The sequence below is a fragment of the Serratia sp. EWG9 genome (genome assembly GCF_019913725.1).
In the GTDB taxonomy this organism is placed as follows: Bacteria; Pseudomonadota; Gammaproteobacteria; order Enterobacterales; family Enterobacteriaceae; genus Serratia; species Serratia ureilytica.
This window is the reverse complement of the sequence record NZ_JADNRO010000012.1, coordinates 56,526-112,868: the sequence shown is the minus strand read 5'-3', so window position 1 is coordinate 112,868 and position 56,343 is coordinate 56,526. Positions and strand designations below refer to the sequence as shown.

The following is a 56,343-nucleotide window of genomic DNA, read 5'->3' as shown; positions in this document are numbered from 1 at the left end:
AGTCACGGGTGTTTGAAAAGATGCTGATGCAGAACCGCATTCCGTACAAGATTTCCGGCGGCACGTCGTTCTTCTCTCGCCCCGAGATCAAGGATCTGCTGGCCTACCTGCGCGTGCTGACCAACCCGGACGACGACAGCGCCTTCCTGCGCATCGTCAATACCCCCAAGCGCGAGATCGGCCCGGCGACGCTGCAGAAGCTCGGCGAATGGGCCAACCAGCGCAACAAGAGTTTGTTCCATGCCAGCTTCGATCTGGGGCTGAGCCAGCATTTGACCGGGCGCGGGCTGGAATCGCTCCAACGCTTCACCCACTGGCTGGGCGGCATCGCCCAACAGGCGGAGCGTGAGCCGGTGGCGGCGGTGCGCGATCTGATCCGCGGCGTGGATTATGAGAGCTGGCTGTTTGAAACCTCGACCAGCCCGAAAGCCGCCGAAATGCGGATGAAAAACGTCAATACGCTGTTCGGTTGGATGACGGAGATGCTGGAAGGCAACGATTTGGACGAGCCGATGACGCTGACCCAGGTCGTGACGCGCTTCACCCTGCGCGACATGATGGAGCGCGGTGAAAGCGAAGAGGAGCTGGATCAGGTGCAGCTGATGACGCTGCACGCTTCCAAAGGGTTGGAGTTCCCCTACGTGTTCCTGGTGGGTATGGAAGAGGGGCTGCTGCCGCACCAGAGCAGCATCGACGAAGACAATGTCGATGAAGAGCGGCGTCTGGCCTATGTAGGGATCACTCGCGCGCAAAAAGAGCTGATCTTCACCCTGTGCCGCGAACGCCGTCAGTACGGTGAGTTGGTGCGGCCGGAGCCGAGCCGATTCCTGCTGGAGCTGCCGCAGGACGATTTGGCGTGGGAAACCGAGCGCAAAGTGGTGAGCCCCCAGGAGCGGATGCAGAAGGGGCAGAGCCATCTGGCCAATATCCGCGCCCAGCTGGCCAAGGCCAAAGGTGGGAATTAAAAAGAAAGGGCGCTCATCGCGCCCTTGCTATTTCAACGTTGTTCTTCCAACCGCAGCGTCCAGTGGACGTAGCTCTGCCAGTGGCTTTCCTGCTCCAGCGCCTCGGCGCGCAGCGGATGCTGCTCCAGCCAACCCGGCGGCAAGATCACCGTCAGTTCATCGTCCTGATTGGCGCGTAAACGCACCGCCGGCAGCGTGTCGTCGCGGCGGCGGCTGGCGAAGATGATCGCCAGGCGCAAAATGCGGCACAGACGCTGCGCGGTGCGCGGCGGCAGGGCGTTTTGCTGGTTCAACAGCGACAGGTCGAGGGTGTTGCTCTGGTTTTGCAGCAGGGTGGCCAGCAGTTTTTTCTGCGCGGGGGTAAAGCCGGGTAAGTCCAGGTGGCGGATCAGGTAGGCGGCGTGTTGCGGCGCCTGCTTGAAATCGACGCTGAGGCCGAGTTCGTGGATCAGGCTGGCGCTGTGCAACAGCTCGCGACATCGCGCATCCAACTGCCACTCGTTGGCGACCTGCTGCGAGAAGTTGGCGGCGAGCTGGCTGACGCGCTCGGCCTGCTCGGTGTCGATCAGGTAGCGACGCTGCAGGTTGCGGATGGTGCGGATGCGAATATCCTGCTCCACCGGCAGATGCAGCATGCCGTAAACCAGGCCTTCACGCAGCGCCCCGCCGGCCAGCATCATGCTTTCGATGCCCAGCTCCTGGAAGATGGCCAGCAGAATGGACAGGCCGCTCGGGAAGACCAGCGCGCGTTCCAGCGTCAACCCTTCGATCTCCAACTCTTCCAGCTTGCCGCACTGAATGGCCCGCTGTTTCAACTGGCGCAGCTTGGGCAGGGTGATGCGTTCATCCATGCCTTGCGCCACCATGATTTCCTGCAGCGCTTGTACGGTGCCGGAAGCGCCGACGCAGATTTGCCAACCGTGCTGGCGCAGCTGCGGCGCGATCGGCCGCACCATTTCGCGCGCGGCCTGTTCGGCGCGCTCGAAGTTTTCTTGCCCGAGGTTGCGATCGCTGAAGTAGCGCTCCAGCCAGGTGACGCAGCCCATCGACAGGCTGTACAGCTGCGATGCCTGTGCGCCGGTGCCGGTGACCAGTTCGGTGCTGCCGCCGCCGATATCGACGACCAGCCGCCGATCCGGCCCGCCGGTGGTGTGCGCGACGCCATGATAAATCAGCCGCGCTTCTTCTTCGCCGCTGATGACCTGCACCGGGCAGCCGAGGATTTGCTCGGCGGCCTGCAGGAACTCATCGGCGTTGGACGCCAGGCGCAAGGTGGCGGTGGCGACGACGCGGATCTGCTCGCGCGGGATGTCCTGCAGGCGTTCGGAGAACAGCCGCAGGCACTGCCAGCCGCGTTGCATGGCCTCATGCGACAGGTGATTGTGCTGATCCAGCCCGGCCGCCAGGCGCACCTTGCGCTTTATCCGCGCCAGAGTCTGAATGCTGCCGGCCACCTCGCGCACCACCAACATATGGAAGCTGTTGGAGCCGAGATCGATGGCAGCATAAAGCGTGCTGGAGCTGAGCATGGCGATCAGCTCGAGCGTTTACGGTTGCTGCGCGGCGCGCCGCCGCGACGTGGCGCGGAGTTGCGACGTGGGCCGTTGCCGCCGCGCGGACGCGACAGGCGCTTCGGTGCCGGCAGATCGGTCAGCAGCGCATCGCTGTTGTACTTGCTCACCGGAATGCTGTGATCAATATAGGTCTCGATCGCCGGCAGGTTGAGCGCGTACTCTTCACAAGCCAGGCTGATGGAGTGGCCGCTGGCGCCTGCTCGGCCGGTACGGCCGATGCGGTGCACGTAGTCTTCGCAGTCGTCAGGCAGATCGTAGTTGAAGACGTGCGTGACGGCGGGAATGTGCAGACCGCGCGCGGCGACGTCTGTGGCGACCAGGATATCCAGATTGCCCTTGGTGAAGTCGTCGAGGATGCGCAGGCGTTTTTTCTGCGCCACGTCGCCGGTCAGCAGGCCGACGCGGTGACCGTCGGCGGCCAGGTGGCCCCAGATGTCTTCGCAGCGGTGCTTGGTGTTGGCGAAGATGATGGCGCGATCCGGCCACTCTTCTTCGATCAGCGTCTGCAGCAGACGCATTTTTTCTTCGTTGGACGGGTAGAACAGCTCTTCTTTAATGCGGTGGCCGGTTTTCTGTTCCGGTTCCACTTCAACATATTCGGCGTTGTTCATCTGCTCGAAGGCCAGTTCGCGTACGCGATAGGACAGCGTGGCGGAGAACAGCATGTTCAGGCGTTGATCGGCCGCAGGCATGCGGCGGAACAGCCAGCGGATGTCTTTGATAAAGCCGAGATCGTACATGCGATCGGCCTCATCCAGCACGACGACCTGCATCGCGCCGAGATCGACATAGTTCTGCTTGGTGTAATCGATTAAACGGCCGGTGGTGCCAATCAGAATGTCCACGCCGCTTTCCAGCACTTTCAGCTGTTTGTCGTAGCCGTCGCCACCGTAGGCCAGGCCCAGCTTCAGGCCGGTGCTCTGGGAGAGGGCTTCCGCATCGGAGTGGATTTGCACCGCCAGTTCACGCGTAGGCGCCATGATCAAGGCGCGCGGCTGATTGGTCTGGCGATCCTGTTTCGCCGGGTGGGTCAGCAAATAGTGAAAAGTAGACGCCAAAAACGCCAGCGTCTTTCCGGTACCGGTTTGCGCCTGACCTGCAACGTCACGCCCGGAGAGCGTGAGCGGCAATGCTAACGCCTGGATGGGCGTGCAATTGTGAAACCCTTTTTTCTCAAGGGCTTCAAGGACTAACGGGTGCAGGGCGAAGTCGGAAAACTTCTGTTCGGTCAAGTGTGTTTTGCTCATAGTGTGGTAGAATATCAGCTAACTATTGCTTTACGAAAGCACATCCGTTGAAATAAACGCGGTGCAATAAAATCACCTTGAGTTGGTTAATGCTACACCAACAAGGTAGACATAATCCTGTGGAGTAGAACATGAGCGATAAAATTATTCACCTGACTGACAGCAGCTTCGAAGCTGACGTGCTGAAAGCGGAAGGGCCGATCCTGGTCGATTTCTGGGCTGAATGGTGTGGGCCGTGCAAGATGATTGCTCCGATTCTGGATGAGATTGCCGAAGAGTTCGAAGGCAAACTGACCATCACCAAGCTGAATATCGATCAGAACCCGGCTACCGCGCCTAAGTACGGTATCCGTGGCATCCCTACGCTGTTGCTGTTCAAGAACGGTGAAGTGGCCGCGACCAAGGTTGGCGCGTTGTCCAAAGGTCAGCTCAAAGATTTCCTGAACGCGAATCTGTAATCGGGCGGGAAGCCCAGTATCAGGCGCCTGGCGGTGATGTTCAATTCACCGCTAGACGCCTGCCAAGAAGCGTGTTAAGTTTAACCACACTGCATATAGAACTTGCCCGAAGTTTTAAATCTAAAGAGTTTGAATCTAAAGCTATACTCTGTGTCGAACCACCGGCGTTGAAAGTAAACTGAACTCAACCCGTGTTTTGGCAATCAAACGGTTTTGCAAAAATCATTTTTAAGGTACCTTCGATCTTCAACCGTCAATGCGTGCGCCCGATGTAAGCCATTTCTTACCGCGACGGCTCTGCGCCCGGTGATCGAACGTCCAGTAAACAGGCACGCATCTCGCTGCCATACCATTCACGATACAAGTTCGAGACATACCCCGAGTTTAAGAACCCACCACTATGAATCTTACCGAATTAAAGAATACGCCGGTTTCTGAGCTGATTACTCTCGGCGAAAATATGGGGCTGGAAAACCTTGCCCGCATGCGCAAGCAGGACATCATCTTCTCCATTCTGAAGCAACATGCGAAAAGCGGAGAAGATATCTTCGGCGACGGCGTGCTCGAGATATTGCAGGATGGATTCGGTTTCCTCCGCTCTGGAGACAGTTCCTACCTCGCCGGTCCCGACGACATCTACGTATCCCCTAGCCAAATCCGCCGCTTCAACCTCCGCACAGGTGACACCATTTCCGGTAAGATTCGTCCGCCAAAAGAAGGCGAGCGCTATTTTGCCCTGCTGAAAGTCAACGAAGTCAACTACGACAAGCCGGAAAACGCCCGCAGCAAGATCCTGTTCGAGAACTTGACGCCGCTGCACGCCAATTCCCGTCTGCGGATGGAGCGCGGCAACGGCTCGACCGAAGACTTGACGGCGCGCGTACTGGATCTGGCGGCGCCAATTGGCCGCGGCCAGCGTGGCCTGATCGTGGCACCGCCGAAAGCCGGTAAAACCATGCTGCTGCAGAACATCGCGCAGAGCATCGCCTACAATCACCCAGACTGCGTGCTGATGGTGCTGCTGATCGACGAACGTCCGGAAGAAGTGACCGAGATGCAGCGCCTGGTGAAAGGCGAAGTGATCGCATCGACCTTCGACGAGCCGGCTTCGCGTCACGTGCAAGTGGCCGAAATGGTGATCGAGAAGGCCAAGCGCCTGGTTGAGCACAAGAAAGACGTGATCATTCTGCTCGACTCCATCACCCGTCTGGCGCGCGCCTACAACACCGTGGTGCCGGCCTCGGGCAAGGTGCTGACCGGTGGTGTGGACGCCAACGCCCTGCATCGTCCGAAGCGCTTCTTCGGTGCGGCGCGTAACGTGGAAGAGGGCGGCAGCCTGACCATCATCGCGACCGCGCTGGTTGATACCGGTTCGAAGATGGACGAAGTGATCTACGAAGAATTTAAAGGTACCGGCAACATGGAATTGCACTTGGCGCGTAAAATCGCCGAGAAACGCGTATTCCCGGCTATCGATTACAACCGCTCCGGTACCCGTAAAGAAGAGCTGCTCACCACCTCTGAAGAGCTGCAAAAAATGTGGATCCTGCGCAAAATCATTCATCCGATGGGTGAAATCGACGCGATGGAGTTCCTCATTAATAAGTTGGCGATGACTAAAACCAACGATGAATTCTTCGATATGATGAAACGCTCATAATTCGTTAAAAAATTCGCTGAACGCCACGCCTAGTCGTGGCGTTTTTCGCTTTTGGCGGATACGATAAGTAGCAGTAATGGAAAAGTAAGTTGTTTCCTCGACTTATTGAGAATTCATCTTGTTTGTCGGTCGGTTTCGCGCCGGTCGGCTTTGCTGCTGTCATTTTGTCAGTCGATGCGAAGAAAATAGGCATGAATCACCGTTGTCATAGGAAATGACCGAAAGGTAGCGGGGGCCGATGGCACAAGCCTTAGCCCGTGGTAAGCTGCCTTATCTTCTACAGAGATCTGTTAACTGTGAACTTACTCACTATGAGTACTGAAATTCTATTTGTTTTCCTGTTTTCTTTGGCTTTTCTCTTTGTTGCCCGCAAGGCGGCAAAACGTATTGGTCTGGTAGATAAACCCAATTATCGCAAACGCCATCAGGGGCTGATTCCTCTGGTCGGCGGTATTTCCGTTTATGCCGGGTTGTGCTTCGCGTTTTGGATCTCTGAACAACCCATCGCACACGCCAAGCTTTATCTTACCTGCGCCGGTATTCTGGTGTTTGTGGGGGCGCTCGACGATCGTTTCGATATCAGCGTTAAAATTCGCGCCCTGGTGCAGGCGCTGGTCGGCATCGCCATGATGGTGTTTGCCGGTCTGTATCTGCGCAGCTTCGGCCATGTGCTGGGTGACTGGGAGATGCTGCTGGGGCCGTTCGGCTATCTGGTGACGCTGTTCGCGGTATGGGCGGCGATCAACGCTTTCAATATGGTCGACGGCATCGATGGTCTGCTGGGCGGTTTGTCGTGCGTCTCCTTCGGGGCGCTGGGCCTGCTGCTGTACCTGAGCGGCCATCATGAGCTGGCGTTCTGGTGCTTTGCGATGATCGCCACTATCGTTCCCTATATTTTGCTCAATCTCGGCATCCTCGGCCGCCGTTATAAGGTGTTTATGGGGGATGCCGGCAGCACCCTGATCGGCTTTACCGCCATTTGGCTGCTGCTGCAAAGTTCACAGGGAAAGGCGCACTCGATCAACCCGGTGACCGCGCTGTGGATCATCGCTATTCCGCTGATGGACATGATAGCAATCATGTATCGTCGTTTACGCAAGGGGATGAGCCCCTTCTCTCCCGATCGTCAACATATTCACCACCTGATCATGCGTGCCGGCTTTACGCCGCGGCAGGCTTTCGTGCTGATCACCCTGGCGGCCGCGTTGCTGGCTGCGGTGGGCGTGATCGGCGAACGCCTGACTTTTATCCCTGAGTGGGTTATGTTGGCATTATTCTTGCTTGCCTTCTTCCTGTACGGTTACTGCATCAAGCGCGCCTGGCGGGTTGCGCGGTACATTAAGCGTATCAAGCGCCGGCTGCGGCGTTCGGGCGATAACAAGCAAGTACCTTAACCAGAGACCAGAGGCTTTTTGGCTGTGATGAATCCAGAAACAACGTCTGACAAGCATACCCCGACGGTGGATAACGAACTCGATATCCGCGGCCTGTGCTGCACCCTGTGGCGCGGCAAACCGTGGATTATCGGTATTGCGGTGCTGTTCGCGGCGGTCGCGCTGATCGTTTCTTACCTGGTTAAGCAAGAGTGGAGCGCCACCGCGATCACCGACAGGCCGACGGTGAATGCGCTGGGCGGTTATTACTCCCAGCAGCAGTTCCTGCGCAATCTGGATGTGCGCACGCTGCCAGCGGCGGCGGCCGGCGATCAGCCGAGCATCGCGGATGAAGCGTACAATGAATTCATCATGCAGCTGGCGGCTTACGACACGCGTCGCGATTTCTGGCTGCAGAGCGATTACTACAAACAGCGTCAGGAAGGGGATGCCCGTGCCGATGCGGCATTGCTCGACGAGCTGATCAATAACATCCTGTTCACGCCGCGCGACGACAAAAAAGTCCCGAACGACGGCGTGAAGCTGACGGCGGAAACCGCCGCGGACGCCAACCGCCTGCTGCGCCAATACGTGGCCTTCGCCAGCCACCGCGCAGCCCTGCACCTGAACGAAGAGATCCAAGGCGCGTGGGCCGCTCGCACCACCTCGATGAAGGCACAGGTCAAGCGTCAGGAAGCGGTCGCGGAGTCGGTTTACAAGCGCGAGCTGAACACCACGCAACAGGCGTTGAAAATTGCCGAGAGCCAGGGGATCAGCCGTACGCAAACCGACACTCCGGCCGAACAGTTGCCGGATTCGGATCTGTTCTTGCTGGGCCGGCCAATGCTGCAGGCGCGTCTGGAAGGCCTGCAGGCCTCCGGCCCGACCTACGATCTGGATTACGATCAGAACCGCGCAATGCTGGCGACGCTGAACGTTGGCCCGACGTTGGATGAGAAGTTCCAGACCTATCGCTATTTGCGCACGCCGGAAGAGCCGGTAAAACGCGACAGCCCACGCCGGGTCTTCTGGCTGATTTTGTGGGGCGCGATGGGCGCGTTGGTTGGCGCCGGTGTGGCCTTGGCGCGTCGGCCGCGTAGTTAAAAAAATAATATAATAATCTGATGCAGGGCGCGTGAGCGCCCCATTCGCAGGCGGGGCCTGCGATTAACCGACCAAAAGAGATTCGCTGTGAAAGTGTTGACTGTTTTCGGCACCAGACCTGAAGCCATTAAAATGGCGCCGCTGGTACATGCACTGGCCCAGGATGAGGCCTTTGAAGCAAGAGTCTGCGTAACGGCACAGCATCGTGAGATGTTGGATCAGGTATTGCGGTTGTTCGAGATCACGCCGGATTACGACCTGAACATCATGAAACCCGGCCAGGGGCTAACGGAAATCACCTGTCGTATCCTGGAAGGGCTGAAAGGGGTGCTGGAAGACTTCAAACCGGACGTGGTGCTGGTGCACGGCGATACCACCACCACGCTGGCGACCAGTCTGGCGGCGTTCTATCAACGCATCCCCGTTGGGCATGTCGAAGCCGGGCTGCGTACCGGCAATCTGTATTCTCCCTGGCCGGAAGAGGCCAACCGCAAACTGACCGGCCATCTGGCGATGTACCACTTCGCGCCGACCGAGAACTCACGCCAAAATCTGCTGCGCGAGCTGCTGCCGGACAACCGCATTTTCGTGACCGGCAATACGGTGATCGACGCGTTGTTCTGGGTGCGCGATCGCGTGATGAGCGATGCTGCGCTGCGCGCCAGCCTGGCGCAGCGTTACCCGTTCCTCGATGCCGACAAAAAACTGATTCTGGTCACCGGCCATCGCCGGGAAAGCTTTGGCGGCGGTTTTGAGCGGATTTGCAGCGCGCTGGCAGAGATCGCCCGCAGCCACCCGGAAGTGCAGGTGGTGTACCCGGTGCATCTTAATCCGAATGTCAGCGAGCCGGTGAATCGCATTTTGAAAGGCATCGACAACGTCATGCTGATCGAGCCGCAGGATTATTTGCCGTTTGTCTATCTGATGACCCACGCTTACATGATCCTCACCGACTCCGGCGGCATTCAGGAAGAGGCGCCCTCGTTAGGCAAGCCGGTGCTGGTGATGCGCGACACCACCGAGCGCCCGGAGGCGGTAGATGCGGGCACGGTGCGCTTGGTCGGCACCGATGTGGCCAAAATTGTTGAAGCGGTGACCCGGCTGTTGACGGACGAAAGCGAATATCACGCGATGAGCCGGGCGCACAACCCATACGGCGACGGGCATGCCTGTCAGCGTATCCTCGAAGCTTTAAAGAATCATCAGGTGACACTATGAGTTTTGACACTATTTCGGTTATCGGCCTGGGTTATATCGGCTTGCCAACGGCGGCGGCGTTTGCTTCCCGCAAGAAAAAAGTGGTGGGCGTAGATGTTAACCAACATGCGGTAGATACCATTAATCGCGGTGCTATCCACATCGTCGAACCGGATCTGGATAAAGTGGTCAAGGATGCCGTCGACGGCGGTTTCCTGCAGGCGGTGACCAAACCGCTGGCGGCCGACGCGTTCCTGATCGCGGTGCCTACGCCGTTCAAGGGCGACCATGAGCCGGATCTGGCCTATGTCGAGGCGGCGGCGAAATCGCTGGCGCCGGTGCTGAAAAAAGGCGATCTGGTGATCCTTGAGTCCACCTCGCCGGTGGGCGCCACTGAACAGATGGCGGAATGGTTGGCGCAGGCGCGCAGCGATCTCAGCTTCCCGCAACAAGCGGGCGAAGCGGCGGACGTGAATATCGCCTATTGCCCGGAGCGCGTGTTGCCGGGGCAGGTGATGGTGGAGCTTATTCAAAACGATCGCGTGATCGGCGGCATGACGCCGAAGTGCTCCGCGCGCGCCAGCGAGCTGTACAAGATTTTCCTCGAGGGGGAATGCGTGGTCACCAACTCACGCACTGCCGAGATGTGCAAGCTGACGGAAAACAGCTTCCGCGATGTTAACATCGCCTTTGCTAACGAACTGTCGCTGATTTGCGCCGAACAGGGGATCAACGTCTGGGAACTGATTCGCCTGGCGAATCGTCACCCGCGGGTGAACATTCTACAGCCTGGCCCAGGCGTCGGCGGCCACTGCATCGCCGTCGATCCGTGGTTTATCGTGGCGCAGAACCCGCAGCAGGCGCGCTTGATCCATACCGCACGTCTGGTGAACGACGGCAAACCGTTGTGGGTGGTCGACCGGGTGAAAGCGGCGGTGGCCGATTGCCTGGCCGCCACCGACAAGCGGGCGTCAGAGGTGAAAATCGCCTGCTTCGGTCTGGCCTTCAAGCCGAATATCGACGATCTGCGCGAAAGCCCGGCGGTGGAAGTGGCCCACCTGATCGCCGAATGGCACGTCGGTGAAACGCTGGCGGTGGAACCGAACGTCGAACAGTTGCCGACTTCGCTGGCGGGCCATGTAACGTTGACGCCAATCGCGGAGGCGTTGCAACAGGCCGATGTGATCGTGATGTTGGTCGATCATCAGCAGTTCAAGGCCATCCGGCCGGAAGAGATTAAGCAAAGCTGGGTGGTGGATACCAAGGGAGTTTGGCGTTGAAGCGTATCTTAGTCACCGGCGGCGCCGGATTTATCGGCTCTGCGGTCGTGCGGCATATCATCGAGGCCACCGGCGACAGCGTGGTGGTAGTGGATAAGCTGACCTATGCCGGTAACCTGGAGTCGCTGGCGGTAGTGGCCGACAGCGATCGTTATGCCTTCGAGCAGATCGACATCTGCGATCGCGCCGGGTTGGATCGGGTGTTTGCCCGTTATCAACCGGACGTGGTGATGCACCTGGCGGCGGAAAGTCACGTCGATCGCTCTATCGACGGCCCGGCGGCGTTTATCGAGACCAATGTGGTCGGCACTTACACCCTGCTGGAAGCGGCGCGCCATTACTGGCAGCCGTTGGCGGCGGAGAAGAAGCAGGCTTTCCGCTTCCATCATATCTCCACCGACGAAGTGTACGGCGATCTGCACGGCACTGACGATCTGTTCACCGAAACCACGCCCTATGCGCCGAGCAGCCCGTATTCCGCCTCCAAGGCGTCGAGCGATCATCTGGTGCGCGCCTGGCTGCGCACCTATGGTTTGCCGACCCTCGTCACCAACTGTTCGAACAACTACGGCCCTTATCACTTCCCGGAGAAGCTGATCCCGCTGGTTATCCTGAATGCCGTCGCCGGTAAACCGCTGCCGGTATACGGCAACGGCGCGCAGGTGCGCGACTGGCTGTATGTCGAGGATCACGCGCGCGCGCTCTATCAGGTGGTGACCGAAGGCGTGGTGGGCGAAACTTACAATATCGGCGGCCATAACGAGCGCAAGAATATCGAAGTGGTGCAGACCATCTGTGACCTGCTGGAAGAACTGGCGCCGAACAAACCGCAGGGCGTGGCGTACTACCGCGATCTGATCACTTACGTCAAGGATCGTCCGGGCCACGATATGCGTTACGCCATCGACGCCGGCAAGATCGACCGTGAGTTGGGATGGCAGCCGCAGGAAACGTTCGAAAGTGGCATTCGCAAAACCGTGGTTTGGTACCTGAATAACGAAGTCTGGTGGCGCCGGGTGCAAGACGGTTCTTATGCCGGCGAGCGTTTGGGGCTGTCCGATTGAATGTCACGCCGTGCGGCCTGTGCGCGGTGCGGCGGATTTGGGAGCAAGTATGAAAGGTATTGTGCTGGCAGGGGGTTCCGGGACGCGTCTGCATCCAATTACCCGCGGCGTATCGAAGCAGCTGTTGCCGATTTACGATAAACCGATGATCTATTACCCGCTGTCGGTGCTGATGCTGGCGGGGATCAAAGACATTCTGATTATCTCCACGCCGGAAGATCTGCCTTCTTTCAAGCGTTTGTTGGGCAGCGGCGAAGCGTTTGGCATCAATCTCAGCTATGCCGAGCAGCCTAGCCCCGATGGCCTGGCTCAGGCATTTCTGATTGGCGAAGAATTCTTGGCCGGCGAGCCGAGCTGCCTGGTGTTGGGCGATAATATTTACTTTGGCCAAGGATTCAGTCCCAAGCTGAGAAGCGTTGCGGCGCGCACCGCCGGCGCCACGGTATTTGGCTATCAGGTGATGGATCCCGAGCGTTTTGGCGTAGTGGAATTCGATGACCGCTATCGGGCATTATCGATCGAAGAAAAACCGGTTAAACCGAAGTCTAACTGGGCGGTGACCGGGTTGTATTTCTATGATGCTCAGGTTGTGGAGTTCGCCAAGCAGATCAAACCGTCACCTCGGGGTGAGCTGGAGATCACCAGCATCAACCAGATGTATCTGGAGCGCGGAGAACTGACCGTCGAGCTGCTGGGGCGCGGTTTTGCCTGGCTGGATACCGGCACTCACGACAGCCTGCTGGAAGCCAGCAGTTTCGTGCAGACGGTCGAGAAACGTCAGGGCTTTAAAATCGCCTGTCTTGAAGAGATCGCCTGGCGCAATGGCTGGCTGGATGATGAGGGCGTGAAACGCGCGGCTCAGACGCTGGCCAAAACAGGTTACGGCAAATACTTACTGGATTTATTGCATGCGCGTCCACGCCAGTATTGAACCGCTGAATTGGGAGAGTGACTTCTTCCAATTGAAAAGCGCCAAGTTACATTTCGACGACTCTGCGGCCCCCGTCAGCCACGCTGATTTGGATGCTTATGCGTTGGTGCAGGCTAAAATCCCCGCTTACCGATTGGAGTGGGCCGATGCGCTGTCGGCGCTGGGCTTCCGGCTGGTCGAAGGCGAAGTGGACCTGGCAGTGAACATTGCAACTGGACGCGAGACGGTCGATACCGCTGCGGCCGGGGTGCGGATGGCCGTACCCGAGGACATCCCGTCGTTGCGGGCTGCCGCCGGTGACGTGTTCGCCGCCAGCCGATTTCGCGCACCGTGGTACGATCGCGCCGATAGCGGGCGATTCTATGCGGCCTGGATCGAAAAAGCGGTGCTGGGCACCTTTGATCATCAATGCTTGCTGGTATTGGACAACCAGGGGCAACCCGAAGGATTTGTCAGCCTGCGTGACATTGGCGACCAGGAAATGCGTATCGGCTTGCTGGCGGCCTATCCCGGCGCATCAGGCCGGGGCATTGGCTCCAGACTGATGGCGGCGGCGCTGGCCGAATGCCGGCGGCAGGGGATGCAGCGCCTGCGGGTCGCGACCCAGGTAGGCAATATCGCCGCATTAAGACTCTATCAACGACAGGGTGCCGTGATTGAAAGCACCGCGTATTGGTTATACAGAGGTAGACATGATTCCATTTAACGCTCCACCGGTTGTTGGCACTGAACTGGAATATATGCAGGCTGCGATGAGCAGCGGCAAGTTGTGCGGCGACGGCGGTTTTACCCGTCGCTGCCAACAGTGGATGGAACAGCATTTCGGCAGCGCGAAAGTGCTGTTGACGCCTTCCTGCACCGCGTCGTTGGAAATGGCCGCCATCCTGCTGGATATTCAGCCGGGCGACGAAGTGATCATGCCGAGCTTTACCTTCGTTTCAACCGCCAACGCCTTTGTGCTGCGCGGCGCCAAAGTGGTATTCGTCGATCTGCGTCCGGACACCATGAACATCGACGAAACCAAAATCGAAGCGGCGATTACCGATAAAACCCGCGCGATCGTGCCGGTACACTACGCCGGCGTCGCCTGCGAGATGGATACCATCATGGCGCTGGCGAAGAAATATAACCTGTTCGTGGTGGAAGACGCCGCGCAGGGCGTGATGTCGACCTACAAAGGCAAGGCATTGGGCACCATCGGCCATATCGGCTGCTTCAGCTTCCATGAAACCAAAAACTATACCGCCGGCGGCGAAGGCGGCGCGACGCTGGTGAACGATCCGGCCCTGATCGATCGGGCGGAAGTCATCCGCGAGAAAGGCACCAACCGCAGCCAGTTCTTCCGTGGCCAGGTCGACAAATATACCTGGCGCGACATCGGTTCCAGCTACTTGATGTCTGACCTGCAGGCCGCCTATCTGTGGGGTCAGCTGGAAGTGGCGGAGCGCATCAATCAGCGCCGCCTGTCGCTGTGGCAGAAGTACTACGACAGTTTCCTGCCGTTAGCGCAGGCCGGCCGTATCGAGCTGCCGACTGTGCCGGCGGACTGCGAGCACAATGCGCACATGTTCTATATCAAGCTGCGCGATATCGAAGAGCGCACCGCATTTATCGACTATCTGAAAGAAGCCGAGATCATGACGGTGTTTCACTATATCCCGCTGCATGCGTGCCCGGCCGGCGAACAGTTTGGCCGCTTTGCCGGTGAAGATCGCTATACCAGCCAGGAAAGTGCGCGTCTGGTGCGTTTGCCGCTGTTCTACAATCTGTCCGATGCCAATCAACGTACGGTTATCAATAGCATACTGAGCTTCTTCGCCTGATATGTCGTTGGCAAAAGCGTCGATATGGACCGCCGGCTCCACGCTGATCAAAATTGGCGTGGGGCTATTGGTGGTGAAACTGCTGGCGGTGGCGTTTGGCCCCAGCGGCGTGGGGCAGGCGGGTAACTTTCGCCAGTTGATCACCGTGCTGGGCGTGCTGTCCGGCGCGGGCATTTTTAATGGCATCACCAAGTACGTGGCGGAGTACCACCAGGACTCGCAGCGTCTGCGTCTGGCGGTCGGCACCGCGTCGAGCATCGTGCTGGGCTTTTCGACCTTGCTGGCGCTGGTGTTTTTGTTCGCCGCCGAGCCGATCAGCATCGGGCTGTTCGGGCATGCCGATTACGTCGGCGTGGTGCGCGCCGTCGCCTTCATTCAGATGGGCATCGCCTACGCCAACCTGTTCATGGCGGTGCTGAAAGGCTATCGCGACGCGATGGGCAACGCGCTGGCGGTGATCGGCGGCAGCCTGATCGGCGTGGTGGCTTATTATCTGTGCTTCAAGCTGGGCGGCTATGAAGGCGCGCTGGCAGGGCTGGCGTTGGTGCCGGCGTTGGTGGTGTTGCCGGCCGGGCTGATGCTGTGGCGGCGCAAAACGTTGCCGCTGCGCTACCTGGCTCCGCGCTGGGACAAAGGGGTGGCCGGCAATCTCGGCAAATTCACCCTCATGGCGTTGATCACCTCGGTGACGCTGCCGGTGGCCTACGTGATGATGCGTAACCTGTTGGCCGCGCATTACGGTTGGGATGAGGTGGGGATCTGGCAAGGCGTCAGCAGCATTTCCGATGCCTATCTGCAGTTTATCACCGCCTCGTTTACCGTCTATCTGCTGCCGACGCTGTCGCGGTTGACGGACAAGGGCGCCATCTCGCGGGAGATCGTGCGCTCGCTGAAATTCGTGCTGCCGGCCGTAGCGGCGGCGAGTTTTACGGTGTGGTTGCTGCGTGATTTCGCCATCTGGCTGCTGTTCTCGGACAAGTTCGTCGCCATGCGCGATCTGTTTGCCTGGCAGCTGGTGGGCGACGTGCTGAAAGTCGGGGCTTATGTGTTCGGCTATTTGGTGATCGCCAAAGCGTCGCTGCGCTTTTATATCTTGACGGAAGTCAGCCAGTTTCTGCTGCTGACGCTGTTCTCGCACAGGCTGATCCCGCTGCGCGGCGCGCTGGGGGCGGCTCAGGCCTATATGGCAACCTACATCGTGTATTTCGCGCTCTGTAGCTGCGTGTTTCTTATTTATCGTAGACGAGTATGACCACACTGATTCACGTTCTGGGATCCGATATCCCGCATCATAACCAGACGGTGCTGCGCTTCTTCAACGACGTGCTGGCGCCGCGTTTGCCGGCTGAGCAGACGCGGCATTTTATGGTGGCGGCCAAGGATGTGGCGGCACTGGGGGATTTCCCCGCCCTGAACATTGAGCCTTACGCCGACAAGAAGAGCCTGGCGGCGGCGGTGATCGCCCGCGCCCAGGCCGATCGCGATGCGCGCTTCTTCCTGCACGGTCAGTTTAACCCGGGGCTGTGGCTGGCGCTGCTGAGCGGCAAGATCAAGGCGCATCAGGTCAGTTGGCATATTTGGGGTGCCGATCTGTACGAAGACGCCACCAGCTGGAAATTTCGGCTGTTTTACCTGCTGCGCCGCATTGCTCAGGGGCGAGTGGGGAACGTGTTCGCCACCCGCGGCGACGTGATCCACTATCAGCAGCGCCATGCGCGGGTGCCGGCCTCGTTGTTGTACTTCCCGACGCGGATGGATCCGGCGCTGACCGACGTTCACGTCGAGAAAAATCTGGCCGGGCCGATGACGATTCTGGTGGGCAACTCCGGCGATCGCAGCAACCGGCATATCGAAGCGCTGCAGGCGATACATCAGCAGTTCGGCGCCGACGTGCGCGTGATCCTGCCGATGGGCTATCCGGCCAATAACGACGCCTACATCGAGCAGGTGCGCGCCGCCGGGTTGCCGCTGTTTGGCGAGAAAAACCTGCAGCTGCTCACGCAGCAGGTGGCGTTTGAGGACTACCTCAACATCCTGCGCGCCTGCGATCTGGGTTATTTCATTTTCAATCGCCAGCAGGGGATAGGCACCCTGTGTCTGCTGATTCAGTTTGGCGTGCCTTTCGTGCTCAGCCGGCAGAACCCTTTCTGGCAGGATTTGGCGGAACAGCACCTGCCGGTGCTGTTCTACGGCGACTCGCTCGACGAGGCGGTGGTGCGCGAAGCGCAGCGTCAGCTGGCGGCGGTGGACAAGCAGACGATCGCCTTCTTTAATCCGAACTATGTCGATGGCTGGCAGCAAGCCCTGGCGCTGGCGGCGGGAGAGCACTCATGACGTTGGCGCAATTCGGCGGTCTGTTCGTCGTCTACCTGGTCAGCCTGACGTTTATTCTGACGCTGACCTACCAGGAGTTTCGGCGCGTGCGCTTTAACTTCAACGTCTTCTTCTCGCTGCTGTATTTGCTGACGTTTTATTTCGGCTTCCCGCTGACCTGCCTGCTGGTGTTTCAGTTTGACGTCGAGGTGGTGCCGGTGGAGTTTCTGCTGTACGCCTTGCTGTCGGCGACGGCGTTTTACGCCATCTATTACGTCACCTACAAGACCCGGCTGCGCAAGCGCCGCTCTCAGCCGCGCGCGGCGCTGTTCACCATGAACCGGGTGGAAACCCATATGACCTGGGTGCTGCTGGCGCTGGTGGCGATCGGGACCGTGGGTATCTTCTTCATGCAGAACGGCTTCCTGCTGTTCAAGCTCAATTCCTACAGCCAGATCTTCTCCAGCGACGTGTCCGGCGTGGCGCTCAAACGGTTCTTCTACTTCTTCATTCCGGCGATGCTGGTGGTCTATTTCCTGCGGCAGGATCTGCGCGCCTGGTTCTTGTTCCTGGTGGCGACGGTGGCGTTCGGCATTTTGACCTACGTGATCGTCGGCGGCACCCGCGCGAATATCATCATCGCCTTCGCGCTGTTCCTGTTTATCGGCATCGTGCGCGGCTGGATCACGCTGTGGATGTTGGCGGCGGCCGGCATATTCGGTGTGGTCGGCATGTTCTGGCTGGCGTTGAAGCGCTACAGCCTGGACGTCAGCGGCGCGGAAGCGTTTTATACCTTCCTCTATCTGACCCGAGACACCTTCTCGCCGTGGGAAAATCTGGCGCTGCTGCTGCAAAATTACGACAAGATCGATTTCCAGGGCCTGGCGCCGATCCTGCGTGATTTCTACGTCTTTATCCCAACGTGGCTATGGCCGGGCCGGCCGGACGTGGTGCTGAACTCGGCCAACTATTTCACCTGGGAAGTGCTGAACAACCACTCCGGGCTGGCGATATCCCCGACGCTGATCGGTTCGCTGGTGGTGATGGGCGGCGCGCTGTTCATCCCGCTCGGCGCGATTCTGGTGGGGATGATCATCAAGTGGTTCGACTGGCTGTATGAGTTGGGCAAAACCGAACCGAACCGCTATAAGGCGGCTATCCTGCAAGGATTCTGCTTCGGCGCGGTGTTCAACATGATTGTATTGGCGCGCGAAGGGGTGGACTCATTCGTTTCGCGCGTGGTGTTCTTCTGCATTATTTTCGGCGCCTGTCTGGTGCTGGCGAAGTTGCTGTATTGGCTGTTCGATACCGCCGGGCTCATCAAGGCCAGAGTGACGCGCGCCCGCGCGCTGGCCTCTTCCCCACGGGCGGACGGTCTTTTGTAAGGGTAATGACGACGATGGAAACAAAGATTTCGGTGCCGCAGTATGAGCTGCGCGGTTTCAGCCTGTGGGGCTTTCGCGATATGGCGCACTGCATGGACTTTCTGTTCGACGGCGGCCGGGTCAAACAGGGCACGTTGGTGGCCATGAATGCGGAAAAGATCCTGAAGGCGGAAGAGGACCCGGCGCTGCATGCGTTGCTGGATGAAGCGGAGTACAAGTACGCCGACGGCATCAGCATGGTGCGCTCGATTCGCCGCAAATACCCGGCGGCGGACGTTTCGCGCGTCGCGGGCGCCGATCTTTGGGAAGCCTTGATGCAGCGCGCCGGCCGTGAAGGCACGCCGGTCTTCCTGATCGGCGGCAAGCCGGAGGTGCTGGCGGAAACCGAACGGAAGCTGCGCAGCCAGTGGAACGTTAACCTGGTGGGCAGCCAGGACGGCTATTTCAAACCGGAGCAGCGAGAGGCGCTATTCGAGCGTATTCGCGCCAGCGGCGCCGCCATCGTGACGGTGGCGATGGGATCGCCGAAGCAGGAGATCCTGATGCGCGACTGCCGCAAGGTGCATCCGCAGGCGCTGTATATGGGCGTGGGCGGCACCTACGACGTGTTTACCGGCCATGTGAAGCGTGCGCCCAAGGTGTGGCAGAACCTCGGTCTGGAGTGGCTTTACCGCCTGCTCAGCCAGCCCAGCCGTATCGGCCGGCAACTGAAGCTGTTGAAGTTTGTCGGCTACTACTACAGCGGCAAAATGTAATCGGTTATCCGGGGTGGAATGTGTCGGTTCGCCCCGGTCTGCTGTACCAATAATCTGCTTTTGCCTATTTCTCCCGCATATCTATAACCCCCAGCCCTAAACGTCGCCGCATTTATTCCATAAAGTTTTAAATTGCGGTTTGCTTATAGCGACGAAATGCGAAACGATACCGCCCGGAAATTATCCCTGGCCGCTGAAGCCTGATGCGACAGCGCTGAACGATGTTCTTCTCACGGTAACTTCGCTCCGACTACCCGTTGATGCCAACCCGAACGGCAGGGGATGATTTATTCTTTTAATAATGACAATAACGACCGGCAGCGGCCGGCAGGCAAACACAACCCGAGAAAAATTATTGAGGATTTATGGCACACAAAGAGAAACCGCAAGGGCTACACCGAGGCCTTGAGGCCCGGCACATCGAGCTTATCGCTCTCGGGGGCACCATTGGTGTCGGCCTGTTTATGGGATCGGCCAGTACGCTGAAATGGGCCGGGCCGTCGGTACTGCTGGCTTACATCATCGCCGGGCTGTTCGTGTTCTTCATTATGCGTTCGATGGGGGAGATGCTGTTCCTCGAGCCGGTCGCCGGGTCGTTCGCCGTTTACGCGCATAAATACATGAATCCCTATTTCGGCTACCTCACCGCCTGGGGGTACTGGTTTATGTGGATCGCCGTCGGCATTTCGGAGATCACCGCCATTGGGGTGTATGTGCAGTTCTGGTTCCCGGAAATACCGCAGTGGGTCCCCGCGCTGATCGCCGTGGCGATGGTGGCGCTGGCCAACCTGGCGGCGGTGCGCCTGTACGGTGAGCTGGAGTTCTGGTTCGCCATGATCAAGGTCACCACCATCATCGTGATGATTCTGGTGGGGCTGGGGGTGATCTTCTTCGGTTTCGGCAACGGCGGTGAACCTATCGGTTTCGCCAATCTGACGGCGCACGGCGGCTTCTTTGCCGGCGGCTGGAAGGGCTTCCTGTTTGCGCTGTGCATCGTGGTGGCGTCCTATCAGGGGGTTGAGCTGGTGGGCATTACCGCCGGGGAAGCCAAAAACCCGCAGGTGACGCTGAAACGCGCGATCAACAATATCCTGTGGCGCATCCTGATCTTCTATGTCGGCGCGATCTTCGTCATCGTGACCATCTTCCCGTGGAACGGCATCGGCACTACCGGCAGCCCGTTCGTGCTGACCTTCGCCAAGATCGGCATCGTCGCCGCTGCCGGCATCATTAACTTCGTGGTACTGACCGCCGCGCTTTCCGGTTGCAACAGCGGTATGTACAGCGGCGGCCGCATGCTGTACGCCCTGGCCAAGAATCGCCAACTGCCGGCGGCGCTGACCAAGCTTTCCGCCAGCGGCGTGCCGGTCAACTGCATCGCCGTCACCATCGGCTGCCTGTTGGTGGGCTCCGCGCTGAACTACATCATCCCTAATCCGGAGCAGGTGTTCGTCTATGTCTACAGCGCCAGCGTGTTGCCGGGCATGGTGCCGTGGTTCGTGGTGCTGATAAGCCAACTCTATTTCCGCCGCGCGCACAAGGAAGCGATCAAAAACCACAGCTTTAAGTCGATCATGTTCCCGTATGTGAACTATCTGACCATCGCTTTTCTGGTTTGCGTGCTGGTCGGCATGGGAATCAACCCGGATACGCGAATTTCCCTGCTGGTCGGGGCGATTTTCTTAGCAGGCGTCAGCCTGTGCTACTTCGTTTTCGGCATGCATAAGAAACATCATCCGGCTGAAAATCGGGTAGAAACGCGGCAATAAACGGTGAAAAGGAGCTACGGAGTGCGCTTTCCTGCGCAGGAGTGAGCAAAGCGTAATCAAACGCAACATTTCTGCGAAAAAGCACTAGACAGGATTGGCGTAAATCCGTAGTATCCCCTCCCGCAACGGCGCTACGCGCCCGTAGCTCAGCTGGATAGAGCGCTGCCCTCCGGAGGCAGAGGTCTCAGGTTCGAATCCTGTCGGGCGCGCCATTAAGTTTGTGCGCAGGAGCTGCGGTGGTAATATTACCGCGTGAGTAAGAAGAAGTAGTAATGGTGGCTATAGCTCAGTTGGTAGAGCCCTGGATTGTGATTCCAGTTGTCGTGGGTTCGAGTCCCATTAGCCACCCCACTTCCTAAGCGAAGTGAAGATTTAGCAGTATTTTGTGACAGTGCGAAGGTGGCGGAATTGGTAGACGCGCTAGCTTCAGGTGTTAGTGTTCTTACGGACGTGAGGGTTCAAGTCCCTCTCTTCGCACCACGCAAAATATCTGATAAATATAAGATTTATATGGACAACGGTCTGATAAATCGGGTAGTATGAGCAACACAAATCGGCGAGTAGCGCAGCTTGGTAGCGCAACTGGTTTGGGACCAGTGGGTCGGAGGTTCGAATCCTCTCTCGCCGACCACTTTCAAAGAAACCGACGTAAGTCGGTTTTTTTTCGCCTGCAATTTATGAGCATGAGCACCTCCGCAGGAGGTTCGAGCCTCGCGAAGCGAGACAACGTTGCTTTAGCAACGGCCCGCAGGGCGTTACATCCTGGGGCGCGCGTCATCTTTCTCTCGCTGACCAGTTTCAAAGAAACCGACGTAAGTCGGTTTTTTTACGTCCGCCGTTTATGAGGGTAAGTTCTTCCCGCCGCGACGAAACGCATAGCGACCAACCCGTGCAGCATTGCACGGGTTTTTGCGTATCTGAACATTGGCATTTTGTCTCAACCGGCACGTGTGTAGGTTTTCAGCGACAATGTGGTTCGACGTTGTCGCCAGTTTGAGACAAATAATCCATTGATTTTAAACATTAAAAGTAGCTTTGGCTTAAGTCGTCGTTTTGCGGCGACAGCGTCAGATCGGCCGTGGGTAAAGAACGACAGGGGACGGCATGCTGAGAGAAAGTTAGACGTAAATAAAAATTTAATATTTTCAATCAATTGAATGCTATTTTTTATAGCGACTTTCCTGGATCTGAAAGTTGGCACGCCAAGTGCAATACCTACAGCGTAGATGCTCATTCCATTTCTTATGTTCGCCTTAGGCTTCATAAACCCTGGGAATGACGCAGAGCCGATTTAGGGTGCCTATCGCCCACGAGAACGATGACTAACCCGTCATCACGCTCAGGGCAAAACGTTGAGTGAGGCACCGCCCCTGTTGTCCTAGACCTGATTGCTTCTTTATACACTTGCCATGCGGCAAGTGTTTTTTTTTTGCGCTTCAGCAAGCTAACGGGCAAAAAAAGCGCGGCACCGAGGCCACGCTTTCTCTGCCGGGCGGGCGGTTATTCGCCGCCGTTCTGTTTCAGCGTCAACATCAGTCCTTCACGCCGCATCTGCGCCGCTTCATCCGAACGATGCAGTTTCTCCAGCGTATCGGCCAGCCAGGCGTAATCGTAGGCGTCCGGACGCTGTTTCAGCGCTTCGCGGAAGGCGTCGGCCGCCTGCTGCCACTCGCCGTGCTTCATCAGCAACTGCCCCAGCGTGCTGTTCAACAGCGGCGTCGCGCCGTGCTGCTTCATCTGCTGACGCAGCGCTTTCTCAAGCTGCTCGGGGTTGCCGGACTTCAGCCGTGGCAGCAACAGCACCAGGCGCTCGTCATATTGGCGTTTCAGGCCGTCGAGCACAATCTCCTGCGCCAGTTCGTGGTCGTTGCATTCGATCAGGTGCTCCACCATCGCGATTTGCAGCGGCACTTCGTGACGCGTCTTGCGGCTCTGATCTTTCCACCAGCGCTTCAGGCCTTCGCTGCCTTCGTCCGCCATCGCCTGATTCATCAGCCCGATGTAAGCCTGTTGCTGCAACGCCTGCAGCTGCTCTTCGCTGTGCAGTTCGATTTTACGCATCGACGGCAGCACTTCCAGCAGCGACGCATAGGCGCCGGTGCGCAGATAGGCTTGTTCCGCCAGGCGCAACACTTCCGGATGGCGCGGCGCCTGGTTCAGCAGGCGATCGACGCCGTGGCGCGCGGCGTGGTTCTCGCCCTGCGCCAGCTGGATGCGAACCCGGGTGATATCCACCGGCAGCTGATCGGTATCGGCGGCTTCGGCGGCCCGCTCCAGATATTGGTTGGTGCGGAAGTCATCGCCGCGTTGCTGCGCAGCCTCGGCGGCCAGCAGATAGTTCACCACCGGCTGTTCGGCGTGATCGGCGTTGCGCGTCATCAGCTTTTCAACCTGCTTGTAGTCGCCCTCCGCCAGTTTGATCAGCGCGGCTTTGGTTTGCTGACGCGCGCGGGTGCGCTTGCGGCCGATAAACCAACCGCGCGTGCGGGCGCCGGTACGGAAGATGCGGCGCAGGATCCACTCGATCGCCAGCAGAACCACGAACAGCAGCACCAACATGATCACCAGGCCGGTGACGCTGGTTTCAATATTGTAGTTATCGGTCTGGATCAGCACATAGCCCTGATGCCCGGCCAACATCGGCCCGAGCACCACGCTGGCGATCACCACCAGGAACAGAAATAGCACGCGTAACATGGCTTAACCCTCCTGATGAGCGGCAGGGGACTGGGTCATCAGGTTGCGCACCCGGGTCTGCATCACTTTTTCGAGCAGCGGCTGGCTTTTCAGCTGATCCGGCACGTCCATCGAGATCGACTGTTGGCTCAGGCTGTCCAGCTCTTCAAGGAAGGCCTTGGTCGCCGGATCGGTGGTGTCGAAATAGGCGCGCACCCAGGTGGAGACGGTTTCCAGCGACTGCTTGTAGGTCTCGTTCTGGTGACGCGGAATGGCCTGTGCGGCCACCAGCAGGCGCGAACGGATGTTTTCGCGCAGGTAGATGTCCTGATTCGGGGCCAGCAGCGGTTCGGCGCTGGTATCGCGACGGCGGATGGTGATGAAGTCGGCCATGAAATTGCGCCAGCTCTTGGCCAGGTTCTGCCGCCATTCGCCGATCGAGCCGGAGAGCTCGCTGCTGTTTTGATCCATCGGCGCTTCGTCGGTGTCGTTATCGGCCAGGCGTAGGTTATCCACCTGATTGGACAGCTGATTGACCTTGAGGATGATGCCGTCGTAATCGACCTGGGTCAGCGTAGAAAGCGTGCTGATGTCTTCGGTAATGGCGCGGCGCACGTCGAGCAGGCTCGGATCGTTCATGTCCGCCAGGCTGGCGTCGGCGCTTTTCAGCAGCGCGGCGGCGCTGGTCACGTCCTGATCGCTCCATAGCTTGCGGCCGGCCATTTTCACCAGGAAATCGGCCTGCGCCAGCAGCCAGGTTTTGGCGTCGCTGCCGGAGATGGTCGCCACTTTTTCCTGCAGCTCGCTCAGTTGGCGCGCCAGGTTCGCCTGCTCGCGATCGGCGGCGTCCAGGGTTTTACCCTGCTGTTGCAACAAGCCTTCCAGCGCATTTCTTTCCTGCTGCTGGCTCTGCTTCACGCCGTCAAGCTGCTGCTGCAGCGCCTGATTGGCGGCGATCAGCTGTTGTGCCTGCTTGTGCGTATGGTAATAACCGCCCGCGCCGAGGGCGATGACCAGCACGATAGCGATCGCGCCGAGCACCGGGCCGGTGTTCTTGCCTTTGCGGCTGGCAGCGGCTGGCTGCTGGGAGCTCTCAACCGCGGTGGTGGGTTCTTCAACCGGGGCGGCTGGGGTATTTTGTTCCGTCATAGTGGCACATCCCATAGTCAGATTATTGTAGCGCGCGGATCAGCGCGTCATTATCGGCGTTGTCAGCTACCCGAATCGTACGCCAGCCCAATTCCCGGGCGAGGGTAGCCAGGCGTTCGCTCACTACTACCAGGCGGCAACGCAGCAGCCATGAAGAACGATAGTAATCAGGAACTAAAGTATAGAGCTGTTGTAACATTTCACCGCTGGTCACCACCAGCGTATCCACACCGGCGCGCTGCCAGTGGGCGCTTTGCTCGCTGCCGTCGTAGTGCACCGGGCTGCGTTGATAACATTCATAATAGCTGACGTCGGCGCCGCGCTCGCTCAGCGTCGACCCCAACAGTTCGCGGCCGCCGTTGCCGCGTAAAATCAGCGCGCGTTTGCCCGCCAATTTTTGCAGCGCCGGCAGCAACAGCAGCGTTTCGCTGATCTCGCGTTCGCGCGGGTATTCCACCGGCAAACTGCTGATGCGGTGCAGCGCCAGCCCGGTGGTGCGGCCGATGGCGTAATAAGACAGGTGAGCGGGCCAGCTCAGCCCGGCGCGGCCGATAACCGAATCGGCATAACTCACCGAATGTTGCGACAGCACGAACACCAGATCGCCGGCGCTAAGCTGCTGCAACGCCTGCGGCAGCTTCGGCAGATCGCCGCCCGGCGCGAAGTCGATCAGCGGTGCATGATAGGCAACCCGGCCGAGTGCGCGCAGCCGGCTCACTAACAGCTCCCCCGAAGGCGATGGGCGGGTTACCAGGATCGTCATGCCGGCGGATTTCCCTGATAAACCTCGCGCAGGATCTCGCGCGCGCCGCGCGCCAGCAACTCTTCCGCCAGCTCAACGCCCATCCGTTCGGCCTGGGCGGCCGGGCCGCGGCGTTCGCCGCGCACCATCTGGCTGCCGTCCGGCGCGCCGACCAGGGCGCGCAGCCACAGGCTGTCGCCATCCAGTTCGGCATAGCTGCCGATCGGCACCTGGCAGCCGCCTTCCAGGCGGGTGTTCATCGCCCGCTCGGCGCGCACGCGGGTTTCGGTGGCCGCATGGTTCAGCGGCGCCAGCAGCGCGCGGGTGACGCTGTCGTCGAGACGGCATTCAATGCCGACCGCACCCTGGCCGACCGCCGGCAGGCACTCTTCGGCGCTCAGCGGGCTGCGGATGCGTTGCTCCAGCCCCAGGCGCTTCAGGCCGGCCACCGCCAGAATAATTGCGTCGTAGTCGCCGTTGTCCAGCTTGGCCAGGCGAGTGCCGACGTTGCCGCGCAGGTCGCGCACGACAAGATCCGGGCGGCGTTCGCGCAGCTGGCACTGGCGGCGCAGGCTGGAGGTGCCGACCACGCTGCCCTGCGGCAGCTGATCGAGCGAGGCGAAACGATTGGAAACAAAAGCGTCGCGGGGATCTTCGCGTTCGCAAATGGTGGTCAAACCGAGCCCGGCAGGGAAATCGACCGGCACGTCTTTCATCGAATGCACGGCGATGTCGGCGCGGCCTTCCAGCAGCGCGAGCTCGAGTTCTTTAACAAACAGGCCTTTACCGCCGACTTTCGCCAACGGCGTATCCAGAATAACGTCGCCGCGGGTGACCATCGGCACCAACTCGACCTGCAGGCCGGGATGGCAGGCCATCAGACGTTGCTGCACATAATGTGCTTGCCAAAGTGCAAGCGGGCTTTGTCGGGTGGCAATTCGAATAATTTTGTCTAACATGCTTGTTACCGTTTTTATATTTCGCCATCCATCCTACCACTGAGAGTCAATACTGTCAGTGCAAGAAGCCGGAGGCGGAAAAAGGACAACGGAATCAAAGGGACGTGTGATGTGCTTTGGGGCAGTTAACACTGCGGGTAAATCGTTTAGGGAAGCGCTACAATAATTGTGAAGCGTTACCTCCTTTACGGTCAATCAGCAAGGTGTTAAATTGATCACGTTTCCAGCAATAAGTCGCCAAATATTCTTCTTACACTAACGGCGCTTATGGAATACGGGTTTTTTTCTAAACACCGGGATAATCAGGCGAGACGTCTTGTACCTCTACATCGAGACATTGAAGCAGAGACTGGATGCGATCAATCAGCTACGCGTCGATCGCGCCCTGGCGGCTATGAAGCCCGCGTTTCAACGGGTATACAGTCTGCTGCCCACCTTACTGCACCACCACCACCCGCTGATGCCGGGTTACCTGAACGGTAACGTTCCCCACGGCATTTGCCTCTACACGCCTGATGAAACTCAACAAGATTACCTGAACGATTTAGAAGACAAATGGGGCAGCCCGTTTGACAAACCGGCCAGCGGCGAGCTGCCGATCACCGGCGTCTATTCGATGGGCAGCACCTCGTCTATCGGCCAAAGCTGCAGCTCGGATCTCGACATCTGGGTCTGCCACCAGTCCTGGCTGGACAACGAAGAACGCACCCGCCTGCAGCAAAAATGCAGCCTGCTTGAGAAGTGGGCCGCGTCGATGGGGGTGGAAGTCAGCTTCTTCCTGATCGACGAAAACCGTTTCCGCCATAATGAAAGCGGCAGCCTGGGCGGCGAAGACTGCGGCTCGACGCAGCACATCCTGTTGCTGGACGAGTTCTACCGCACCGCGGTGCGCCTGGCCGGCAAACGCATCCTGTGGAACATGGTGCCGGGCGAAGAAGAAGCGCACTACGATGAATACGTGCTGTCGCTGTACGCGCAGGGCGCGCTGACGCCGAACGAGTGGCTGGATCTCGGCGGCCTGAGTTCGCTGTCGGCGGAAGAGTACTTCGGCGCCAGCCTTTGGCAGCTGTACAAGAGCATCGATTCGCCTTACAAGGCGGTGCTGAAAACACTGCTGTTGGAAGCCTATTCCTGGGAATACCCCAATACCCAACTGCTGGCGACGGACATCAAACATCGCCTGCACCAGGGCGAGATCGTCAGCTTCGGGCTCGACGCCTACTGCATGATGCTCGAGCGCGTCACCCGCTACCTCACCGACATCAACGACACCACCCGCCTCGATTTGGCCCGCCGCTGTTTCTACCTAAAAGTGTGTGAAAAGCTGTCGCTGGCCAAGGCCTGCGTCGGCTGGCGGCGCGAGATCCTCAGCCAATTGGTCAGCGAGTGGGGCTGGAGCGAAGAGCGTCTGGCGATGCTGGACAACCGCGCCAACTGGAAGATCGAGCGAGTGCGCGAAGCGCACAACGAACTGCTCGACGCGATGATGCAGAGCTACCGCAACCTGATCCGTTTCGCCCGCCGCAACAACCTCAGCGTTAGCGCCAGCCCGCAGGATATCGGCGTGCTGACCCGCAAACTGTATGCGGCGTTCGAAGCGCTGCCCGGCAAGGTGACGTTGGTGAACCCGCAGATCTCGCCGGATCTGTCGGAAAACGATTTAACCTTTATTCATGTGCCGGTTGGCCGCGCCAACCGCACCGGCTGGTACCTGTACAATCAGGCGCCGGCCATGGATTCGATCGTCAGCCATCAGCCGCTCGAATATAACCGTTACCTGAACAAGCTGGTGGCCTGGGCCTATTTCAACGGCCTGCTGACGCCGCAGACCCGCCTGCACATCAAGAGCGGCAACCTGTGCGACACCGCCAAGCTGCAGGAGCTGGTGGCCGACGTTTCTCATCACTTCCCGCTGCGCCTGCCGGCACCGACGCCGAAAGCGTTGTACAGCCCGTGCGAGATTCGCCATCTGGCGATCATCGTCAATCTGGAAAACGATCCGACCGCCGCCTTCCGCAATCAGGTGGTGCACTTCGATTTCCGCAAGCTGGACGTGTTCAGCTTCGGCCAGCAGCAGCAGTGTTTGGTGGGCAGCATCGATCTGCTGTATCGCAACTCCTGGAACGAAGTGCGTACCCTGCATTTCAGCGGCGAGCAGTCGGTGCTGGAAGCATTGAAAACCATTCTCGGCAAAATGCACCAGGACGCCGCACCGCCGGAGTCGGTGGAAGTGTTCTGCTACAGCCAGCACCTGCGCGGCCTTATTCGCACCCGCATTCAGCAGCTGGTGTCGGAGTGCATCGAGCTGCGCCTGTCCAGTACCCGTTTGGAACCCGGCCGCTTCAAGGCGGTGCGCGTCGCCGGGCAGACCTGGGGGCTGTTTTTCGAGCGCCTGAGCGTGTCGGTGCAGAAGCTGGAGAACGCGGTGGAGTTTTACGGCGCCATCTCCAACAACAAGCTGCACGGCCTGTCTATCAAGGTGGAAACCGATCAGGTGCATCTGCCGCCGGTGGTGGACGGCTTCGCCAGCGAGGGGATCATCCAGTTCTTCTTCGAAGACACCTCAGACGACAAGGGCTTCAACATCTATATTCTGGATGAGTCGAATCGGGTGGAGGTGTATCACCACTGCGAGGGCAGCAAAGAGGAGCTGGTGCGCGACGTCAGCCGCTTCTATTCCTCATCGCACGATCGCTTCACCTACGGCTCCAGCTTCATCAACTTCAATCTGCCGCAGTTCTATCAGATTGTGCAGCTCGACGGGCGCACGCAGGTGATCCCGTTCCGCAGCAACGTGCTGTCCAGCCTGTGCGTGACGGTGGCCGACGGCGCCGCTCAGCCGCTGAAGCAGCAGTTCCAGCTGCATTGACGCCGCAAGGGCTCGGTTGCCGAGCCCTGCTTAGCCTCAGGAAAAACTCAGTTCCTCGCCGGCCTGCGCGCTGGCCGCTTCGCTGAGCAGTTGGTAAAACGGCTGCCCGCTGCGATCGCATACCCAGACGCCGTCGCGGTAGTTGAAGTGGTAACCGCCGGCCTTGGTGGCGAGCCACACCTGGTGCAGCGGCTCCTGGCGGTTGATGACGATTTTGGTGCCGTTTTCGAAGCTTAGCGTCATCACGCCGCCATTGGTTTCGTAATCGATATCCGCATCGCCGTCAAAATCGTCCAGTGTCTCTTCAATATTCAGCATCAGCTGGTCGGCCAACTGGTGAAACTCACTGTCGTTCATATTCAATTCCTATTGCTTTTCATGATCCACCTGCGATTATAGAGACCTTGGACGCATGAATTACAGGCATTAATGCAAATGAAAAAACAACTACGCTATGCGCTGATGGCCGTTCTGGTTACCGGCCTCGCCGGCTGTGGTCTGAAAGGCCCGCTTTACTTCCCACCTGCCGACTCCGCCGGCCAAAAACCGGCCAAACCGCCGGTGCAAACGGGCGATCAGGTGCAAAAGAACCAGCAGGAGCAGTCTGGCTCTCAGCAAAAACCGTCGATGGTTGCCCAGTAACACCCGGTTTGCGGTGGCGAGCGCCGCCGCAAAATCAAGACGGATAGCGCGTCCAGATAGCGGAGTATGATATGCAGTTCTCCAAAATGCACGGTCTGGGCAACGACTTTATGGTGGTCGATGCCGTTACACAGAATGTCTATTTTTCACCTGAGCTGATCCGCCGGCTGGCCGATCGGCACCTGGGCGTCGGCTTTGACCAGATGCTGGTGGTAGAACCGCCTTACGATCCCGAGCTGGATTTTCACTACCGAATTTTTAACGCCGACGGCAGCGAAGTGGCGCAGTGCGGCAACGGCGCGCGCTGTTTCGCGCGCTTTGTGCGGCTGAAAGGGTTGACCAACAAGCGCGATATCCGCGTTAGCACCCAAACCGGGCGCATGGTGCTCAGCGTCACCGACGACGATCTGGTGTGCGTCAACATGGGTGAGCCGAATTTCGATCCGCAGGCGGTGCCGTTCCGCGCCGCCAAGGCGGAAAAGACCTACATCATGCGCGCGGCGGAACATACCGTGCTGTGCGGAGTGGTGTCGATGGGCAACCCGCATTGTGTTTTGCAGGTGGATGATGTAAAAACCGCCAAGGTGGAGCTGCTTGGGCCGGTGCTGGAAGGGCACGAGCGCTTCCCGGAACGGGCCAACATCGGCTTTATGCAAGTGGTCAGCCGCGATCACATCAAGCTGCGCGTTTACGAGCGCGGCGCCGGTGAAACGCAGGCCTGCGGCAGCGGCGCCTGCGCGGCGGTGGCGGTAGGGATCCAACAGGAATTGCTGTCAGAAGAGGTGCATGTAGAACTGCCGGGCGGCAGCCTGCATATTCGCTGGAAAGGGCCGGGCAATCCGCTGTTTATGACCGGTCCGGCAACCCATGTCTATGACGGATTTATTCATCTATGAAAAGCGTAGAAGAACAGAGCGTCGCCGGCCTGGCGCTGGATGACGACGCCGTGATGCAGTACCTGCTGCAGAACCCGGATTTCTTTATTCGCAACGCGCGCCAGGTTGAGCAGATGCGCGTGCCTCACCCGGTGCGCGGCAGCGTTTCGCTGGTGGAATGGCATCTGGCTCGCCAGCGCAATCACATCGAACGGCTGGAAGAAGAGATCACGTTGTTGATGGAGCAGGCCAGCGCCAACGAAGGGCTGTTCGCCAGGCTGCTGCACCTGCAGGCCGATCTGGCCACCGCCGACAGCCTGCAGGACATGCTAAACCGGCTGCAGCGCTGGGCGCGCGGCTTCGGTTTGGCCGGCGCCACGGTTCGGCTGTTCGCCGAGCGCTGGAATATCGGCGCGCCTTCCGATTTCACCCACCTGGCGCTGACGCGTTCGGCGTTCGAGCCGTTCCGCATTCAGCGGCTGGGCAGCGAACAACACTATCTCGGCAGCCTGAACGGCCCCGAGCTGCTGCTGCTGTTGCCGCAGGCCAAACAGATTGGCCAAATTGGCTCGGTGGCGCTGTCGATGTTGGGTGACGACGGCGAGCTGGGCATGGTGATCTTCAGCAGCCGCGATACGCAACATTATCAGCAGGGCATGGGTACGGTGATGCTCAATCAGCTGGCGCGCATGCTGCCGGCGCTGCTGGAACGCTGGATCGAACGCGCATGACGCCGATTGCGCCCAGCCTGCAGCAGCCGGTGGACGCTTTTCTGCGTTATCTCAAGGTAGAACGGCAACTCAGCCCGCTGACGCAGCTCAGCTATTCACGCCAGCTGACGGCGCTGATGCGCCTGGCGCAGGAGATCGGCGTCACCGACTGGACGACGCTGGACGCCGCCCGGGTGCGCATGCTGGCGGCGCGCAGCAAACGCGCCGGTCTGCAGTCCGCCAGCCTGGCGCTGCGGCTCTCTTCGTTGCGTAGCTTCCTCGATTGGCTGGTCAGCCAGGGCGTGCTGCACGCCAACCCCGCCAAGGGCATCCGCACGCCGCGCAGCGGCCGCCATCTGCCGAAAAACATCGACGTCGATGAAATGAACCAGCTGCTGGAGATCGATCTCAACGATCCGCTGGCGGTGCGCGATCGCGCCATGCTGGAGGTGATGTATGGCGCCGGCCTGCGCCTCTCCGAGCTGGTGGGGCTGGATTGCCGCCATGTCGATATGGCGGCGGGCGAGGTGTGGGTGATGGGGAAAGGCAGCAAAGAACGCAAACTGCCGATTGGGCGCACCGCCGTCACCTGGCTGGAACACTGGCTGGCGATGCGCGATCTGTTTGGGCCGCAGGACGACGCCATGTTCCTGTCCAATCAGGGGCGACGCATCTCGACGCGCAACGTGCAAAAACGCTTCGCCGAATGGGGCGTGAAGCAGGGCGTCAATAGCCATATCCATCCGCACAAGCTGCGCCACTCCTTCGCCACCCATATGCTGGAGTCCAGCGGCGATCTGCGCGCGGTGCAGGAGCTGCTCGGCCACGCCAACCTGACCACCACGCAAATTTATACCCACCTCGACTTTCAACATCTGGCGAACGTGTACGATGCCGCGCATCCGCGCGCCAAACGGGGGAAATCCTGATGCATTTTTATCGCCCGCTGCGCCCGCTGGCGGCGCTGACTTTCGATCTGGACGACACGCTGTATGACAACCGTCCGGTGATCCGGCACACCGAGCAGCAGTCGGTGGCCTTCCTGCAGAGCTACCATCCCGGCCTGAACGGCTTCCAGTCGGCGGATTTCCACCGCCTGCGCCAGGAACTGCGCGAGCAGGATCCGGAGATTTACCACGACGTCACCCAGTGGCGCTGGCGCGCCATTCATCTGGCGTTGAGCCGGCAGGGGCTGCGCGACGCCGAAGCGGCGATCGGGGCCGATGCGGCGATGCAGAATTTCGCGCTGTGGCGCAGCCGTATCGAGGTGCCGGAAGCGACCCATACCACGCTGAAGGCGCTGGCGGCGCGCTACCCGCTGGTGGCGATCACCAACGGCAACGCCGATCCGGCGCAGTGCGGCCTGGACGGCTACTTTCAGTTTGTGCTGCGTTCCGGGCCGGACGGGCGCGCCAAGCCGTATCAGGACATGTATCACCTGGCCGTCGAGCGGCTGGGCGTGGCGCCCGAGCAGATCCTGCACGTGGGCGACGATCTGACCACCGACGTGGCCGGCGCGCTGCGCGCGGGGCTGCAGGCCTGTTGGATCAACGATCGGCAACGCAGCCTGATGCAGGCCGCCGACAGCCGCCTGCTGCCGCATATTGAGATTTCGCAGTTGGCATCGCTGACAGCATTGTTATAATCCCTGCCAGAACTCTGTATAAATTTCCAGTGAAAAACCCGTCGCCGGCGGGTTTTTCCTTAACCATTAGTGGTGCCTATGGACGTCTCCGATCTGCTCGACAGCCTGAATGAAAAACAACGTGAAGCCGTGGCGGCGCCGCGCAGCAACCTGTTGGTTCTGGCCGGAGCGGGCAGCGGCAAGACGCGGGTGCTGGTGCATCGCATCGCCTGGCTGCTGTCGGTGGAGAACTGCTCACCGTATTCGATCATGGCGGTGACCTTCACCAACAAGGCGGCGGCGGAAATGCGCCACCGTATCGAACATCTGATCGGCACCAGCCAGGGCGGCATGTGGATCGGCACTTTCCACGGTCTGGCTCACCGCCTGCTGCGCGCTCATCATCTGGAAGCCAACCTGCCGCAGGATTTCCAGATCCTCGACAGCGACGACCAGCTGCGGTTGCTCAAGCGCATCATCAAGGCGCTGAACGTCGACGAGAAACAGTGGCCGCCGCGTCAGGCGATGTGGTACATCAACGGCAAGAAAGACGAAGGCCTGCGCCCGCAGCACGTCGAGACCTACAACAACCCGGTAGAGGCCACCTGGCTGCGCATCTACCAGGCCTATCAGGAAGCCTGCGATCGCGCGGGGCTGGTGGATTTCGCCGAGCTGCTGCTGCGCGCGCACGAGCTGTGGCTGAACAAGCCGCATATCCTCAACCACTATCGCGAACGTTTCACCAACGTGCTGGTGGACGAATTCCAGGATACCAACAGCATCCAGTACGCCTGGATCCGCCTGCTGGCGGGCGGCAACAGCAACGTGATGATCGTCGGCGACGATGACCAGTCGATCTACGGCTGGCGCGGCGCGCAGGTGGAAAACATCCAGCGCTTCCTGAAGGATTTCCCCGGCGCGGAAACCATCCGCCTGGAGCAGAACTACCGTTCCACCAGCAACATCCTGAAAGCGGCCAACACCCTGATCGCCAACAACGACGGGCGCATGGGGAAAAACCTGTGGACCGAAGGCGGCGAAGGCGAGCCGATTTCCCTCTACTGCGCCTTCAACGAACTCGACGAAGCGCGCTTTGTGGTCAACCGCATCAAGACCTGGCAAGACAACGGCGGCGCGCTGAACGATTGCGCCATTTTGTACCGCAGCAACGCCCAGTCGCGCGTGCTGGAAGAGGCGCTGCTGCAGACGGCGATGCCGTACCGCATCTACGGCGGCCAGCGGTTCTTCGAACGTCAGGAAATCAAGGATGCGCTGGCTTACCTGCGCCTGATCTCCAACCGCAACGACGACGCTGCCTTCGAGCGCGTGGTCAACACCCCGACGCGCGGCATCGGCGATCGCACCCTCGACGTAGTGCGCCAGGCGGCGCGCGATCGCCAGCTGACGCTGTGGCAGGCGACGCGCGAACTGATGCAGGACAAGGTTCTGGCCGGCCGCGCCGCGTCGGCGCTGCAGCGCTTCATCGAGCTGGTGGAGTCGCTGGCGCATGAAACCGCCGATATGCCGCTGCACGTGCAGACCGATCGGGTGATCCGCGACTCCGGGCTGTTCATCATGTATGAGCAGGAAAAGGGCGAGAAGGGACAGGCGCGCATCGAAAACCTTGAGGAACTGGTGACGGCGACGCGCCAGTTCAGCTATCAGGAAGAAGATCAGGATCTGATGCCGCTGCAGGCATTCCTGTCGCATGCGGCGCTGGAAGCGGGCGAAGGCCAGGCCGACGCCTATCAGGACGCGGTGCAGCTGATGACCCTGCACTCGGCCAAGGGGTTGGAGTTCCCGCTGGTGTTTATCGTCGGCATGGAAGAAGGCATGTTCCCGAGCCAGATGTCGCTGGACGAAGGCGGCCGTCTGGAGGAGGAGCGCCGTCTGGCCTATGTGGGCGTGACGCGCGCCATGCAGAAACTGACGCTGACCTATGCTGAAACGCGCCGTCTGTACGGCAAAGAGGTTTATCACCGGCCGTCGCGCTTTATCGGCGAATTGCCGGAGGAGTGCGTGGAAGAAGTGCGCCTGCGCGCCAGCGTATCGCGCCCGGTCAATCACCGCCGCATGGGCACGCCGATCAGCGAGAACGACACCGGTTACAAGCTGGGCCAGCGCGTGCGTCATCCCAAGTTTGGCGAAGGCACCATCGTCAATCTGGAGGGCAGCGGCGAGCACAGCCGGCTGCAGATCGCCTTCCCGGGTGAGGGCATCAAATGGCTGGTGGCGGCCTACGCGCGTTTGGAAACGGTATAAAGAGAGAGGCGTTGCAGGGGCCAGCCCCTGCAACCTTTCACGATCAGTGAGGGTACCGGTCGCCGACCTGTGCGGTGGCATACCAGCGCATCACCGCTTCGGTGCCTTCACCGCCTTCCTGCGGCGCCCACTGCATGCAGTCTTCTTCGGTCAGCGCCTGATACGGGCCCTGCTTCACTTCGAACACTACGCCGCCGGCATCGACCGACAGCACCGCATGCCAGGTAAAGGCCGGCATCTCCAGCACTTTGGTTTCTTCGCCGAGCAGGGTGCGCTGTGTTACAACGCCGTCATCGTTGAACTGCAGCACCACAAAGCGGCCGCGCAGCGGCGTCAGCAGCTCCCAGGTTTGCGGGTGGCGGTGCGGGCGGATATAGGTGCCGGGTTCCATGGCGATCGCCAGGCGTTGCACCGGGTCGCTCAGCTCTTCGTGTAAGGTGCGGTGCGCGCGCAGGCGGGCCACGCTGGCGGCCTGTTCGCTCATCGCGGTCAGTTCATGGGCGGTAATCTGTTTCATCGTTTAAATCCGCATGCTTGTCGTACCATTAGGGTGATGTCATCTTAGCAACATTCTTGGTGGCGGTAAGCGATCGCCGCGACTTTTTCAGTACGGTTTAAGCCCCATTTCTGCTATTGATCATCGTGATGATTTGTTGCGCAATTATCCCGCCTAACGTGTTGACAGGCTTTTTCTTCTCGGCGTAACATGCGCGCACTATTATCATTGAGGACAGACGCCTTGGACACACCCAGTAGATACTGGCTCACTGACCTGCGCCGCAGGTATAACTTCTAAGGCTCTCCGTTTTTGCTGATAGCCTTCGTGGTTGTCGGCGACCCCGCAAAGTGTCGCTATGAGTCAGATCTCTTCATGGTCTGAAACAAATCGGTGATACGCATCTCCCTCTGTTTCTGTGCTTCAACGCGTTGTCCGCACCCGTTACCTTCACGGAGTTTTGGCACATGCTGAGCGCTTTTAAATTAGATAACCGCCGCTTGTCCCGTCTGGAACTGGACGACTCAGATGATCTCACGTCATCGCTGTGGGTTGATCTGGTCGAGCCGGAAGAGGGCGAGCGTGAGCGCGTGCAGAATGAGCTGGGACAAAGCCTGGCGACGCGTCCTGAACTGGACGACATCGAAGCCTCCGCCCGTTTCTTCGAAGACGAAGACGGTCTGCATATCCACTCCTTCTTCTACTTTGAAGATGCGGAAGATCACGCCGGCAACTCCACGGTGGCGTTCACCATCCGCGACGGGCGTCTGTATACCCTGCGCGAGCGCGAACTGCCGGCGTTCCGCCTGTACCGCATGCGCGCCCGCAACCAGACGATGCTCGAAGGCAACGCTTACGAACTGCTGCTGGATCTGTTCGAGACCAAGATTGAACAGCTGGCGGACGAGATAGAGAATATCTACAGCGATCTGGAACAGCTCAGCCGGGTGATCATGGAAGGGCATCAGGGCGACGAATACGACGCCGCGCTCTCGACGCTGGCGGAGCTGGAAGATATCGGCTGGAAGGTGCGTTTGTGCCTGATGGATACCCAGCGCGCGCTCAACTTCCTGGTGCGCAAGGCGCGTCTGCCGACCGGCCAGCTGGAGCAGGCGCGTGAAGTGCTGCGCGACATCGAATCCCTGCTGCCGCACAACGAATCGCTGTTCCAGAAGGTGAACTTCCTGATGCAGGCGGCGATGGGCTTCATCAACATCGAACAGAACCGTATTATCAAGATCTTCTCGGTAGTGTCGGTGGTGTTCCTGCCGCCTACGCTGGTGGCTTCCAGCTACGGCATGAACTTCGAATTCATGCCGGAACTGAAATGGTCGTTCGGCTACCCGGGCGCGATCACGCTGATGATCCTGGCGGGCCTGGCCCCTTACCTGTACTTCAAGCGCAAGAACTGGCTGTAACCCGGCGACGCCGGGCTCAGCGCAGCTTGCGCTGGGTATAGAGCGCGTCGAGGGTGAACAGGATCAGCGCCGCCCAGATAAAGCCGAAGGTCACCAGCTTGTCCTGGCCGACGGTCTCGCCGTAGAAGGTGACCGCCAGCAGGAACATCAGCGTCGGGCCGAGATACTGGAAGAAACCGAGCGTTGACAGGCGCAGCCGGGTAGCCGCCGCGGTGAAGCACAGCAGCGGCACGGTGGTGACGATGCCGGCGGCGACCAGCAGCAGGTTCAGCGACCACGGGTTGGCGCTCAGGTGGCTGGTGGGGCTGTCGGCGAACAGGAACAGATAGGCCGCCGCTACCGGCAGCAGCCATAGCGTCTCAATCAGCATGCCGGTCTGCGCGTCGATGGCGATTTTCTTGCGCAGCAGGCCGTAGAAGGCAAAGCTGAACGCCAGCCCCAGACCGATGATCGGCAACGACCCGAACTGCCAGAGCTGCACCAGCACCCCGGTGAACGCCAGCGCCACCGCCACCCACTGCATGCGGCGGAAACGTTCGCCGAGAAACAGCATCCCCAACAGCACGTTAACCAGCGGGTTGATGAAGTAGCCCAGGCTGGCTTCCAGCATATGGTGATTGTTCACCGCCCAGATGAACAGCAGCCAGTTGCCGCCGATCAACAGCGCGGTGACCGCCAGCAACAGCAGCCGTTTGCGATTTTGGCAGGCGGCGCGCACTTTAGGCCAGTTGCGGCCCAGTGTGATCAGCGCCAGCATGAAGAAAAACGACCAGATGATCCGGTGGGTGAGGATCTCATCCGCGGACACTTGCTGGATCAGTTTGAAATAAGCCGGGGCGATGCCCCACATAAAATAGGCGGCCAGGGCAAAGAAAATGCCCTGACGCGTTTGCTTTGCGTCCATGACGTCACTCTGGTGGGGAACTTAAGATGCGGTGAGTGTACTGAAGACGCTCACCGCACACAATCATCAGCCGACCAGGTAGGTGGCGGTGGCGGTCGCGATATGCAGGCCGTCGTGGTTATGCAGTTCTACGCGCGCGACGGCGACTTTGTTGCCGCTGCGCAGCACGCTGGCGGAGGCGACGAAGTGCTCGCCGCGGCCGGGGCGCAGGTAGTCGACGCGCAGGTCGATGGTGCCCATGCGCGACAGCTTGGCGGCGATCTCCTCTTCGACCAGCGGCTCCAGGCGCGTAAGCACGCCGCCGGCGCAGGCCAGCCCGGCGGCGACGTCAAGCACGGCGGCGATCACGCCGCCATGCAGAATTTCCTGCGCGGCGTTGCCGACCAGCTTGCGCTGGTTGGTGAAGCTCAGCTCGACGTAGTCATCGTCGAAGCGGCGCAGCTCCAGGCCAAGCTCGCGGTTGAACGGCATGTGGTAGACAAAAATTTCGCCGATCTTGCGGCGGGCGGCTTCCAGGGTCAGTGGTGTTGTCGACATAGCGGGTTTCCGTTTTTCTTTTGCGTTTTAAGGGAGCTAACTGGTCAGTCCAGGTTAATGGAATGTTGATTTTATGCTTAACCTTTGTTGCTTGCCAGCCCGTTTAGGCAAAAGAGTCACGCGCGCGTTGGTGTCATGCTGAACGATATTGTGTAATCATACCCGGTGGGTGTGTACCGATGAAAAAATGGGGAAGTGTGTGTCAACCGCAGCAGTGATTAACAGAGAGTTGCTGGCCGAGCAGGTATTGCGCGATACCTTCGGCTACCAGCAATTCCGTCCGGGGCAGCAAACGATTATCAATGCCGCGATCGGCGGGCAGGATTGCCTGGTGGTGATGCCGACCGGCGGCGGCAAGTCGTTGTGTTACCAAATCCCTGCGCTGGTGATGGACGGCCTGACGCTGGTCGTTTCTCCGCTGATCTCGCTGATGAAGGATCAGGTCGACCAACTGTTGGCCTACGGCGTTTCCGCCGCCTGCTACAACTCGACGCAAACCCGCGAGGAGCAGTTGGACGTCATGGCCGGCTGCCGCAACGGCACCATCAAGATGCTGTACATCGCGCCGGAGCGGCTGATGATGGAAAGCTTCCTCAACCTGCTCGATCACTGCCCGCCGGCGATGCTGGCGGTGGATGAGGCGCACTGCATCTCCCAATGGGGCCACGACTTCCGGCCGGAATACCGCGCGCTGGGGCAGTTGAAACAGCGCTTCCCGTCGATGCCGGTGATCGCGTTGACCGCCACTGCCGACGAAGCCACGCGCGGCGATATCGTGCGTCTGCTGTCGCTGCAGGATCCGCTGGTGCAGGTCAGCAGCTTCGACCGGCCGAACATCCGTTACACGCTGGTGGAAAAATTCAAACCGCTCGACCAGCTGTGGCGCTTCGTGCAGGATCAGCGCGGCAAGAGCGGCATTATCTATTGCAACAGCCGCGCCAAGGTGGAAGACACCGCCGCGCGCCTGCAAAGCCGCGGGCTGAGCGTCGGCGCTTACCACGCGGGGCTGGACAACGATCGCCGCGCCCAGGTGCAGGAGGCGTTCCAGCGTGACGATCTGCAGGTGGTGGTGGCCACCGTCGCCTTCGGCATGGGCATCAACAAACCCAACGTGCGTTTTGTGGTGCATTTCGACATCCCGCGCAATATCGAATCCTATTATCAGGAGACCGGCCGCGCCGGGCGCGACGGCCTGCCGGCCGAAGCCATCCTGCTGTACGATCCGGCCGACATGGCCTGGCTGCGCCGCTGTCTGGAGGAGAAACCCGCCGGGCAACAGCTGGACATCGAGCGTCACAAGCTGAACGCCATGGGCGCTTTCGCCGAGGCTCAAACCTGCCGTCGCCTGGTGCTGCTCAACTACTTCGGCGAAGGCAAGCACGAAAACTGCGGCAACTGCGATATCTGCCTCGATCCGCCCAAGCGCTACGACGGGCTGGAGGACGCGCGCAAGGCGCTGTCTTGCGTGTACCGCGTCGGCCAGCGCTTCGGCCTCGGGTACATCGTGGAAGTGCTGCGCGGCTCCAACAATCAGCGCATTCGCGAATACGGTCACGACAAGCTGCCGGTGTACGGCATCGGCCGCGATCAAACCACGGAGCACTGGACCAGCGTGCTGCGTCAGCTGATCCACCTGGGCTTTATCACCCAGAACATCGCCATGCACTCGGCGCTGCAATTGACCGAGGCGGCGCGTCCGGTGTTGCGCGGCGAGGTGGCGCTGCAGCTGGCGGTGCCGCGCATTCAGAGCCTGAAGTCGCGCAGTAGCGCCAACCAGAAATCCTACGGCGGCAATTACGATCGCAAGCTGTTCGCCAAGCTGCGCAAACTGCGCAAGTCGATCGCCGACGAAGAAAACATTCCACCCTACGTGGTGTTCAACGACGCCACGCTGCTGGAAATGGCCGAACAGATGCCGATCAAGGCCGGCGATCTGCTGAGCGTCAACGGCGTGGGGCAGCGCAAACTGGAGCGTTTCGGCGCGCCCTTTATGGCGATGATCCGCGATCATCTCGACAATGACGAAGACTGAGGGCGATAAATCATGCTGATGCTGTTTCTCACCGTGGCGCTGGTGCATCTGATTGCGCTGATGAGCCCGGGGCCGGACTTCTTTTTCGTGTCGCAGACCGCCGCCAGCCGCTCGCGCCGCGAGGCGATGATGGGCGTGGTCGGCATTTCGCTCGGCATCGTGGTATGGGCCGGCGTGGCGTTGATGGGGTTGCATCTGATCCTGCAGAAGATGGCCTGGCTGCATCAGATCATCATGGTCGGCGGCGGCATTTACCTGTGCTGGATGGGGTGGCAACTGCTGCGTTCCGCGCGGGCGCAGCAAGCTCCGCCGGCGGCAGAGGCCCAGGTGGCGTTGCCGAAGGCCGGGCGCAGCTTTATTCGCGGCTTCTTGACCAACCTGTCCAACCCGAAAGCGGTGATCTATTTCGGCAGCGTGTTCTCGCTGTTCGTCGGCGACAGCGTCGGCGCCGGGGCGCGCTGGGGGCTGTTCTTGCTGATCGTCGCCGAGACCTTCGTCTGGTTCAGCCTGGTGGCGGTGGTGTTCGCGCTGCCGGCGATGCGCCGCGGTTATCAGCGGTTGGCCAAGTGGATAGACGGAGCGGCGGGCGTGCTGTTTACCGGCTTCGGGTTACACCTGATCTTTACCCGCTAACCGGCAGTGAAATGCCCAAGGCCGAGCAGCGATGCCCGGCCTTTTTTGTCAGGCTTTGCGGGCGGTCGCCAGCAGCCCCGCCACCAAAATGAACAGCGACCCGAACACCCGGTTGAGCAGCTGCATTTGACGCGGAGTCTTCAGCCAGCCGGCGATGCGCGTCGCCAGGGTGGCGTAACCGATCATCACCAGAATATCCACCACCACGGTGGTGACGCCGAGCACCAGATACTGTTCGGCCTGCGGCTGATGGGGCAAGATGAACTGCGGGAACAGCGCGGCGAGGAACACGATGCTTTTCGGGTTGGTCAGGTTGACCAGCACCGCGCGGCGGAACAGGCGGCGGCGCGGCATGCTGCCCGCCAGCGCATGCAGATCCAGCGCGCCGGCGGCGCGCCATTGTTGGATGCCGAGCCACACCAGGTAGGCGGCGCCCAGCCATTTCAGCAGCTCGAACGCCAGCAGCGATTGAGAAATCAGCGCGCCGAGGCCGATGCCCACCAGCACGATGTGCGCGCTCAGCCCGACCTGCAGCCCGGCGATCGACGCGGCGGCGCCGCGATAGCCGTGGCTGATGCCGGTGCTCATGGTGTTGATGGCGCCTGAGCCGGGGGACAGGCTGAGGATAAGCGTGGTCAGCAGATAGGTTAACCACCAGTCCAAGGTCATGGTTCTCGGCTCCCTGAAAGTGTCGTTTTGTGCCACAATGCGCCTAGGCGGCGCCGTTTTTTGTCAGAATTGAATCACAATACGCTAGTATGATTTCTTGTGCCAGCGGTCACATTTTCCGCCGGCTCCACAGGGAAAACGCTCTCGATGACCTCGTTCACTCTCAGCTCCGATGACTGGTTAACGCGTGAAACGCAGTTCGCTGCCTTCGCCACCGGGCCGCTGCTGGATTTCTGGCGGCAGCGCGAAGAAGGTGAGTTCCGCGGCGTGGACGGCGTGCCGATCCGCTTTGTGCGCTTCCGTTCCGCGCGGCATCAACGGGTGGTGGTGGTCAGCCCCGGCCGCATCGAAAGCTACGTGAAATACCCTGAGGTGGCCTATGACCTGTTCCACTGCGGTTACGACGTGGTGATCGTCGATCATCGCGGGCAGGGGCGCTCCGGGCGTTTACTGGCGGATACGCACCGCGGTCATGTGGTAAACTTCGACGACTACGTGGACGATTTCGAGCAGCTGTGGCTGCGCGAGGTCGAGTCGCGCGGTTATCGGCAGCGCTTCGCGCTGGCGCATTCGATGGGCGGCGCGATCCTGGCGCGGTTCCTGCAGCGTCGGCCGCAGGCGTTCGACGCGGCGGCGTTTTGCGCGCCGATGTTCGGCATTCAGTTGCCGATGCCGGGCTGGCTCGCCGACCGTATTCTCGACTGGGCGGAGGCGCGCCCGGCGATCCGCGACTATTACGCGGTGGGCACTGGCCAGTGGCGTCCGCTGCCCTATGTGGTCAACGTGTTGACCCACAGCCGCGAGCGCTACCGGCGCAGCCTGCGTTATTACGCCGACTATCCCGAGCTGCAGGTGGGCGGGCCGACCTACCATTGGGTGCGGGAGAGCATCCGCGCCGGTCGGCAGATCATCGCGCAGGCCGGGGAGATAACAACGCCGCTGTTGCTTTTGCAGGCCGGTGAGGAACGGGTGGTCGACAACCGTTCGCACCAGGCTTTTTGTCAGGCTCTGTCAGACGCGGGGCGCCCTTGCGAAGGGGGGCTCCCGTTGGTTATCAACGGCGCACGCCATGAGATCCTGTTCGAGCGGGACGCGATGCGCGCCGAAGCACTGAACGCAATTCTGCGCTTCTTTGCTCAACACTTAGGCGGCGCGCTGCCGCCGACAACTCCATCAGAGGTTAGAACATAACGCTATGTATCACGTCGTCGCTTCCGATTTAGATGGCACGCTGCTGTCTCCCGACCATACCCTGTCGCCGTACGCCAAAGAAACGCTGAAGTTGCTGACCCAGCGCGGCGTGCATTTCGTGTTCGCCACCGGCCGCCACCACATCGACGTGGCGCAGATCCGCGACAGCCTGGAAATCAGCGCCTTTATGATCACCTCCAACGGCGCGCGGGTGCACAACACGGCCGGCGAGCTGATCTTCAGCCATAACCTGGACGGGGATATCGCCCGCGATCTGTACGGCATGCTGCACGACGATCCGCAGATCACCACCAATGTCTACCGCAACGACGATTGGTTTACCAACCGCGAAAGCCCGGAGCAGGAAGAGTACTTCCAGGAGTCGGTGTTCAAATATCAGCTGTTCGAGCCGGGCCTGCTGGAAACCGACGGCGTCTGCAAGGTGTACTTCACCTGTGAAGACCACGAGCGGTTGCTGCAGGTGGAAGACGCCATCAACGCCCGCTGGGGCGATCGGGTCAACGTCAGCTTCTCGTTCCCGACCTGCCTGGAAGTGATGGCGGGCGGCGTGTCGAAAGGGCATGCGCTGGAAGAAGTGGCCAAGATCATCGGTTATACGCTGCAAGAGTGCATCGCCTTCGGCGACGGCATGAACGATCTGGAGATGCTGTCGATGGCCGGCAAGGGCTGCATCATGCGCGATGCGCATCAGCGCCTGAAGGATATGCTGCCGGAGCTGGAGGTGATCGGTTCCAATGCCGATAACGCGGTGCCGCACTACCTGCGCAAGATGTTCCTCTGAAATAACAAGGGCGCCTTGCGGCGCCCTGGTTATTACTTGTGCTGGCCTTGCTTCTGCAGGAACTGCACGCCCTTGTCCGGGAAGTCGGTGAACACGCCGTCGACGCCGGCCTGGTTGTAAATCACGTCATACAGCTGGTTTACGTCGGTCACGTACTTCGGCAGCGCATCGGCGCGGATGGTGAACGGGTGCACCGCCAGCTTGCTGGCGTGCGCTTCTTTCACCATGTCGGTCAGCACGATGTGGCCTGGCTTGGATTGATCCGCCACCACCAGCATGTGGTAGTCCGGCCCGATGCCGTCGGCATACTGAGCGATTTTCTTCATCGCGCCCGGTTTGAACATCCAGTCATAGTCGTATTCCACCCACTTGCCGTCGGCTTTCTGCTCGTAGGTTTCCTGCCAGTCGTTGTAGGCGATCAGCTGCACCAGCTTCAGATCCATGCCCAGCTTCGGCTCCAGCTCGTTCTTGATGCGTTTGAGCTCGTTGGCGTCGAAGCACTGCAGGTAGACGTTGTCGTTCTTGCCGGTGTAACCGTACTGCTTGAGCACCGCCAGCACTTTGCTGGAGATGTCTTTGCCTTCCTGCTTGTGGAACCAAGGCGCTTTGATTTCAGGATAGATGCCGATGTTTTTGCCGGTCGAATGGTTCAGACCCTGTACGAACTCGATCTCTTCCTGGAAGGTGTGGACGCGGAAGTCGGATTTGCCCATCGGGAAGCGGCCAGGGTAACCCTGTACCTTCTTGCCGTTTTCGATGTCAAAGCCTTCGGTGAACTTCAGCGATTTGATCTCCGCCAGCGTAAAGTCGATGGCGTAATAACGGCCGTCTTTGCGTGCGCGGTTCGGGAAACGTTCGGCGACGTCGGTGACGCGATCGAGGTAATGGTCGTGCAGCACCACCAGCTCGTTGTCCTTGGTCATCACCAGATCTTGCTCGAGGTAATCGGCGCCTTGCGCGTAGGCCATCGCCTTCGCCGGCAGGGTGTGTTCCGGCAGGTAGCCGCTGGCACCGCGGTGGGCGATCACCACTTTGTCCGCCGCCTGCGCGGCGCTGACCATTGAGGTGGCGAGAATGATCCCTGTCAGCAGGGCTTTGACTTGAGTCCGCATTCCGTTTTCTCCGTGTTGTTGGGGGCAGGGTAGTAAAAAGGCCGCAGGGCGGCCTTTAAATCATGCAAAAGTCGTGTGACGGTTAGCCGCGCTTGCCGGCAGCGATTTCCGCGTGGTGTTTCTTCTCGTTCAGCATGGTCAGCAGCAGCAGGATAACCGCCAGCACGCCGCCGCCGATCATCACCATGAAGCCGCCGTCCCAACCGAAGAAGTCTACGGTGTAACCGACGATGGCGCTGGCCGCAACCGAGCCGCCCAGGTAGCCGAACAGGCCGGTGAAGCCCGCGGCGGTGCCGGCGGCTTTCTTCGGCGCCAGCTCCAGCGCGTGCAGGCCGATCAGCATTACCGGACCGTAGATCAGGAAGCCGATGACCAGCATACAGATCATGTCCACGGTCGGGTTACCGGCCGGGTTCATCCAGAACACCACGGTGGCGATGGTCACCAGCGTCATGAAGAACACGCCGGTGGCGCCGCGGTTGCCTTTGAACACTTTGTCCGACATCCAGCCGCACAGCAGGGTGCCCGGGATACCGGCGTATTCATACAGGAAGTAGGCCCAGGAAGACTTGTCCAGCGCGAAGTGCTTCACTTCTTTCAGGTAGGTCGGCGACCAGTCCAGAATGCCGTAACGCAGCAGGTAGACGAACACGTTGGCGACCGCGATGTACCACAGCAGCTTGTTCGGCAGGATGTACTGCATGAAGATCTGCTTGGCGGTCAGCTCTTCTTCGTCTTTTTCGCTGTAGTCGTCCGGGTAGTCGTTTTTGTACTCTTCAATCGGCGGCAGGCCACAGGATTGCGGGGTGTCGCGCATCAGGCCGAAGGCGATCAGGGCCACCAGGATGGCGCCGAAGGCCGGCATGTACAGCGCCGCGTGCCAGTCGTTGAACCAGGCCATGCCCAGCAGGAACAGCAGCGGCGGCAGGCCGCCGCCCACGTTGTGGGCGCAGTTCCAGATGGAGACGATGCCGCCGCGTTCTTTCTGCGACCACCAGTGCACCATGGTGCGGCCGCACGGCGGCCAACCCATGCCCTGGAACCAGCCGCACAGGAACAGCAGGACGAACATGATGGCGATGCTGGAGGTTGCCCACGGCACGAAGCCCATGAACAACATCACCGCCGCCGCCAGGATCAGGCCGGCAGGCAGGAACACTCGCGGGTTGGAACGGTCGGAGACCGAACCCATGATGAATTTGGAGAAGCCGTAGGCGATGGAGATGCCCGACAGCGCGAAGCCGAGGTCACCGCGGCTGAAGCCTTGTTCGATCAGGTAAGGCATGGCCAGGGTGAAGTTCTTACGCACCAGATAGTAGGCGGCGTAACCGAAGAAGATCCCCAGGAAAATTTGCCAGCGCAGCTTACGGTAGAGCGGGTCTACCTTATCGCTCGGCACACGGGCGATGTGTGCGGCCGGCTTAAAAATACTCAACATGAGCGCCTCCGATGGCTTTATCTGTTATCACATCAATATGACCTTTTACGTTCATTTGATGATTGAGCGGATATCGAATGTGGTGTTTTTGTGTTCCATAACGAGCGCCATTGTCATCAAATACGCCTGGTGTCGCTGTGACGAATGGCGCAATTGTTACACTTTCATGAAACCACGGCGGATTTTGAGCGATTCGTTAACGTTATGAAATAGAAAAACGTCCAAAAATCGTGATTATGATCACATTGATGGTTTTTTGTGGACATTTTTATTTCGTTTCATGTTCGTTATTGTTCCTTATCAAACAAAGACCCTAATAACCGTGGCTCAATAGGCTCATAACTACCGATCCTGAGGGAGCGACATGAGCAGCTATTTTGACGGCGGCGAAACGGATGTGATCATCATCGGCGGCGGCGCCACCGGCGCAGGCATTGCCCGCGACTGTGCGCGGCGCGGCTTGCGATGCATTTTGCTGGAGCGCCACGACATCGCCACCGGCGCCACCGGCCGCAACCACGGTTTGCTGCACAGCGGCGCGCGCTATGCGGTGACCGACGGCGAGTCGGCGCGCGAATGCATAGAAGAGAACCGCATCCTGAAACGCATTGCGCATCACTGTATCGAGCGCACCGACGGGCTGTTCATCACCTTGCCGCAAGACTCGCTGGACTATCAGCAGCAGTTTATCGCGGCCTGTCGCCAGGCCGACATCGACGCCGAAGCGATCGACCCGCAGCTGGCGCTGCGGCTGGAGCCGGCGGCTAACCCGGCGCTGATCGGCGCGGTGCGGGTGCCGGACGGCACCGTCGATCCCTTCAGGCTGACCGCCGCCAATATGCTGGACGCGCGCGAGCACGGCGCGCAGATCCTGACCTACCATCAGGTGGTGGGGTTGCTGCGCAGTGGCGATCGGGTGACGGGCGTGCGCGTTTACGACCATCAGAATCAGCGGCGCTATGAGCTGCACGCGCCGGTGGTGGTCAACGCCGCCGGCATCTGGGGCCAGCAGATCGCCGAATACGCCGATTTGCGCATCCGCATGTTCCCGGCCAAGGGAGCGCTGCTGATCCTCGGCCATCGCATCAACAACATGGTGATCAACCGCTGCCGCAAACCGGCGGACGCCGACATCCTGGTGCCGGGCGACACTATCTCGCTGATCGGCACTACCTCGACCCATATCGACTACGACCAAATTGACAACATGCTGGTGACCCCGCAGGAGGTGGACATTCTGATCCGCGAAGGGGCGCTGTTGGCGCCCACCCTGGCGCAGACCCGTATTTTGCGCGCCTATGCCGGGGTGCGGCCGCTGGTGGCCAGCGACGACGATCCCAGCGGGCGCAACGTCAGCCGCGGCATCGTGCTGCTCGATCACGCCGCCCGCGACGGGCTGGAAGGGTTTATCACCATTACCGGCGGCAAGCTGATGACCTACCGCCTGATGGCGGAGTGGGCCACCGACAAGGTATGCGAAAAGCTCGGCGTAAATAGTCCGTGCACCACCGCGCAGGACGCGCTGCCCGGATCCCGTCAGTCGGCGGAGGAAACGGTGCGCAGCGTGGTTTCTCTGCCCGCCAGCATTCGCGGCTCGGCGATCTATCGGCACGGCGACCGCGCCAGCCAGGTGCCGGCGGCCGATCGGCTCGACACCAGCCTGGTGTGCGAATGCGAGGCGGTGACCGCCGGGGAAGTGCGCTATGCGGTCAACTCGCTGACCGTCAATAACCTGGTGGATCTGCGCCGCCGCACCCGTGTCGGCATGGGCACCTGCCAGGGCGAACTCTGCGCCTGCCGCGCCGCCGGGCTGTTGACGCGCTTTAACGTCAGCACGCCGCAGCAATCCATCGCGCAGCTGTCGCAGTTCCTCAACGAACGCTGGAAAGGCGTACGGCCGATCGCCTGGGGCGATGCGCTGCGCGAGAGCGAATTCACCAGCTGGGTTTACCAGGGATTATGCGGGCTTGAAGCCCAGGCCGACCAGGAGCAGGAGGCGGATGATGCGATTTGACGTCGTGGTGATTGGCGGTGGTCTGGCGGGCCTGAGCTGCGCCATTGCCGTGGCCGAACAGGGCAAGCGCTGTGCGGTGGTCAGTTCTGGCCAGAGCGCGCTCTACTTCTCCTCCGGCTCGCTCGATCTGCTGGCGAGATTGCCGGACGGCACGCCGGTCGAGATGCCGCTGGCGGCGTTGCCGCAGTTGGCGCAACAGGCGCCGCAGCATCCGTACGCCCTGATCGGGCCCGGCCGGGTGGCGGCGCTGTCCGCCGCCGCGCAGCGGCTGCTGGAACGCTGCGGGCTGAATCTGCAGGGCGAGGGGGTGAACAACCATCTGCGCATCACGCCGCTCGGCACGCGCCGCGCCACCTGGCTCAGCCCGCAAGCGATCCCGACGCTGCCGCTGACCGGCCAACTGCCGTGGCGGCGCATTGCGGTGATCGGCATCGAAGGGTTCCTCGACTTCCAACCGCAGATGGCCGCCGACGCCCTGAGCCGCGAGCTCGGCGTGCAGACGGACGTGGCCTATCTGCACATGCCGGCGCTGGACAGATTGCGCAATAACCCCAGCGAGTTCCGCGCGGTGAACATCGCCCGGGTACTGGATTTGATGGAAAGCCTGCCGCCGATGGCCGAAGAGCTGCGGCGGCTGGCGGGCGAGGCCGAGGCGCTCTTCCTGCCGGCCTGTCTGGGCCTGGAGGACGACGCGTCGCTGGCGGTGCTGCAGGATGCGGTCGGCAAGCCGATCCGACTGCTGCCGACGTTGCCGCCTTCGGTGCCCGGCATGCGCTTGCATCAGGCGCTGCGGCGGCGTTTCCAGCAGTTGGGCGGCGTTTTCATGCCGGGCGACAGCGTGCTGCGCGCCGAGAGCGAGGCCGGCCGCGTCACCGGTTTGTACACCCGCAACCACGGCGATATTCCGCTGCGGGCGCAGCAGGTGGTGCTGGCCAGCGGCAGCTTCTTCAGCAATGGACTGGTGGCCCATTTCGACGGGGTGCGCGAACCGATCTTCGGGCTGGACGTACACAGTCGGGCGGATCGCGCCGACTGGAGCCGACGCGAGCTGTTCGCGCCGCAGCCTTACCTGCAGTTCGGCGTGCGTACCGACGGCAGACTGCGGGCGATGAAGCAGGGAGTGCCGTTCGACAACCTGTACGCCATCGGCGCGGTCGCCGGCGGCTACGATCCGCTGCAGCAGGGCTGCGGCGCCGGCGTGTCATTGATCGGCGCGCTGCACGTCGCGCAGCAGATCGCCGCGGAGGAGAACGTATGAGCCTGCATCGGGACCACAGCTTTGAAAGCTGCATCAAATGCACCGTCTGTACCACCTACTGCCCGGTCGCCAAAGTGAACCCGCTTTACCCGGGACCGAAACAGGCGGGGCCGGACGGTGAGCGGCTGCGGCTGAAAGACCCGGCGCTGTACGACGAAGCGCTGAAATACTGCACTAACTGCAAGCGTTGTGAAGTGGCCTGCCCGTCCGACGTCAAAATCGGCGACATCATTCAGCGCGCCCGCGCCGACTTCGCCCAGAGCAAGCCGACGCTGCGCGATGCCATCCTCAGCCATACCGATATCATGGGATCGCTGTCGACGCCGTTTGCGCCGATCGTCAACGCCGCCACCGGGTTGAAACCGGTGCGCAAGCTGCTGGACAAGGCGCTGAAGATCGATCACCGGCGCGAACTGCCGAAATATTCCTTCGGCACCTTCCGCCGCTGGTACCGGCAACAGGCGCAGGCTCAGCAGCGTTACGCCGAGCAGGTGGCATTCTTCCACGGTTGCTTCGTCAACTATAACCACCCGCAGCTGGGCAAGGATTTGGTCCGGGTGTTCAACGCGCTGGATATCGGCGTGCAACTGCTGAAACGCGAGAAATGCTGCGGCGTGCCGCTGATCGCCAACGGGTTTATCGACCAGGCTAAAAAGCAGGCCAGGGTCAATGCCGAATCGCTGCATGAAACGGTGCTGGAGCGCGGCATTCCGGTGGTGGCGACCTCATCGAGCTGCACCTTCACCCTGCGTGACGAATACCCTCATCTGCTGGACGTAGACACCACTGCGGTGCGCGATCGGGTGGAGCTGGCGACGCGCTATCTCTATCGCCTGATCAATCAGGGGCGCAGCCTGTCGCTCAAGCGCACGCCGCTGCGGGTGGCTTATCACACGCCTTGCCATATGGAGAAGATGGGCTGGACCGCCTATACCCTGGAGCTGCTGCGGCAGATACCGGGGCTGGAGCTGGTGGTGCTGGATTCGCAGTGCTGCGGCATCGCCGGCACTTACGGGTTCAAATCGGAGAACTACGCCACGTCGCAAGGCATTGGCGCGCCGCTGTTCCGGCAGATAGAAGAGAGCGGATTGGATCTGGTGGTGACCGACTGCGAGACCTGCAAGTGGCAGATCGAAATGTCCACCAGCAAACGCTGCGAACACCCGATCACCCTGCTGGCGCAGGCGTTGGCATAAAGACTCAGGGGCCGGCGAACCGGCCCCTGCGGGATTACTGCTTCAGTTTCAGGGTGGAGATGATGCCTTCGGCCTCAGTCTGCGCCTGCTGCTGGTTGTCCGCCGGTAGCGTCACCTGAATGGTCAGCATGTTGTTGTTCAGCGAACCGATCAGGACGGAAGAATAGGCTTTCTCGCCGCCGCTGGTGATGATGCTGTCCAACTGACGCAGCGGCACACCGTTGACGTCGAGCGCTTTGTTGGTGATCACCTGCAGGTTGGCGTCACGCGCGCGCTGGGTGTTCTCCAGGCGCTTGGCCAGAGTCTCCAGGCTGTCGGCGGTCTTGTCGCCCAAGATGACGATCACTGCGCGCTGACCGGTGCTGTCTGCGTAAACATGCATGTTGTTGGCCTGGTTGCCCAGCTTGCCGCTCTGATCCGCCATGCCGACCGGCAGGGTGAACGCCAGTTTACCGTCCAGCAGGCTCACCTGCTGCCCGGCCGGCGCGCTGGCCGCCGCGCCATCTGGCGCTGCCTTGGTGTCTTTGGTGTTGCCGTCGCAGGCCGCGAGGCCAAGCGCCAGCAGGCTGATACCCATCAATTTCGCTACTTTACGCATCGGGCTTCCTTCTTCCTTTCCGGTAGGGATTCACTGTCGTATCGCAACCTATTCCAGGTTGAAATGCAAGGCAGATGTTGTCACAAGTTTTTTTCCAGTAATAGCCGATAATCAGCCACTTCGCCTTTCTTTTCCAGATGAACAATCTGATAGTGATGGGCGAGCAGCATCGTCAGCATGGCGAGGAACCGGTTGCGGGTTTTGACCGTCAGTTGGCGATAGCCCTGCGCCCGCGCCCAGCGCTCTTGTTCGGCCAACAAGGCCTGCGCCACGCCGTGGCGACGGAATGCCGGCAGCACGCCGCCCAGCCAGCTGTAAAACACCGTTTCCTGCCGTTGATAACCGAGTTTGAAACCGGCCGGCTGTCCGTCTATCTCGGCGATCAACAGGCTGGCGGGGGCGGCGCCGATACGTTGCTGCAGATCGGCCAGGCTGTGCAGGCCGCCGAATTCGGGGATGCGTTGATAAAGGCGGTGGATTTCTTCGAGCGTGGCGGTGCGGATGATTGGGGTCATGAGCGGCCTCCAAAGGATAAGGCCGCCCAGAATAACACGACTCAGCCCGGCTGTAGGCTGCCGCTGCGCGCCGCGATGCGTTTGAGCAGCATGTTCAGCAACACGCCGTACATCGGCAGGAAGAACAGCAGGCAGATCATCACCTTGAAGCTGTAATCCACCAGCGCGATCTCCACCCAGTTGTTGGCCATGAAGGGATCGCTGCTCTTATAGAAGGCGATGAAGAAGAACGCCAGCGTGTCGCTGATGTTGCCGAGGAACATCGCCGCCGCCGGCGCCACCCACCAGGCGCTGCCTTGACGCAGGCGGTTGAAGACGTGTACGTCGAGGATCTGGCCGAGCACATAGGCCATAAAGCTGGCCACGGCGATGCGCGCCACGAACAGGTTAAAACTGCTCAGCGCGGCGAAGCCCTGCCATTCTCCCTGATAGGTGACGGTGGAGATCACGTAGGAGATGAACAGCGCCGGCACCATCACCGCCAGGATGATGCGCCGCGCCAGCGGCGCGCCGAAGATGCGCACGGTCAGATCGGTCGCCAGGAAGATAAACGGGAAGGTAAAGGCGCCCCAGGTGGTATGGAAGCCGAAAACGCTGATCGGCAGCTGCACCAGGTAGTTGCTGGAGGTAATGATGGCGATATGAAACAGCGAAAGCCAGACCAACGCCGTGAAGCGCTGCTGTGCGGTAAACGAATACATACTTGTAGCCTTTTTAGCAGTGGGGTGAGGGAACCCAGTGTGTCTTGTCAAAACAGCAAAAAACGCTGCGCGGCGGCATGATACGCGTTTGCGCAACCAATGCAATGGTTAAATTTAACGCAAACGTTAACGCATCTTGCGCAGAAAAACTACCGGCGTAAACTAGGCGCTAATGAGATGCGGCGAGCGTTCGCCGATCGTTTTTGAACGAGAAAAATTGCATGACTGACTTATTTGCCCAGGCAGACCAGACGCTCGACGCGCTGGGGCTGCGTTGCCCGGAACCGGTGATGATGGTGCGCAAAACCGTGCGCCATATGGACAACGGCGAAACGCTGCTGATTATCGCCGACGATCCGGCCACTACCCGCGATATCCCGGGGTTCTGCCGCTTTATGGAGCACACGCTGGTGGCGCAGGAGACCGAGCAGGCGCCATACCGTTATCTGTTACGTAAAGGTGTATAGTTTTTAATCGTCTCGTAAGATAAGCTCCCTGCGATTGGGGAGCGTTCGAAAGGGACAAACGATGATGAGTATTTTACTACTGCCTACGGTTGCCAAGATGGAAAATGAGGAACACACACAGGGCTATGAGCGCTGGTTTCTTGAAAGAGTTCAGGAAGCCATGGATGAGCCGTGGCCCGGTATTCCTCATGATGACGTGATGGCTGAAATGGATGCTGTTATCGCTGCTGCAGAAGCCAGGATCAACGCGAAGCAGGCATAATGCTCAACATCGAATGGACTCGAGCCGCACGTCAGGATCTGGCGGAGATTGTGGGATTCATCGCCAACGATAACCCTCTGGCGGCCAGAAAAATGAAGGTTCTCATCATGGAGGCCGTCACTCCCGCCGCCAGGCATCCTCGAATTTTCCGGCGTGGCAGAGTGGACGGCACGCATGAAATCCCCTTGCATCCCCATTATCTCCTGATTTACCAGGTGCTGGAAACTCACATCCGGGTGTTGCGGGTATTACATACGCGCCGACAATATCCTTAGTATCTTCGCTGCAATCGATAATGGCGGGTTCCCATTGAGGAACCCGGTCTGGCGTCACGTTATTGGCGCTTTCTCAACAGCCGCAGCGCGTTGGCGGTGACCAGCGCGGTGGCGCCGGAGTCCGCCAGCACCGCCAGCCACAGCCCGGTTAACCCCAGCAGGCTGGTGATCAGAAAGACCCCTTTCAATCCCAGCGCGATGGTGATGTTTTGCCGGATATTGGCGTGGGTGGCGCGCGAGATGCGGATCATTTCCGCGACGCCCACCAGCCGGTTGTGGGTCAGGGCGGCGTCGGCGGTTTCCAATGCCACGTCGGTGCCGCTGCCCATGGCGATGCCGATGTTGGAGGCTTTCATCGCCGGGGCGTCGTTGATGCCGTCGCCGATCATTGCCGTCGGGCGCAGTTCGCTCAGTTCGGTAACCGCGGCGACCTTATCTTCCGGCAACAGACCGGCGCGATAGTCGAGGCCCAGCTCGCCGGCGATCGCCGCGGCGGCGCGCGGGTTGTCCCCGGTCAGCATCACGCCGCGAATACCGAGCGCGTTCAGTTCGGCTATCGCCTGTTTGGCGTCGCTGCGCAGCGTATCGCGCAGCGCCAGTAAGCCGATGGGCGCGCCGTCTTCCAACACCACCACCGCCGTTTTACCGGCGTTTTCCAGCTTGTCTACCTGGCTCTGCCATTGTGTGGCGAGCAGGCCCGGCGCCAGCTTGCCCGGCGCGCTGATCAGCACGGTCTTGCCGTCCACGATCCCTTCCACGCCGACGCCGGCCAGCGCGCGGCGCGCCTGCGCCAGCGGCTGCTCGGCCCCGCTGGCGGCGGCGCGGTTGATGATCGCTTGCGCCAGCGGGTGATGTGAACCGGCCTCTACCGCGGCGGCAAGCTGCAACAGCCGTTGTTCGGTGAGCGCGCTGATGGGCAGCACGTCGGTGACCGTCGGCTTGCCTTCGGTCAGGGTGCCGGTTTTATCGAAGGCGATGGTTTGAATCTGGCCCAGTTGCTCCAGCGCCGCACCGCCTTTAATCAGCGCGCCGCGCCGCGTGGCGGCCGCCAGCCCGGATGTGATGGCCGCCGGCGTCGAGATCACCAGCGCGCATGGACAGCCGATCAGCAGCAGCGTCAGGCCGCGATAGATCCAGGTCTCCCACGGCTGCGAGAACAGCAGCGGCGGCACCAGGATCACCGCGACGGCCAGCAGCATAATGGCCGGGGTGTAGTAGCGGCTGAAGCGATCGAGGAAGCGTTCGATCGGCGCGCGGCGCTCTTCGGCCTCTTCAATCAATTGCAGAATGCGGTCGATGGCGTTTTTGCCGGGCTCTGAGATCACCTTCATCTGTGCCGCCTGATCGACGGACAGGCTGCCGGCGGCCACTTTTTCCCCCCGTTGGCGCTCGACCGGCACCGATTCGCCGGTCAGGGCGCTTTCGTCGAAGCTGGCGAACGGATTGAGCAGCTCGGCGTCGGCCGGCAGGCGCCCGCCGGGCGCGATTTCAATCACATCGCCAGGGCGCAGGCTGGCGACCGGCACGCGTTTGCGTTCCGTGCCTTGCAGCAGCAGCGCATCTTCCGGCACCAGCTCCATCAGCGCCTTCACCCCGCGCCGCGCACGGTTGGCGGCGTAGGATTCCAGCAGCTCGCCAACCATAAACAGCAGCAGCACCATCGCCGCCTCGGCGGTGGCGCCAATGAACAGCGCGCCGATGGCCGCCACGCTCATCAGCGTTTCGATGGCGAACGGCGTGCCGGAGCGAATCAGACGCAGCGCCTTGGCGGCGACCGGCGCCAACCCGACCAGCGTGGTGGCGATAAAGGCGATGCGACCCAGCTCCGGGTTAATCCGATCCAGCACCCAGCTGACCACCATCAGGGTGGTTAACAACAGCAGCGGCGCAAATTCGCCGAAGCGTGAGGTTTTCGGCGCGGCGGCTTTGGCGGTCTGAGCGCCGAGCAGGGTAAAACCGGCCTGGGCGACCGCGTCCTGGATCCGCAGGCTGATATCGGACTGTGCGTCGACCACCAGTTTTTCGGTGGCGAACAATACGCGTGCGCTGTCAACGCCGGGGAGCGCGGTGACGGCATTTTCGATTTTCTTGGCGCAGCTGGGGCAGTCCATACCGGTGACTTTCCAGCTGAAACGTTGGCTGCCGGAAGGGGGAGCGGCGGCCAGCCTGTCGCTTTCCTCGTCCGGATCGTCGTGTGCGGCGGCGCAGCAGCCGCTCTCGCCATGATCGTGATGGTGATGGGCGTGTTCGGTCTGCGCAGCGGCGTTTTTCGGCTCGCTGCTGCAGCCATGCTGGGTTTTGCTGTGGCTGTGGTTGCAGCCGCATCCGCCTTCGGCGTGGTGATGTTCCTGATGATTATGATTTTGCTGATTGTGCATAACGTCCCCCTTCGGGCAGTTAACCGGGTTTGCTCAGCTGA

Annotated in this window: 51 protein-coding genes, 4 tRNA genes and 1 other RNA gene (1 of these 56 cut by a window edge); 39 read left to right on the top strand and 17 right to left on the bottom strand. The window is 60.3% G+C overall.

Going from position 1 to position 56,343, the window contains the following annotated elements; all coding sequences use genetic code 11:
• Positions 1-965: the end of a DNA helicase Rep gene (rep, locus tag ITX55_RS21680; protein ID WP_033645047.1), read on the top strand. It extends 1,060 nt beyond the left edge of the window; only the last 965 of its 2,025 coding nucleotides appear in the window; its start codon lies off the left edge, out of view; its stop codon occupies positions 963-965.
• A gap of 32 nt (positions 966-997) precedes the next feature.
• Here rep and ppx read toward each other — a convergent pair whose 3' ends face one another.
• Both ppx and rhlB read right to left on the bottom strand, forming a co-directional pair.
• The gene (gene ppx / locus ITX55_RS21675; protein WP_099782464.1) at positions 998-2,494 is read right to left on the bottom strand and encodes an exopolyphosphatase; all 1,497 of its coding nucleotides are present in this window, start codon (positions 2,492-2,494) and stop codon (positions 998-1,000) included.
• A gap of 5 nt (positions 2,495-2,499) precedes the next feature.
• A complete protein-coding gene (gene rhlB / locus ITX55_RS21670; RefSeq protein ID WP_033645045.1) occupies positions 2,500-3,786 on the bottom strand; it encodes an ATP-dependent RNA helicase RhlB in 1,287 nt (428 codons plus the stop codon).
• Positions 3,787-3,917: 131 nt separating this feature from the next.
• Between rhlB and trxA the strand changes: the two genes are divergently transcribed.
• From trxA to ITX55_RS21570, 20 genes are all read left to right on the top strand, one after another.
• Positions 3,918-4,244 (top strand): thioredoxin TrxA, encoded by a 327-nt coding sequence (trxA, locus tag ITX55_RS21665; RefSeq protein WP_004934187.1) that lies wholly within the window; start codon positions 3,918-3,920, stop codon positions 4,242-4,244.
• A gap of 400 nt (positions 4,245-4,644) precedes the next feature.
• Complete coding sequence (gene rho, locus ITX55_RS21660; protein WP_004934188.1) at positions 4,645-5,904, top strand: transcription termination factor Rho; 1,260 nt, start codon at positions 4,645-4,647, stop codon at positions 5,902-5,904.
• Positions 5,905-6,200: 296 nt separating this feature from the next.
• The gene (gene wecA, locus ITX55_RS21655) at positions 6,201-7,298 is read left to right on the top strand and encodes a UDP-N-acetylglucosamine--undecaprenyl-phosphate N-acetylglucosaminephosphotransferase (RefSeq protein ID WP_025160399.1); all 1,098 of its coding nucleotides are present in this window, start codon (positions 6,201-6,203) and stop codon (positions 7,296-7,298) included.
• A 27-nt stretch (positions 7,299-7,325) separates the two neighbouring features.
• Positions 7,326-8,381: an ECA polysaccharide chain length modulation protein gene (wzzE, locus tag ITX55_RS21650; RefSeq protein WP_164057877.1), complete on the top strand. Its 1,056-nt coding sequence runs from the start codon at positions 7,326-7,328 to the stop codon at positions 8,379-8,381.
• Between the two features lie 87 nt (positions 8,382-8,468).
• Positions 8,469-9,599 (top strand): non-hydrolyzing UDP-N-acetylglucosamine 2-epimerase, encoded by a 1,131-nt coding sequence (wecB, locus tag ITX55_RS21645; protein WP_004934198.1) that lies wholly within the window; start codon positions 8,469-8,471, stop codon positions 9,597-9,599.
• Positions 9,596-10,858 (top strand): UDP-N-acetyl-D-mannosamine dehydrogenase, encoded by a 1,263-nt coding sequence (gene wecC, locus ITX55_RS21640; protein WP_033652436.1) that lies wholly within the window; start codon positions 9,596-9,598, stop codon positions 10,856-10,858. The genes wecB and wecC overlap by 4 nt, the downstream gene beginning before the upstream one ends.
• Positions 10,855-11,922, top strand: coding sequence for a dTDP-glucose 4,6-dehydratase (rffG, locus tag ITX55_RS21635; protein ID WP_108680034.1), 1,068 nt, complete (start codon positions 10,855-10,857; stop codon positions 11,920-11,922). The genes wecC and rffG overlap by 4 nt, the downstream gene beginning before the upstream one ends.
• 49 nt (positions 11,923-11,971) lie before the next feature.
• Complete coding sequence (rfbA, locus tag ITX55_RS21630; RefSeq protein WP_042783441.1) at positions 11,972-12,853, top strand: glucose-1-phosphate thymidylyltransferase RfbA; 882 nt, start codon at positions 11,972-11,974, stop codon at positions 12,851-12,853.
• A complete protein-coding gene (gene rffC / locus ITX55_RS21625; RefSeq protein WP_042783442.1) occupies positions 12,831-13,559 on the top strand; it encodes a dTDP-4-amino-4,6-dideoxy-D-galactose acyltransferase in 729 nt (242 codons plus the stop codon). The genes rfbA and rffC overlap by 23 nt, the downstream gene beginning before the upstream one ends.
• On the top strand, positions 13,546-14,676 hold the full coding sequence (gene rffA / locus ITX55_RS21620) for a dTDP-4-amino-4,6-dideoxygalactose transaminase (protein ID WP_033652432.1): 1,131 nt from the start codon (positions 13,546-13,548) through the stop codon (positions 14,674-14,676). The genes rffC and rffA overlap by 14 nt, the downstream gene beginning before the upstream one ends.
• 1 nt (position 14,677) lies before the next feature.
• Entirely contained in the window at positions 14,678-15,928 is a 1,251-nt protein-coding gene (wzxE, locus tag ITX55_RS21615) for a lipid III flippase WzxE (RefSeq protein WP_108680035.1), read from the top strand.
• Positions 15,925-17,010, top strand: coding sequence for a TDP-N-acetylfucosamine:lipid II N-acetylfucosaminyltransferase (locus tag ITX55_RS21610; protein WP_033645035.1), 1,086 nt, complete (start codon positions 15,925-15,927; stop codon positions 17,008-17,010). Before wzxE ends, ITX55_RS21610 begins: the two co-directional genes overlap by 4 nt.
• Positions 17,007-18,374, top strand: a complete 1,368-nt coding sequence (gene wzyE, locus ITX55_RS21605; protein ID WP_108680036.1) for an ECA oligosaccharide polymerase — start codon at positions 17,007-17,009, stop codon at positions 18,372-18,374. Before ITX55_RS21610 ends, wzyE begins: the two co-directional genes overlap by 4 nt.
• A 14-nt stretch (positions 18,375-18,388) precedes the next feature.
• Positions 18,389-19,129, top strand: coding sequence for a lipopolysaccharide N-acetylmannosaminouronosyltransferase (wecG, locus tag ITX55_RS21600; protein ID WP_033631482.1), 741 nt, complete (start codon positions 18,389-18,391; stop codon positions 19,127-19,129).
• Positions 19,130-19,494: 365 nt separating this feature from the next.
• On the top strand, positions 19,495-20,898 hold the full coding sequence (locus ITX55_RS21595) for an amino acid permease (RefSeq protein WP_101453634.1): 1,404 nt from the start codon (positions 19,495-19,497) through the stop codon (positions 20,896-20,898).
• 135 nt (positions 20,899-21,033) lie between these two features.
• Positions 21,034-21,110, top strand: a tRNA-Arg gene (locus ITX55_RS21590).
• Positions 21,111-21,173: 63 nt separating this feature from the next.
• Positions 21,174-21,249, top strand: a tRNA-His gene (locus ITX55_RS21585).
• A 42-nt stretch (positions 21,250-21,291) separates the two neighbouring features.
• Positions 21,292-21,378: transfer RNA gene (locus tag ITX55_RS21580), tRNA-Leu, on the top strand.
• Positions 21,379-21,452: 74 nt separating this feature from the next.
• Positions 21,453-21,529: transfer RNA gene (locus tag ITX55_RS21575), tRNA-Pro, on the top strand.
• Positions 21,530-21,563: 34 nt separating this feature from the next.
• Positions 21,564-21,692: non-coding RNA, RtT sRNA (locus tag ITX55_RS21570), on the top strand.
• Between the two features lie 706 nt (positions 21,693-22,398).
• Here ITX55_RS21570 and hemY read toward each other — a convergent pair.
• From hemY to hemC, 4 genes are read right to left on the bottom strand one after another with little or no spacing between them, the layout of a single operon-like run.
• Positions 22,399-23,595 carry a protoheme IX biogenesis protein HemY gene (gene hemY / locus ITX55_RS21565; RefSeq protein WP_033645031.1) on the bottom strand — a complete coding sequence of 399 codons (1,197 nt, stop codon included), beginning with the start codon at positions 23,593-23,595 and terminating at the stop codon, positions 22,399-22,401.
• A gap of 3 nt (positions 23,596-23,598) precedes the next feature.
• Entirely contained in the window at positions 23,599-24,723 is a 1,125-nt protein-coding gene (hemX, locus tag ITX55_RS21560; protein ID WP_033645029.1) for a uroporphyrinogen-III C-methyltransferase, read from the bottom strand.
• Between the two features lie 22 nt (positions 24,724-24,745).
• Positions 24,746-25,486, bottom strand: coding sequence for a uroporphyrinogen-III synthase (gene hemD, locus ITX55_RS21555; protein ID WP_108680037.1), 741 nt, complete (start codon positions 25,484-25,486; stop codon positions 24,746-24,748).
• Entirely contained in the window at positions 25,483-26,424 is a 942-nt protein-coding gene (gene hemC / locus ITX55_RS21550) for a hydroxymethylbilane synthase (protein WP_197756164.1), read from the bottom strand. Before hemC ends, hemD begins: the two co-directional genes overlap by 4 nt.
• A 316-nt stretch (positions 26,425-26,740) precedes the next feature.
• Here hemC and ITX55_RS21545 point away from each other — a divergent pair, with 316 nt between their 5' ends.
• Positions 26,741-29,293: a class I adenylate cyclase gene (locus ITX55_RS21545; RefSeq protein ID WP_019452546.1), complete on the top strand. Its 2,553-nt coding sequence runs from the start codon at positions 26,741-26,743 to the stop codon at positions 29,291-29,293.
• Between the two features lie 36 nt (positions 29,294-29,329).
• Here the strand turns inward: ITX55_RS21545 and cyaY are convergent, their stop codons facing one another.
• A complete protein-coding gene (cyaY, locus tag ITX55_RS21540; RefSeq protein ID WP_033645025.1) occupies positions 29,330-29,650 on the bottom strand; it encodes an iron donor protein CyaY in 321 nt (106 codons plus the stop codon).
• A gap of 78 nt (positions 29,651-29,728) precedes the next feature.
• Here cyaY and ITX55_RS21535 point away from each other — a divergent pair, with 78 nt between their 5' ends.
• The 6 genes from ITX55_RS21535 (at position 29,729) to uvrD (ending at position 35,406) form a co-directional block, all read left to right on the top strand.
• Positions 29,729-29,935: a lipoprotein gene (locus ITX55_RS21535; protein ID WP_080273427.1), complete on the top strand. Its 207-nt coding sequence runs from the start codon at positions 29,729-29,731 to the stop codon at positions 29,933-29,935.
• Between the two features lie 71 nt (positions 29,936-30,006).
• On the top strand, positions 30,007-30,831 hold the full coding sequence (gene dapF, locus ITX55_RS21530; protein WP_004934244.1) for a diaminopimelate epimerase: 825 nt from the start codon (positions 30,007-30,009) through the stop codon (positions 30,829-30,831).
• Entirely contained in the window at positions 30,828-31,541 is a 714-nt protein-coding gene (locus ITX55_RS21525; RefSeq protein ID WP_108680039.1) for a DUF484 domain-containing protein, read from the top strand. Before dapF ends, ITX55_RS21525 begins: the two co-directional genes overlap by 4 nt.
• Positions 31,538-32,449, top strand: a complete 912-nt coding sequence (gene xerC, locus ITX55_RS21520; RefSeq protein WP_033645020.1) for a tyrosine recombinase XerC — start codon at positions 31,538-31,540, stop codon at positions 32,447-32,449. Before ITX55_RS21525 ends, xerC begins: the two co-directional genes overlap by 4 nt.
• Positions 32,449-33,165, top strand: a complete 717-nt coding sequence (gene yigB / locus ITX55_RS21515) for a 5-amino-6-(5-phospho-D-ribitylamino)uracil phosphatase YigB (RefSeq protein WP_108680040.1) — start codon at positions 32,449-32,451, stop codon at positions 33,163-33,165. Before xerC ends, yigB begins: the two co-directional genes overlap by 1 nt.
• Positions 33,166-33,243: 78 nt before the next feature.
• Positions 33,244-35,406 carry a DNA helicase II gene (gene uvrD, locus ITX55_RS21510; protein ID WP_025304874.1) on the top strand — a complete coding sequence of 721 codons (2,163 nt, stop codon included), beginning with the start codon at positions 33,244-33,246 and terminating at the stop codon, positions 35,404-35,406.
• A 43-nt stretch (positions 35,407-35,449) separates the two neighbouring features.
• Here uvrD and ITX55_RS21505 read toward each other — a convergent pair whose 3' ends face one another.
• Entirely contained in the window at positions 35,450-35,923 is a 474-nt protein-coding gene (locus ITX55_RS21505) for a WbuC family cupin fold metalloprotein (protein ID WP_025160392.1), read from the bottom strand.
• Between the two features lie 446 nt (positions 35,924-36,369).
• Here ITX55_RS21505 and corA point away from each other — a divergent pair, with 446 nt between their 5' ends.
• A complete protein-coding gene (gene corA / locus ITX55_RS21500; RefSeq protein ID WP_004934262.1) occupies positions 36,370-37,320 on the top strand; it encodes a magnesium/cobalt transporter CorA in 951 nt (316 codons plus the stop codon).
• A gap of 16 nt (positions 37,321-37,336) precedes the next feature.
• Here the strand turns inward: corA and rarD are convergent, their stop codons facing one another.
• Together rarD and ITX55_RS21490 are read right to left on the bottom strand one after the other, a co-directional pair.
• Positions 37,337-38,224 carry an EamA family transporter RarD gene (gene rarD, locus ITX55_RS21495; RefSeq protein WP_033645018.1) on the bottom strand — a complete coding sequence of 296 codons (888 nt, stop codon included), beginning with the start codon at positions 38,222-38,224 and terminating at the stop codon, positions 37,337-37,339.
• A 66-nt stretch (positions 38,225-38,290) separates the two neighbouring features.
• Positions 38,291-38,761 (bottom strand): thioesterase family protein, encoded by a 471-nt coding sequence (locus ITX55_RS21490; protein ID WP_033645017.1) that lies wholly within the window; start codon positions 38,759-38,761, stop codon positions 38,291-38,293.
• Positions 38,762-38,960: 199 nt separating this feature from the next.
• Here ITX55_RS21490 and recQ point away from each other — a divergent pair, with 199 nt between their 5' ends.
• Positions 38,961-40,793, top strand: a complete 1,833-nt coding sequence (gene recQ / locus ITX55_RS21485; RefSeq protein WP_046688049.1) for an ATP-dependent DNA helicase RecQ — start codon at positions 38,961-38,963, stop codon at positions 40,791-40,793.
• Between the two features lie 12 nt (positions 40,794-40,805).
• Positions 40,806-41,426, top strand: coding sequence for a threonine export protein RhtC (gene rhtC, locus ITX55_RS21480; protein WP_046898835.1), 621 nt, complete (start codon positions 40,806-40,808; stop codon positions 41,424-41,426).
• Between the two features lie 48 nt (positions 41,427-41,474).
• On the opposite strand, the gene rhtB is transcribed toward rhtC, so the two are convergent.
• A complete protein-coding gene (rhtB, locus tag ITX55_RS21475; protein WP_033645013.1) occupies positions 41,475-42,095 on the bottom strand; it encodes a homoserine/homoserine lactone efflux protein in 621 nt (206 codons plus the stop codon).
• 147 nt (positions 42,096-42,242) lie between these two features.
• Between rhtB and pldB the strand changes: the two genes are divergently transcribed.
• Positions 42,243-43,286, top strand: coding sequence for a lysophospholipase L2 (pldB, locus tag ITX55_RS21470; RefSeq protein WP_046898836.1), 1,044 nt, complete (start codon positions 42,243-42,245; stop codon positions 43,284-43,286).
• A gap of 4 nt (positions 43,287-43,290) precedes the next feature.
• Positions 43,291-44,088, top strand: coding sequence for a sugar/pyridoxal phosphate phosphatase YigL (gene yigL, locus ITX55_RS21465; protein WP_033645010.1), 798 nt, complete (start codon positions 43,291-43,293; stop codon positions 44,086-44,088).
• A gap of 32 nt (positions 44,089-44,120) precedes the next feature.
• Here the strand turns inward: yigL and glpQ are convergent, their stop codons facing one another.
• Entirely contained in the window at positions 44,121-45,200 is a 1,080-nt protein-coding gene (gene glpQ, locus ITX55_RS21460; protein ID WP_025304882.1) for a glycerophosphodiester phosphodiesterase, read from the bottom strand.
• Positions 45,201-45,282: 82 nt separating this feature from the next.
• Positions 45,283-46,638 carry a glycerol-3-phosphate transporter gene (gene glpT / locus ITX55_RS21455; protein ID WP_033645009.1) on the bottom strand — a complete coding sequence of 452 codons (1,356 nt, stop codon included), beginning with the start codon at positions 46,636-46,638 and terminating at the stop codon, positions 45,283-45,285.
• Positions 46,639-47,002: 364 nt separating this feature from the next.
• Here glpT and glpA point away from each other — a divergent pair, with 364 nt between their 5' ends.
• From glpA to glpC, 3 genes are read left to right on the top strand one after another with little or no spacing between them, the layout of a single operon-like run.
• Positions 47,003-48,652, top strand: coding sequence for an anaerobic glycerol-3-phosphate dehydrogenase subunit A (gene glpA / locus ITX55_RS21450; RefSeq protein WP_033645008.1), 1,650 nt, complete (start codon positions 47,003-47,005; stop codon positions 48,650-48,652).
• Positions 48,642-49,910 (top strand): glycerol-3-phosphate dehydrogenase subunit GlpB, encoded by a 1,269-nt coding sequence (glpB, locus tag ITX55_RS21445; protein ID WP_108680041.1) that lies wholly within the window; start codon positions 48,642-48,644, stop codon positions 49,908-49,910. Before glpA ends, glpB begins: the two co-directional genes overlap by 11 nt.
• Positions 49,907-51,106, top strand: coding sequence for an anaerobic glycerol-3-phosphate dehydrogenase subunit GlpC (gene glpC, locus ITX55_RS21440; RefSeq protein WP_197756165.1), 1,200 nt, complete (start codon positions 49,907-49,909; stop codon positions 51,104-51,106). The genes glpB and glpC overlap by 4 nt, the downstream gene beginning before the upstream one ends.
• A gap of 34 nt (positions 51,107-51,140) precedes the next feature.
• Here the strand turns inward: glpC and ITX55_RS21435 are convergent, their stop codons facing one another.
• The 3 genes from ITX55_RS21435 to ITX55_RS21425 form a co-directional block, all read right to left on the bottom strand.
• Complete coding sequence (locus tag ITX55_RS21435) at positions 51,141-51,704, bottom strand: DcrB family lipoprotein (RefSeq protein WP_025304887.1); 564 nt, start codon at positions 51,702-51,704, stop codon at positions 51,141-51,143.
• 80 nt (positions 51,705-51,784) lie between these two features.
• Positions 51,785-52,219, bottom strand: a complete 435-nt coding sequence (locus tag ITX55_RS21430; protein WP_108680043.1) for a GNAT family N-acetyltransferase — start codon at positions 52,217-52,219, stop codon at positions 51,785-51,787.
• A gap of 41 nt (positions 52,220-52,260) precedes the next feature.
• On the bottom strand, positions 52,261-52,920 hold the full coding sequence (locus ITX55_RS21425) for a 7-cyano-7-deazaguanine/7-aminomethyl-7-deazaguanine transporter (protein WP_108680044.1): 660 nt from the start codon (positions 52,918-52,920) through the stop codon (positions 52,261-52,263).
• 221 nt (positions 52,921-53,141) lie between these two features.
• On the opposite strand from ITX55_RS21425, the gene tusA reads away from it, so the two are divergent.
• From tusA to ITX55_RS21410, 3 genes are all read left to right on the top strand, one after another.
• Entirely contained in the window at positions 53,142-53,387 is a 246-nt protein-coding gene (tusA, locus tag ITX55_RS21420) for a sulfurtransferase TusA (protein WP_025304890.1), read from the top strand.
• A 61-nt stretch (positions 53,388-53,448) separates the two neighbouring features.
• Positions 53,449-53,649: a stability determinant gene (locus ITX55_RS21415; protein WP_223524348.1), complete on the top strand. Its 201-nt coding sequence runs from the start codon at positions 53,449-53,451 to the stop codon at positions 53,647-53,649.
• Positions 53,649-53,924, top strand: a complete 276-nt coding sequence (locus ITX55_RS21410) for a type II toxin-antitoxin system mRNA interferase toxin, RelE/StbE family (protein ID WP_033645001.1) — start codon at positions 53,649-53,651, stop codon at positions 53,922-53,924. The genes ITX55_RS21415 and ITX55_RS21410 overlap by 1 nt, the downstream gene beginning before the upstream one ends.
• A 59-nt stretch (positions 53,925-53,983) precedes the next feature.
• Here ITX55_RS21410 and ITX55_RS21405 read toward each other — a convergent pair whose 3' ends face one another.
• Positions 53,984-56,302 (bottom strand): zinc/cadmium/mercury/lead-transporting ATPase, encoded by a 2,319-nt coding sequence (locus ITX55_RS21405; RefSeq protein WP_108680045.1) that lies wholly within the window; start codon positions 56,300-56,302, stop codon positions 53,984-53,986.
• Between the last annotated feature and the right edge of the window lie 41 nt (positions 56,303-56,343).

Excerpts from the sequence above, each read along its gene's own strand:
- yigL (WP_033645010.1), top strand. The coding sequence starts at position 43,291 with ATGTATCACGTCGTCGCTTCCGATTTAGATGGCACGCTGCTGTCTCCC.
- pldB (WP_046898836.1), top strand. The coding sequence starts at position 42,243 with ATGACCTCGTTCACTCTCAGCTCCGATGACTGGTTAACGCGTGAAACG.
- ITX55_RS21490 (WP_033645017.1), bottom strand. The coding sequence starts at position 38,761 with ATGTCGACAACACCACTGACCCTGGAAGCCGCCCGCCGCAAGATCGGC.
- hemD (WP_108680037.1), bottom strand. The coding sequence starts at position 25,486 with ATGACGATCCTGGTAACCCGCCCATCGCCTTCGGGGGAGCTGTTAGTG.
- wecG (WP_033631482.1), top strand. The coding sequence starts at position 18,389 with ATGGAAACAAAGATTTCGGTGCCGCAGTATGAGCTGCGCGGTTTCAGC.
- wecC (WP_033652436.1), top strand. The coding sequence starts at position 9,596 with ATGAGTTTTGACACTATTTCGGTTATCGGCCTGGGTTATATCGGCTTG.
- rffC (WP_042783442.1), top strand. The coding sequence starts at position 12,831 with ATGCGCGTCCACGCCAGTATTGAACCGCTGAATTGGGAGAGTGACTTC.
- ITX55_RS21425 (WP_108680044.1), bottom strand. The coding sequence starts at position 52,920 with ATGTATTCGTTTACCGCACAGCAGCGCTTCACGGCGTTGGTCTGGCTT.
- ITX55_RS21610 (WP_033645035.1), top strand. The coding sequence starts at position 15,925 with ATGACCACACTGATTCACGTTCTGGGATCCGATATCCCGCATCATAAC.
- ITX55_RS21595 (WP_101453634.1), top strand. The coding sequence starts at position 19,495 with ATGGCACACAAAGAGAAACCGCAAGGGCTACACCGAGGCCTTGAGGCC.
- ITX55_RS21505 (WP_025160392.1), bottom strand. The coding sequence starts at position 35,923 with ATGAAACAGATTACCGCCCATGAACTGACCGCGATGAGCGAACAGGCC.
- rffA (WP_033652432.1), top strand. The coding sequence starts at position 13,546 with ATGATTCCATTTAACGCTCCACCGGTTGTTGGCACTGAACTGGAATAT.
- hemC (WP_197756164.1), bottom strand. The coding sequence starts at position 26,424 with ATGTTAGACAAAATTATTCGAATTGCCACCCGACAAAGCCCGCTTGCA.
- ITX55_RS21535 (WP_080273427.1), top strand. The coding sequence starts at position 29,729 with ATGAAAAAACAACTACGCTATGCGCTGATGGCCGTTCTGGTTACCGGC.
- ITX55_RS21415 (WP_223524348.1), top strand. The coding sequence starts at position 53,449 with ATGATGAGTATTTTACTACTGCCTACGGTTGCCAAGATGGAAAATGAG.
- rhlB (WP_033645045.1), bottom strand. The coding sequence starts at position 3,786 with ATGAGCAAAACACACTTGACCGAACAGAAGTTTTCCGACTTCGCCCTG.
- rhtB (WP_033645013.1), bottom strand. The coding sequence starts at position 42,095 with ATGACCTTGGACTGGTGGTTAACCTATCTGCTGACCACGCTTATCCTC.
- glpT (WP_033645009.1), bottom strand. The coding sequence starts at position 46,638 with ATGTTGAGTATTTTTAAGCCGGCCGCACACATCGCCCGTGTGCCGAGC.
- dapF (WP_004934244.1), top strand. The coding sequence starts at position 30,007 with ATGCAGTTCTCCAAAATGCACGGTCTGGGCAACGACTTTATGGTGGTC.
- glpQ (WP_025304882.1), bottom strand. The coding sequence starts at position 45,200 with ATGCGGACTCAAGTCAAAGCCCTGCTGACAGGGATCATTCTCGCCACC.
- rarD (WP_033645018.1), bottom strand. The coding sequence starts at position 38,224 with ATGGACGCAAAGCAAACGCGTCAGGGCATTTTCTTTGCCCTGGCCGCC.
- rho (WP_004934188.1), top strand. The coding sequence starts at position 4,645 with ATGAATCTTACCGAATTAAAGAATACGCCGGTTTCTGAGCTGATTACT.
- glpA (WP_033645008.1), top strand. The coding sequence starts at position 47,003 with ATGAGCAGCTATTTTGACGGCGGCGAAACGGATGTGATCATCATCGGC.
- ITX55_RS21405 (WP_108680045.1), bottom strand. The coding sequence starts at position 56,302 with ATGCACAATCAGCAAAATCATAATCATCAGGAACATCACCACGCCGAA.
- rhtC (WP_046898835.1), top strand. The coding sequence starts at position 40,806 with ATGCTGATGCTGTTTCTCACCGTGGCGCTGGTGCATCTGATTGCGCTG.
- wzzE (WP_164057877.1), top strand. The coding sequence starts at position 7,326 with ATGAATCCAGAAACAACGTCTGACAAGCATACCCCGACGGTGGATAAC.
- ITX55_RS21435 (WP_025304887.1), bottom strand. The coding sequence starts at position 51,704 with ATGCGTAAAGTAGCGAAATTGATGGGTATCAGCCTGCTGGCGCTTGGC.
- ITX55_RS21410 (WP_033645001.1), top strand. The coding sequence starts at position 53,649 with ATGCTCAACATCGAATGGACTCGAGCCGCACGTCAGGATCTGGCGGAG.
- wzxE (WP_108680035.1), top strand. The coding sequence starts at position 14,678 with ATGTCGTTGGCAAAAGCGTCGATATGGACCGCCGGCTCCACGCTGATC.
- wzyE (WP_108680036.1), top strand. The coding sequence starts at position 17,007 with ATGACGTTGGCGCAATTCGGCGGTCTGTTCGTCGTCTACCTGGTCAGC.
- tusA (WP_025304890.1), top strand. The coding sequence starts at position 53,142 with ATGACTGACTTATTTGCCCAGGCAGACCAGACGCTCGACGCGCTGGGG.
- yigB (WP_108680040.1), top strand. The coding sequence starts at position 32,449 with ATGCATTTTTATCGCCCGCTGCGCCCGCTGGCGGCGCTGACTTTCGAT.
- ITX55_RS21430 (WP_108680043.1), bottom strand. The coding sequence starts at position 52,219 with ATGACCCCAATCATCCGCACCGCCACGCTCGAAGAAATCCACCGCCTT.
- ppx (WP_099782464.1), bottom strand. The coding sequence starts at position 2,494 with ATGCTCAGCTCCAGCACGCTTTATGCTGCCATCGATCTCGGCTCCAAC.
- trxA (WP_004934187.1), top strand. The coding sequence starts at position 3,918 with ATGAGCGATAAAATTATTCACCTGACTGACAGCAGCTTCGAAGCTGAC.
- rfbA (WP_042783441.1), top strand. The coding sequence starts at position 11,972 with ATGAAAGGTATTGTGCTGGCAGGGGGTTCCGGGACGCGTCTGCATCCA.
- xerC (WP_033645020.1), top strand. The coding sequence starts at position 31,538 with ATGACGCCGATTGCGCCCAGCCTGCAGCAGCCGGTGGACGCTTTTCTG.
- hemY (WP_033645031.1), bottom strand. The coding sequence starts at position 23,595 with ATGTTACGCGTGCTATTTCTGTTCCTGGTGGTGATCGCCAGCGTGGTG.
- glpC (WP_197756165.1), top strand. The coding sequence starts at position 49,907 with ATGAGCCTGCATCGGGACCACAGCTTTGAAAGCTGCATCAAATGCACC.
- hemX (WP_033645029.1), bottom strand. The coding sequence starts at position 24,723 with ATGACGGAACAAAATACCCCAGCCGCCCCGGTTGAAGAACCCACCACC.
- uvrD (WP_025304874.1), top strand. The coding sequence starts at position 33,244 with ATGGACGTCTCCGATCTGCTCGACAGCCTGAATGAAAAACAACGTGAA.
- ITX55_RS21525 (WP_108680039.1), top strand. The coding sequence starts at position 30,828 with ATGAAAAGCGTAGAAGAACAGAGCGTCGCCGGCCTGGCGCTGGATGAC.
- corA (WP_004934262.1), top strand. The coding sequence starts at position 36,370 with ATGCTGAGCGCTTTTAAATTAGATAACCGCCGCTTGTCCCGTCTGGAA.
- glpB (WP_108680041.1), top strand. The coding sequence starts at position 48,642 with ATGCGATTTGACGTCGTGGTGATTGGCGGTGGTCTGGCGGGCCTGAGC.
- cyaY (WP_033645025.1), bottom strand. The coding sequence starts at position 29,650 with ATGAACGACAGTGAGTTTCACCAGTTGGCCGACCAGCTGATGCTGAAT.